We start from the raw sequence: 57,671 nt of genomic DNA on the forward strand, positions 1-57,671 counted from the left end.
GAGCCTAATGTTTTGCCGTCACCGTGCTGTGAGGTGATGATTGCATCAGTGTTGATTGCCTGGCTGAGCGCCTGTCGCACAAGCGGGTTATCAAACGGCGCACGTGCGCTATTGAAGGCTAGTGTGAAGACATCAGTGCTTTCGGCGCGCACCAGATCAAAACCCGGCTGATTTTCGAGGTCGGCCCGCAAGCTAGGCAGCAGAGCTGTTTGCACATCGAGCGAACCATCTTTTAGAGCGTTAACTGCGGCACGACCATCGGGAATAAACCGGAATACCACCTGCTGAATCTGCGCTGGGTTGTTTCCTGTGTAGTCATCATTGCGCTCTAGGGTCAGGCTGTCACCCTCACGCCAGTTTACAAATTTGAAAGGCCCGGTGCCGTTTGCTGTGTTGGCGAGGTCGTTAGTAGCCTCTGCATCAAGCACAATGCCAGCTCGCCCCGCAAGATGCCACAAAAGTTCACTGTTCGGCTGCGTCAGGGTGATCGTGACCGTACGAGCAGTCTCATCACCGCTCACGTTTGCAGTTATATCTTCAGACTCCAAACCAGCTTGAAGCGAAGTAACAACATCGTTTACATCGAGCGTCGCTCCGTTATGGAAACTCACTCCCTCACGCAGTTTAAAAGTGTAGGTGAGGCCGTCTGCGCTAATCTCTGGCAGCGCGGTCGCAAGCGCCGGTTGGAACTCGTCTACTGTGCCGGGGCGCAGCGTAATCAGCCCCTCATACACGTTGTCGAGCAAAATCTGATCGAGCGCAACCCCGGAGGTGTTGCGCACATCCAAGTTGGTTGGTTCAAGAATTAACCCGATGCTGAGACTCTCATCTTTATTTGATTTATTTAGCAGGACTGCGCCAACAGCGACAGCACCTATGACAGCGAGAGCAGCAATAGCTCCGATAATCACACCGGTGCGCCGTTTTTTTGGTTCGCGCCTCTGGAAGCCGTTCTGGGCATTAGTTTCTGCGGCTGAAGAATTCAATCTGTTTTGCCTTTCATCGACTCGCGATAGAAAATTTGCCAGCGTACGATTTTACGTTTACTGACTGCAACAACTAAAGCCTTTTTCTTATTCCGTTACCGAACCGCAACCCGGAAGCGGTAGATTTCGTCTGCGAGCTGCTCAGGGTTTGAATCGTGTAAATTATGGGTGCCCGCAATCGTTGCGAGAGTGACACGCGGTGTTATTTCGCGTGCTGTTTTTGCCGCTGCGTCTGAAACCATGCCGTTGGATGCGAGTAACATGCGGGTCGGTAGCTGCTCACTGGCCTTAGTTAAAGCCTGCCAGAGGTCATCGCGCAGCTCGGCAATTGCTGCTTCGCTTTTCTGCTCGTTTGACGGCGGTAGGTGTGCAAGGTGGTGGCGCCACTCATACTTTCCATCCGGGCGTTTGCGAGAGTTGCGCGTAACCCCGCCTTCGAGGCTTGCGGCTGTTGGCCCGAGCCCGAAAGCAATTGCCCGCTCAATCATTTCTGCGCGCGAATCAAACACTGTTTTACCGGTTATAAACTCTAGAACAGAGCTGGTTGCTGGGGTGCCATACACGCCTGGAGTGATATCGATAATCAGCACACCGGCAAACCAATCCGGCTGTTGCGCGGCGATTTTTGCTGCTGTGAGCCCGCCGAGTGAGTGCCCGATAAGCAGGGGTTTAGTGTCGCCATTAAAAATATCGCCGGGAAAGTTTTGCAGCACAGCGATAACATCTGCGGCTAGTGTAGCGGGGCTGTAGTCGCCGTCCTGTCGCCAATCACTCATGCCGTGCCCGGGCAGATCCAACACCAGCGCACTGCTTTGCTCTCCGGTGATTTTGTTCAGAGACTTCAGCGTGCCTTCCCATGCGAGGCCGTAGAGCCCAGCACCGTGCAGAAACACATACTCTATAGGGCCGGTGCCAAACCTTAGAGTGCTCACCTTAGTAGCAACGCTGTCAACGTAACTTCTTCTGTAGGAGAGATTAGACATATACAGCAGCGTAGGGTTAAACGCCGACGGTCACAAAATCTATGAGCGACTCGACCGGCCCCACAAGGCTCGGCTCAAGGTCGCGATAGTCGCGCACCCGCGCGCGGATCCGCTGCCATGCGTCAGCAATATCTGCCTGATCCGCTGCCGGCCAGCCAAGCTTTTTACACACCCCTGTTTTCCAGTCAGTGCCGTGCGGGATCTCAGGCCATGCGGGTATTCCGAGCCGCTCAGGTTTTACCGCCTGCCAAATATCAATGAACGGATGCCCGACGATCCGCACGAATTCACGCTGACTTGCGGGAATAGCTGTGGATGCGATCCGACTCTCTTTAGAGCCTTGCACCAGATGGTCAAGCAGTACACCCGCCCGCCGTGCAGCGGTGGGTTGAAACTCCTGCAGCACTCGCTGCAGGTGATCCGCCCCCTCAAGATACTCAACAACAACCCCGACCTCGCGCAGATCGTCGCCCCAGACGTCCGCAATTAGTTCTGCGTCATGCCGCCCCTCAACAAAAATACGGCTTGGTTGCGCGATACGGGCGCGAGCCTTGCCGGTTTTCACCTCACCGGCAAAGGAGCCTGAGGCGGTGCGCTGCCGCTGCGGTTTACGAGTGGGCAGGGTGAGGCGCACAGGTTTCCCCTCCAGCAGAAATGCGTCATTGATGGCGAAGGTGCGAACGCTGCCGCGAAAATCCTCCAACTTCACATACTTATTATCGGCGCCAACAACAGCCCCAGCCCATTCGGTCTGTGAATGCTCCAGCACCAGGCCTTTTTGCAGAACTATTGTTTTGCGTTCTACCGGGCCGCGGCGGGGACGCATATTTTCTAGCGGATCGCTGCCGTAAATGTCTTCCCACATACAGTGCAGAATAAACTATGAATTTATGGACGAGTCAAACCTTAGGGTGGAGTCGCGAGGAAGCGCTCTCATCATCACACTCAACCGCCCGCAAAAATTAAACGCGCTAACAAAAAATATGTGTTTAGCTCTCACCGCTGCTGTGCGCGGCGCAGACCCCAGCAGACATCGTGTAATTGTGTTGCGCGGGGCGGGGGAGCGCGCCTTTTGCGCCGGCGGAGATATTCGAGAGATGAGTGAAAATCTGCACGCCGCAGAAGAGTTTTTATTCGCTGAATACAACACCGATTATGCGATCGCGACAAGCAAAATACCGATTGTGTCGCTCATGCACGGTATCACAATGGGCGGCGGTATCGGGCTCGGCAGTCACGCACAGGTCAGGGTTGTGACACCGGATATCACAATGGCGATGCCTGAGACGCGCATCGGCATCATCCCCGACGTTGGGATTAACCGTATCCTCGCAAGCTCACAGCCGGGTTTTGGAGAGATTGCGGCGGCGGTTAGCGCAAGCTTTGGCGCGCGTGCGGCACTCGACAACGACTTTGCAGACTTTGCTGTTGCAGCAGCAGACCATGACGCTTTGACGCAGGCGCTTTCTAATATTTCGGAGGATCAAACACCGCAGGATATTGTGCGCGAGTTTGCGCTGCAGAAAGAGGAGCTTACGCGCGATCCGCTCGCAGAACTTGCTGCGGATCTTGCACCCGCCCTGCAGTCAGAAACACTGTTAAACCTGCCCGGCGGGCCGCTTGAGGCGCTACAGCACCTGTTTGAGCTACTCAAATCTGCAAAATCTGAGTACGGTAAGAATCTTGCTGTGCAGGCTGCAGAGGTTTGCCCCTTCACTGCGGCAGTTGCGCTGTGGCGGGTCGTGCAAAACCGCAGTAAGCAGCTAACTCCGCTAACCGCTCTCGGCTCAGACCTGATCGTGCTCTTCCGGCTGGTGGCGCGAGCGGATTTTCGAGAGGGCGTGCGCGCTCGCATTATTGATAAAGATAACAGCCCGCAGTGGAGCGCATTGAGTGATACGCAGACTGTGGAACAGCAGGTTGCGGCAGCTCTTACTTCTGACCTGAATGCACACGAGCAGGCCGTGTTTGCAAATTGGTTGGAGGATAAGTGACAATATCGTCTATAGAGCCTGTAAAATAAGGTTTCTAAACACCCCTAGGCCGGTGCGCTTCTCAGCGTGACACAACGCCACAAGCCGCGATTAACGTCAACGAAGACATCGGACAGCTTCTCATCAGAGTTTTATTGGAAGGTGTCATAGAAATGGCGCAAAAAACATCTAAGTACCAGCGCGGTGCCTGGACGAGCCAATCAGGATTCATCCTCGCAGCGCTTGGTTCTGCAGTCGGTCTGGGAAACATCTGGCGTTTCCCCGGCGTTGCATATCAAAATGGCGGCGGCGCTTTCCTCCTGCCATACCTCATCGCGCTGCTGACAGCTGGCGTTGTAATTCTGTTGCTTGATTACGCAATCGGTCACCGCTTCCGTGGTTCAGCACCGCTGGCTTTGCGGCGTGCGGCGGGGCGCCCGGGTGAGACACTCGGTTGGTTCCAGGTGATGATTAACGTCATCATCGCGATCTACTACACCGCGGTGATTGCCTGGACCAGTATGTTCTTCATTTTCAGCTTCAAGCAGAACTGGGAGAGTGGCGCTAGCACACAGGAGTTCTTCCTCTTCGATTATCTGCAGCTCGATACCGAGAATCAGCTCACCTTTGACCTCGTGCCCGCGGTTGTTATCCCGATGGTGGTTTTCTGGGTGCTTGTGCTTGCTGTTTTGGCGCTGGGTGTGGCTAAGGGTGTGCAGAAGGCCAACAGCATTACAATCCCGCTGCTGTTTGTGAGCTTCTTGGCGCTGGTGATTGGTGCGCTCTTGCAGCCTGGTGCGGTAGACGGTCTGAACGCCTTCTTCACCCCCGACTTCTCACAGCTGGGTAAACCACAGATTTGGGTTGCCGCATACGGTCAGATCTTCTTCTCCCTGTCTGTTGCTTTCGGCATTATGATCACCTACAGCTCATACCAAAAGCGTCGCGCAAACATGGCCTCATCCGGTCTTGTTGTGGCCTTCGGTAACAGCTCATTCGAGCTGCTCGCGGGTGTTGGTGTGTTTGCTGCGCTTGGCTACCTTGCTCACACACAGGGTGTTGCCGTTGGTGATCTGGAGGGGCTAACCGGGCCAATGCTTGCGTTTGCAACCTTCCCAGCGATTGTGTCAGCGCTGCCGCTGTCGTGGCTGTTCGGAACGCTGTTCTTCGGGTCGCTGCTGTTGGCCGGGTTTACCTCACTGCTGTCTATTTTGGAGGTTGTGCTGGCCGGCTTCATTGACAAGTTCGGGCTCTCACGCGGCGCCGCAACTTGGGGCGTTGGCCTGCCGATGGCGGTTGTTTCGGTGCTGTTGATCGGCACCACAACGGGTCTCATCACGCTCGACACCCTCGACTTCTTCTCAAACCAGATGGGCATTGTTGCATCAGCAATCGTCACCGTTGTGCTGGTCATCTGGGTCAACCGTCGTGGTGGCGAACTTGCGGGCCACCTGTCAGCGATCTCAACCTTCAAGGTTGGTAAGATCTGGCAGGTCTTTGTGGGGATCCTCGCCCCGCTGGTTATCGGTTACATGCTCGTGCAGGTGATTATTTCAACAGTTAGTGACGGCTATGAGGGTTATGAGGGCTGGTACTTAGGCGTGTTCGGTTGGGGCACGCTCGCACTCATGCTGATCGCGTCCATCGTGCTGACCCTGCTGCCGTGGAACACGCCTGTGCGCGGCTTTAAGGCATGGCCACCAATTCCTGGAGCAAAGCCAGCAGATGAGATCGCTAACGCAGCTGCCTTTGATCCTTCAGCAGGAAAGGAGAGCTAAGCCATGAACAGCTCAGCACTCATAATGTTTATTGTCTCTGCGGTTCTTCTGTGGGGCGGTCTCGGTGCAGCGGTAGCTTTTTACCTGCGCAAACCGGAGGTCGACCACTATCCAGAGGGCGGCGAAGAAATTGATCGCGAATCTTTTTGATTTCGGTCTAATTTAACTCCGACTTAAGCCCGCTGTAACTTTTGTTACAGCGGGCTTAATACTGCGTAATCTGGGGTGCAGAAAACTCGGTTTTAAGCAATACTAAATAGGTAGAGTATTTGGGCGTCGCGGGCAGGAGTTAGCAGTGGGTTTCTGGGAGAAGGTTAGGCGGTTAGTCGTTCAGACTTCACGCAGTAACCAAAGCTCAGCGCGCAACCTACCAAAACGTGAACTCGCCCCGGTCGCAGAGATCGTTGAGCAGGGCGTATTGGTCGCCGATGTTGCTGTGCGCATGACTGTTAAAAACGCGATCATTATGGATGCTTTAAAGCGCAAAGAAGACTATGACGGTAAAAAAGTGCGAGAACTGGTGCGCAAGGTCGCGCTAGATTTGGCGCTGGAGCGCGAAAATGATGCGAGTCGGATCCGCGATCTGCGCCGCGATATTCAGGTCTACGGTCGCGCAACCTTTACCGAAACAGAGTACGGCAGAGCCGACGACTACATTCTTGAACACCGTGAAAAAGTGTATTTGGGCATTGCTGAACAGTTGCAGGCTTGGGCTGACGACAAAAACTATCTAGATAAGTCAGCTGTCAGCGCCTGGGAGCAGGCTTGGGCTGAGATTGGTAGTTCACTCGCTGAAATGGCGACACACCCCTACTACAGTGGCGATCACAGCGCTGAATATCAGGAACGCCGCAAGGAGCGTATCGAGGCTTTCGCAACCGATCTGCAAAATCTTGTAACCCCTCCCTCTGCAGCGCAGCCGCGGCTGTTCAGCAAACTTTTTGGAGGGCGCAAACAGGATGCAAAGTAGACGAGTGCGAATTGCATCTGCGATCCTGGCCGCTGGTTTTGTGGCCTCTTTAAGCGGCTGCGCCTATGCGACTGAAACAGTCGAAAAGGTAAAGGCTGTGCTGCCGCTAGATGAGGTCGGGCGACACTATCTGCAGGCGGTGTGCCCAATAAATGATGCCTATGCTGCAGCACAATACAGCCTCTCCCAGTTGCGGCAGGGTGCAGAGAATGGGCTTGCGGCGCCGGAGATAGAGCTACTGCGAATCCAGGCTCAGGAAGCGCTCGATAAACTAGCGGCTGCGTATACGACGGCTAATCAACAGCTTGCATCTGATGCGGCAGAGCTTTCGCCGGAAGTTGCACCTAAATTTGAGAAGGTGAACGAGGCGTTGCAGCAGTACACAGCAGCGGCCGCGGGGGCTCGAGAGCTTAGCGCAACAGAACTGCTCAAATTTGACTGGGGTGCGGTTGCCGATGCAGCAGTGATTACTGACTTGCGAAAAACTCTCGGTTTGGCCGTGGACGAGCAGGGAATGCTCGCGGAGTGTCAGGCTGTAGCGCAGGAGGAGGCGACGACCGACTCTGGCGATGGTGATAAAACGCCAGCAGATTCTGAGAGCCAATCTGAAGGCTAAAGTGGCGGGTTTTGCTTTGCGCAATAGGGCACATTTCTTAGCAGCTCAACGTGCCGTAGTAGCGGCCGCGCGCGTCGGTAATCAAATGATCGCCGGCGCCACCTTTGCTGTTGTCGGTGAGAAGGACGATCCGGCGCTAACTGTGGTGCGGGAGATTGCTAGTGGGCTTGGCGGGCTTGGCGGGCTTGACACAGGCGCGACTGATAGCGGAGCGGGCGCGGCACAGTTTGTATTCTTTACCGATGCGCACGCGGCAGCAAAATTGCTAACAGCACCCGCTGCTGCGCGCACAGCTGCTGCCACTGACTCTCGAAACGGTGCTGAAGACAATTTGAGTGCCGCTTTGACACCTATTTTTGTGCCGATCGTTAGGGGCGCAGATGAGGTGACTGCGCTTTCTGAGGCGCTAACTAAACAGCTCACAGCTGCGGGTGGCACAGTTGTGCCGGATGCACCGCGGGCCGCTCTAACGCTGATCAGCCTTAGAAACGGCAGGCAAATCGGCGTCGCCACGAGTCACAATTTTGATTTCAGACAGGCTGATGCCGCAGGTCGCCTAGCGTGGGCGAAATCGCATATGACGACCACCGCGCGGTTGGTGCAAAAACTTGGCGATATGCGGGGCGAAAAAATTCTTATCAGCCTGATTTTGGAGCCTAAAACCGCCACGCTGGCACTGTTGTTGCGGGAGCGCACCGGAGCTGATGTAGCGGTATTTGCCCCGGCTAATGAGTGCGACCCAGCAGTTGCTGCAGCTCTTCAAGACCGGGAAATAATCGTTTTTACGCCACAACAAACTGAGATCGAAGACCGCGCCGCAGATATCCGAGCTGCTGAGGCAGCAGTGTCCTGGAAGCCACACTGGTTGATTGACGATGGGGCGCACTTGGTGCGACTTTTACATCTTGCGCACCCCGAAAGTTTGCAGCAGCTGCGTGGCGTCGCAGAAGAAACCACGAGCGGTGTCACACCCCTTAGAGGGATGGCGGCTGCGGGGGCCTTGCGGGTGCCGGTTGTAGCGGTGAACGACGCCCCAACTAAAACACTTTTTGATAATCGGGTTGGCACAGGAGAAAGCTGCATCCTGACTATCGCATACGATCTGGATAGGCCGCTTATCGATAGTGAGATTCTGGTGTTTGGTTTCGGCCCGGTCGGCTTCGGGGTGGCGCGAGCTGCTCGCGCGCTGGGCGCGAAAGTGACTGTGGTTGAGCGGGATCCACTGCGTGCCCTGCAGGCACAAACAGATGGTTTTCACACTGCCCATACCGCTCAAGCGGTTGCTACCGCTGACATTGTAGTGAGCGCCACCGGCTACCGCGACACAATCGGAGTCGCAGAAATTTTAGCTGCAAAATCGGATGCTGTTTTTGCGGTTGCCGGGGGCGTGACAGACGAAATTAACAGTGCTGCAGCCCTGGCAGACGGCGCTGTGCAACAGGTGGAGTCACCCTACGCTGGCGCACTCACGCTCAGACGCGTAGACACAAACACAGACGTGCATATTTTGGCTTTTGGGCACGGCGTTAATTACACAAGTGGTGAGGGTAACCCAATAGAGGTTATGGATCTCAGTTTTGCAACTCAGGCAGCGGCGTTGCTGCAACTTAGAACTGAGTTAGCTGAAGCCCGACCAGCGGTTTACGAACTATCCGCCCAGGCTGTGCGCGATATTGCGCGAGTCGCCCTCAATCTTGATGCTGAAACCTATTCCGGCAGTTATACGGCGCCCAGCCGCGAAGCTCTCACCCCCTGGCAAAACCACCGCTACAGAGAAGAGGAGGGTGCGTGTCCAAGGTAACGGTCTACAGCGCGCGAACAGTTTTCCCAATAACGGGGCCGGCGATTAAAGACGGAGCGGTTGCAGTGCTGCAAGATCGAATCCTGCACGTTGGCGATCGCGCCTGGGTGCTGCAGCAGTTACAGGATCGCGGCCTCCGCTTCACCGAAGAACGGTGGGAGGGCGCCCTCACCCCGGGGTTGGTAAACGCGCACACCCATCTGCAGTACACCTGCATGGCAGAGGTTGCAGAGAAGCAGTACAGCGGCTTTAAACAGTGGGGTGATGCCTTTGACCTTGTGTATCACCGCGAACAACACGACTGGCAGGCAGCAGCCCAGACCGGCACTCAGCTCTCCTTACGGGCGGGCGTCACAGCTGCGGCGGATGTTGTGACCGACCGCGAAGCACTAACCGCCCTGCACGACGCCGGAATGCACGGCGTCACCTTCTGGGAGATTTACGGTAAAACCAACAGCGACTGGGGTGCCGCACAGCTTGCTGATGTGCGTGCCCAGGTGCACGCGATCCCCACACCGCCAGCTGCTGGCGTCTCTCCGCACGCACCCTACTCGCTCGGGGTAGAGCCGCTGCTGGATCTGCCAGATATTGCGCGTGAAGCGGGGCTTAGACTGCACATTCACCTCGCTGAAGACGCAGACGAGGGCGGCCTGCTCGGCGGAGTTTCAGATTGGGCGAGCACCGGCAGTGACAGCTTCACCGATCTACGGCAGCGCGGTATTGGAGTATCGTCAACAAAATTCGTGGATCAACTCGGTGTGCTCGGGCCAGACTGTCACATCGCGCACGGCGTATACGTAGACGCTGACGATCGTGCCCTGCTGCGCGCTCGCGGCACAGCGGTGGCTCTCTGCCCCCGTTCAAACAGTGTGATCGGCTTAGACGAGCCGCCGGTTGCGGCCTATCTCAGTGAGGGCAATCACATAGCTGTTGGCACAGACTCGCTCTCCTCATCACCAAGCCTCGACCCGCTGGCAGACGTTGCCCTGCTCTATGACATTGCCCGCCGCCAAGGCTATGCCGCGCCTGACCTGCACGAGCGGCTTTTTACCGCCCTCACGCTGGGGGGAGCAACAGCTCTCGGTCAGCAGGTGGGGGAGAAGCGGATCGGCCAGCTTGTTGCTGGCGCTAGCGCAGATCTCGCATTTTTTGAGACGGCTAGCGCTGATCCTAAAGAGGTGCTCGCCGAACTGGTAGAAGCCGGTGCCGGACTAAATCGCCGCACGATTATCGACGGTCGTGAAAAATTTTGCGCTCCGCTGTAATGTTACAAATTGTGACCGGTGCTGTAGAGCAGCTAACGAAAGATAATTAAACTTCTAAGGGTTGCTGTCTGCAAAGTCAGTGAAGTAATTAACGACAAACGGAGGAACACCTTGTCTCGCTTTTCAAAGTTTGCAAAGTTTGGTGCGGCCGCAGCGGCTGCTGTGCTGCTGCTTAGCGGTTGCGCTGGTAGCGCAGAAGATGGCAGCAACAGCGATAGCGCTGCGTCAGCAAGCGGCTATGTGACCGAGGGTAAAATCACCTTTGCAACCAGCAAGCCAGCCTACGCCCCATGGGTTTTGAATGACGATCCAGCCAGCGGTGAAGGGCTTGAGGCTGCAGTCGCTGTTGCGCTAGCTAAAGAGCTTGGTTTTGAGGGCGATGATGTTGTGTGGGTGCGTGAGCAGTTTGACGCATCTATTGCGCCGGGCCCAAAGACTTGGGATCTAAACTTCCAGCAGTTCTCTGTTACGGAAGAACGCAAGCAGGCTGTTGATTTTTCAAACGCTTACTACACAACCACTCAGGCGGTTGTTGCCGCAGCGGGCACTTCTGCCGCCAAGGCAAGCAGCATCGCTGATTTGAAGGACGCTGTTATCGGTGTGCAGTCTGGCACCACATCACTAGCTGCGGTTGAATCTCAGATTGCGCCGAACACTGATGTGCAGGTGTTTAACAGCAATGAGGACGCTGTCGCTGCGCTGCAGGTTGGTCAAATTGATGCACTCGTTGTTGATCTGCCGAGCGCATACTACGTGCGTGATGTGCAGCTCGAGGGTGAGGGCGTGATTGTCGGTCAGCTTGTCGGTGAGGGTGTGAGCGGTGACGATTTCGCGTTCGTGCTCCCAAAGGGTTCTAAGATTCTTGCTGACGTAAATAAGGCGCTTGAAAACCTGCGCAACGAAGGCACACTTGATGAGCTTGCTGCGAAGTGGCTCGCAAACCTTGACGCACCAATCTTGAAGTAACTGAGGCAATACCTAGATGGTAAACACCACGACCGCAGGCAGAGATATGCAACCGAGCGAGATCGAGTTAGAGCGGCGTCGCTATCGTGCCGGGGCGCAGCGTAAATCTGTGCTCATCTCGATCACCAGCACCCTGGTGCTTCTGGCTGCGGTCGTGGTGGTGTTGCTGAACAGCCCGGGTTGGGAGGTTGTGCGCCAGAGTTTCTTGAATTTAGAGGTTGCGCGCACCAGCCTGCCGCACGTCTTAGAGGGTCTGTGGCTCAACCTGCGGGTGCTTTTCTTTGCGGTTATCGGGGTGGCAATTTTCGCCTCACTGTTGGCCTATATTCGCACCCTTCGCAACCCGGTGTTTACCCCGTTGCGTCTTTTCGCGCGAGGGTATGTAGATCTGATCCGCGGTGTGCCGGTCTTGGTGCTGCTGTATCTGATCGGTTACGGTATTCCCGGGCTTGGCATTGTGCCGCGCCTGCCGGCTGCGGTGTGGGGCACCATCGCGATAATTGTGTGCTACACCGCTTATGTTGCCGAGGTGCTGCGTTCTGGCATTGAAGCCGTGCACCCCTCACAGCGCATCGCCGCCAGATCACTCGGCCTCAGTCACGGAAAAACTCTGCGACTGGTTGTGATGCCGCAGGCGGTGCGCAAGGTGACTCCGGCGCTGATGAACGATTTTGTGTCGATGCAGAAAGACGTGGGCCTAATTTCGGTGTTGGGCGCCGTTGATGCCGTGCGGATGGCGCAGATTGATGTTGCGCAGGTCTACAACTTCACCCCTTATGTTGTGGCGGGGCTGTGTTTTGTTGTGCTAGCGCTCCCGTTTCTTTACATTACTGAGCATCTGAATAAGAAAGCCCAACAGCGTGAGCAGATTGGCGGTGTTGTATGAGCGCGCAGACGGTGGTGCTCAAAGCGCAGCAGGTTACTAAACGCTTCGGCGAGAACACGGTGCTCGACCGGCTCGACCTGAGTGTGCATGAACACGAGGTGGTTGTGCTGATCGGCGCTTCCGGCTCCGGCAAATCCACACTGTTAAAGACGGTTAATCTGTTGGAGCAGGTTGATGACGGTCAGATTTTTTTGGGTGAGACAGATATTACCGATCCGCGTGTTGATCAGGATGAGATCCGGGGGCGGATCGGGGTGGTGTTTCAGCACTACAACCTCTTCCCCCATATGACCGTGCTCGATAATGTGACACTAGCCTCCCGGCATGTTTTTAATGTGCCGAAGGCGGAGGCTGAAAAACGTGGGCTCGAGCTGCTCGAACGCATTGGTCTTGGCGATAAGGCGAGCGCATACCCTGATCGGCTCTCAGGTGGGCAGCAGCAGCGTGTTGCAATTGTGCGGGCAATCGCAACCAAACCGGAGCTTTTGCTGCTTGACGAGATCACCAGCGCACTCGATCCGCAGCTTGTTGGTGAGGTGCTTGATCTTGTGCGTGATCTGAAGGCGAACGGTGCAACGATCCTGATGGCCACACATGAGATGAGTTTTGCGCGGCAGGTGGCAGATAGGGTTGTTTATCTGAAAGACGGCCGCATTATCGAGTCGGGCACCCCGGAACAAATCTTCGACAACCCAAAACAGCCTGAAACTAAGGAATTTCTCTCACGACTGCGTGATCCGTTTTCTGTTTAGGCGTAAACTAGTTCGGTTGATTACAACCAGGAGGATCTAGTGCGTCGAGAAAACGAGCAGCAGGAGTCTGCCCAGTCGCAAGCAGAGTGGCAGAGCCCAACAACACTTGGGCGCGATGACAATTTTGCTATTTGGGTGTTGATTGTCACCGGCTTTGTGCTGATCCTCAACGAAACCCTGATGAATGTTGCGCTGCCTGTTTTGATGGCGGAGATGCACGTTGAGGCGTCGACTGGGCAGTGGTTGACCGCTGGTTTCCTTTTGACGATGAGTGTTGTGATTCCTATCACCGGCACGCTAATTCAGCGCATGCAAACCCGCACACTCTACTTCACAGCGGTGGGTTTCTTTACGTTAGGCACCCTGTTAGCTGCGATCGCTCCGGGTTTTGCAGTGCTCCTTGCTGGCCGTGTGATTCAGGCGGTGGGCACCGCCATCATTATGCCGCTTATGATGACGACCGTTATGACCCTGGTGCCAACGGATATGCGCGGCAAGGTGATGGGCCGCATTTCGATGGTTATTTCGCTTGCGCCAGCGTTAGGCCCCACAATTTCAGGGTTGGTTATCCAGTTCTTTAACTGGCGGGTGCTGTTTATTATGGTGCTGCCGATCGTGATCGGCGCGGGCATATTCGCACATCTGAAGCTGCGCAACGTTGGATACAAGATGTATCGAAAGATAGATCTTTTGTCGGTGCTTCTTACTGTTCCTGGATTCGGCCTAACGGTTTACGGGCTCAGCACCATTGGTGAGGGGGCAGCGCACGGTGGTGGGCTGAACACCCAGGCGTTTGTGATTATTGCAGTCGGCCTTGTGTGCCTTGCGCTGTTTGTGTGGCGGCAGAGCACACTCGCGGAGAGCAACCGCGCCCTGCTCGATCTGCGTGTGTTTAAATTTCGGCCGTTCTGGATTGGTTCAATTCTGATGGCGCTGTCGATGGCCGCTATGTTTGGCACCTTTATGCTGTTGCCCCTCTATGCCGCAAACGTGTTAGATTGGGACACCCTGCACGTTGGTCTCGTGCTTTTGCCGGGCAGCCTGCTAATGGCGGGGCTCGGCCAGCCGGTGGGGCGTCTCGTAGACCTTTTTGGGGCGCGGTTGGTGATGATTCCGGGTGTTGTTTTAAACTCTGTTGCGCTGTGGCTTGCCACCCTCTTTAATGAGTCGACACAGACATGGTTTGTTTTGCTCGCGCAGGTTACTCTAAGCCTCGGTTTGGCGTTTACCTTCACGCCGCTGTTCTCGACGCTGATGGGTTCTTTGCCGCCGCACCTGACCGCTCACGGCAGCGCGGTTGTCTCAACGCTGCAGCAGGTTGCTGGTGCAGCGGGCACAGCAATTTTCGTAATGATTTTTTCTGCTACTTCAGCAGCTTTAGCTGCCAGCGGCGCGGCGGAAATCACAGCCTATACCGCAGGTGTGCACCAGGCATATTTGGTTGCAGCGATTTTGATTACGGCTGCAGCGCCGATCGTTGCCCTTATCCCCGGTAAAAGTAGCGGAGACAGCACCGCGCAGATGCCGCACTAAACCGGCTCTGTGAGTTCGTTAGCGGCCGCAGATACCGCGCGCGACAGTGTCTCTAACTGTTCACTGTTTAGCGCGGTGCGTTCGGTCGGCAGCAGGAGGCTTATTTCGCGTTTAAAGCGTGCGTCTACCAACCCTACAAGGTGCACGCCGTTGGGCACATTGCGGCAGGCTAGCCGGGGCACTGTTGTAACAGCGAGCCCGGCAGCCACCATTCCGAGCGCCACGCTGTAGTCGTCGGTGCGGATGCGCACATTTAGCGCGGCTTGCTGGCCCGCAAAAATCTGCAGCAGCATTTCGTCCAAGGGGTCGGGCGCGGAGGATCCTAAAATCCAGGCGTCTTCGGCTGTTTCGAGCAGCTCAGCGGTGGAGATTTGTGATCTGCGTGCAAAACGATGAATCGTGGGAACCGCAAGCAGCACATCCTCAGCGATAACCAGTTTTTGGGTCACACCGTCTGCGCGCCAGTTATTTTTGCCGGGGGTGGAAAAAATAAGCGCGGCGTCCAGTTCGCGGGCCCGAAACCGGTGCTCCAGGGTAGAAACTTCGGCAAGGATCGCCTGCACGCTAAAATCGGCACCCCGCAGGCGGCGGGTAATGCGCGGCAGCAGGTGCGAGGCCGCGGTGGGAAACAGCCCTAAGCGCAGTTCGGGCAGACGGCCGGCTGCGGAGTTTAAGACGGTTTCCAGCGCCTGAGAGGCGGTGTTGAGCGCCGCTTTTGCCTGCGGAATTAACTGTTTGGCGATGGGGGTGGGGGTGGTACCGCGCTTACTGCGATTCAGCAGCGTTGCCCCGAGGGTGGATTCTAGATTGCGCAGATGGTAGTTGACGGTTGCGTCGCTCCAGCCGAGGTGGGAGCTTGCCGCAGAGATTGAGCCCTGCTCAGCGACCGCAACCAGTGCGGCAAACTGGCGGAGGTCTGGCGGAGAAGAGAAGGAAGAAGAGTGTTGCACGCCGATCCTCAAATAGTGTGTTCAATACTGTGTATAGAACATCTTAGAGAATATTAGCTAGTGTAGTGAAGTTTTGATTTTTTTGCGTGTTTTACTTGGAGCATGACTAAAAATGAGAACGCAGTCTGGTCAAGTCCAACACCGCTGTTTGACCTAACCGGGCAAGACGAAATGCCTTATGCCGACGCCGTAAAAAAGCACGCAGAGCAGAATAAAATCAACCTCATGGTGCCCGGGCACTCCGGTAGCAACGAGGCGGGCGCGCACGCTATCGCCGACTATTTCGGCGACCGCATTGCGGCGCTTGATATTCCGTTGATGATTGAGGGCATCGATCTCGGCTCAGAATCTCCGATGATGCAGGCACGCAGGCTTGCTGCTGCGGCTTGGGGAGCGCATAAAACCTGGTTCTTGAGCAACGGTGCTTCACAGGCAAACCGCACGGCTGCTATCGCAGTAGCCGGGCTTGGAAAGAACGTTATTATGCAGCGTTCAAGCCACTCTAGCTTTATTGACGGAGTGCTTGCTGCTGGATTGAAGCCGAGTTTCATTTCGCCAAGTGTTGACTACAAGAACGGTGCCTCGCACGGCGTTACCCCGCAGGCGCTTGAAGAGCAGCTCGCTGCAGCTGATGAACCCGTTGCTGCGGTTTATGTTGTATCACCTAGCTATTTTGGGGCAACGGCCGATGTTGCAGGTATTGCTGAGGTTGCACACCGATACGGTGCTGCGCTGATCGTTGATGGGGCCTGGGGGCCGCACTTCGGATTCCATGAGAAGCTGCCAGAGTCTCCTGTGCGTCTGGGCGCTGACATTGTTATTTCGAGCACCCACAAGCTGGCCGGGTCGCTCACCCAGAGCGCGATGCTGCACCTTGGCAAGAGCGAGTTTACAGAGCGTTTACTGCCGTACATGGAGCGCGCCTTCTCGATGACCTCGTCAACCTCACAGAGCGCGATTCTTTCTGTGTCGCTCGATATAGCACGACACACCCTGGTCAATGGGCGCGCCAATATTGGTAAAAGCATTGAAATTGCAAACGATTTGCGTGACCGCATTCGCTTGCACCCGCATCTAGCTGTTTTGGATGATACATTCAGAGAGTTTGACGACATTGTCGCAACCGATCCGCTGCGTGTCGCAATTGATGTGTCTGCGCTGGCACACGACGGGCACTGGGTGCGCGGCTATCTGCAGACAGAGCACAATATTTTCTTTGAAATGTCTACCTCAACCGTGATAGTCGCTGTTATCGGTGCGGGAGCACGCCCGTCAGTGGAGCGCATTATGGTTGCGCTAGATGATGTGGTGCACGCGGCCGGCTTGCGAGACGGTGCGCACATCAGCGAACAGTTCCCTGAACTACCGGCGCCAAGCGAGCTAGTTATGCTGCCACGCGATGCCTATTTTGCTGAAATTGAGCTTGTTTCTGCCGCTGAAGCGGTGGGACGAATCTCTGCTGACTCGCTAGCTGCATACCCGCCAGGAATTCCTAACGTGTTGCCTGGCGAAATTATTAGCAAAGACCTAGTAGAATTTCTATCAGCGGTTGCAACGTCACCAACCGGTTACGTACGAGGCGCGCACGACAGTGTGGTTTCTAAGTATCGGGTGGTAAAACGTTAAGCAACCGAATAAAGACCTTGGGCTGCTTGGGGGAGCGCCCTGGGAGTCGTTGAAGCCGTGAAGGCGTTGTTGGGGACTTTGCGTCTTCTGCTTAGGATCAACGACAATTTAAGGGGGCTGTGTGAATTCCGCAGCCCCCTTTGTTTTTCCAAATCGGTTTAGTGTTAGACGGTTCGCAGCGTTACTTTACTGCTGCTTCAGCCTTGTGCCCGCAATTTTCTAAGCAGGGTATTGTGGCTTGCGCTTCGCAACAAACGCGCTGGTGCCTTCGACCATATCGGGTGTGCCAAAACACGCAGCAAAGTTGCTCAACTCAGTCGTTAGACCCTCACTTATCGATTGCGATTCTGTTGCTGCCATAGTTGCTTTTGCCCGGGCGATGGCCGTAGGTGACTGCTTCGTGGCTAGTTTTAGAGTTTCGTGCACACCGTTAAAGAGGGCGTCACGATCCGCAAACAGCTTGGTTACAAGCCCCGCCTCTTGCGCTTCTGCGGCGGTGATCCGCATTCCGGTGAAGATCATCTCGCGCGCTTTTGCGGATCCAACAAAGCGGTGCAAGCGCACAGTGCCACCAAACCCTGGAATCAGCCCAAGCCCGACCTCCGGCTGGCCGAATACCGCGCTTTCGGTTGCATAGATAAAATCGCAGCACATCGCGATCTCACAGCCACCGCCGAGAGCCCAACCGTCAACAGCTGCCACCGTGGGGAACGGTAAAGCACCAAACAGTTTCGTAACTTCCTGGGCTTTGCCGGCGTATGCGAGAGCCTGCATTTCGTTCATATCGCGCATCTCTGCAATGTCTGCGCCGGCGACGAAAGACTTATCTCCCGCGCCCGCGAGGATCAGGCCGCGCACCGACCAGTCTTGTTCGCCGTTTAGACCCGCTCGAGATGAAAGCTCAGTGAGCAACTCATGCAGATCACTCACCACCAGCGCAGACAGTGCATTGAGAGCCTGCGGGCGATTTATTTCGATGGTTGCGATTCCCAACTCATCTACTGCCGTTTTTAGGGTTTCAAATTTTGCATTCTTTAAAAAATCTGCTGCCGACACTGCCGCTCCTTCGCGCTCAAATTATGTTTTATTCCTACCCTAGTAGCTGCGCGCCCCTTGCAACTGACTGTAGACATGACAAGGGGCGCCGCGGCAGATGCGCAGCGCCCCTTAGAAACAGTTAGTTGCTCTTTTTAAAGAGGTTGCTGACAGCGGTCGAAAGACCCAACACAATTGCCAGCAGCACAACCGCAACAATGATTATCGCGACATAGTTGTGACCCTCACCTGCGCGGTTAAACGGTGCCAAAGTGTCAAGGTCGCCGCCCCCAGACGCGTGTGCGGGAACAGCGATAAAGAACGATATAACTGCCGTGAAAATGGCGGTAACAGCGGTTTTAACAGAGGTTTTAATTGACATTGAGTCTCCTTTTAAGCGCCATGAAAAATCAGAGCAGGTAACTGGAATAAGTCCAGTTTACCGGTGCTTAGGTGGTTAGCGCAGTTATAAAACGATAGACCCGTATTCTATTCTGAGGCTATGCAGATTAACGGCACCCAGATTGTTATCACCCCGTCTGACCTGTCTCAATTTCTCAGTTGTGAATTTGCGACGCTCAGACGGTTTGACGCCCTGCTCGGCAGACTAACGGCGCCTGCAGCTGCCGCTAACCCGATTGCCCAGCTTGCTGCCAAGCTGGGTGAGAAGCATGAAGAGGCGGTCTTAAAGAATTATCAAGCGCACTACGGTGACGCTGTGGTTGATATGCGCGCGAGCATAGACGGCGCAAACGCAGGTGAGGCAGATTGGGAGGGCGCAGCAGCACAAACGCGGCAGGTGCTTGCGGGCGACGCTCAAGTTGTTTATCAGGCTGTGTTTTATGCCGCAGAGCCACCGCGTGCAGACGGTCTGCAGTTTGTTTTTCGCGGTCTTGCAGACTTCCTGATCAAAACCCCAGCAGGGTGGGAAGTGCAAGATACCAAACTCACGACAAAATCGAAGGTTGCGGCTGTCTTTCAGATGCTCGCATATGCTGAGCAGCTCGAAAAGAGCGGTGTTGCAACGGCACCGACAGTGCGCATCATGCACGGCAATCGAGACGAGTCTGTTTATCTTAGGGAAGATTTAGCTTTAACCTACGGCGCGACAGTGTCACGGTTTCATGATTTGTTAGCCCAGCGTTACTTTGCAGGCGGAGGAGACAGCGACTTACATTCTGCGCCACCGCTTGAGTTCGCCGACAACAGCTCCGATATCTCCTACTGTCTGACCTGTGAATACTGCCTGCACGAACTGCAGCAATGCAATGATGTTGGTCTGCTCGCACCGGTGTCTGTGAAGCTTCGTGAACGCCTGGCAGCAGTCGGTATTCACAGTATTGCTGAGCTCGCGGCGGCAGATTTTAGCTCTCGCCGCCCTGCAGCAGATAAAGCCTGGCAAGAGCTATTTGTTTTGAAAGGGCCGAAGCAGCTGCAAGTGATTCAGCGGTATGCGGTAGCGGCAGTTACCGGGCAGAATGAGGTGCAAAATCCCCTCTTGCAGACGCGTCTTGGTCGCATTGGTGCTGCAAGCCCTGTGCTTACCCTTGCTGCAGATAGCTTCTATTTTGACGATCCGAAAGAGCTCTACACTGCAACAACAGAATTTATCGGCTGGGCGCTGCTTGCAACAGAAGCCGGTGATCAGGAGTTCTTTGCAAGCACCCGCAAAAGTGAGCGAGTTTTGTGGTCGCAACTCTATTCAGCGATACAGCGCGCAACTGAAGGCCGCCAGATTTTGCTTGTCGAATCGCAAGCGGTAATAGACACGCTAGTGCGGCTTGCTGCGCGCCATTCAAGTCAGGAGCGGGGCCTTTTGTGGCTGCTGGAGCAGGGCAAAATTATTGCTGCAACAACCCTGTTGCAGCACGCAGTTATCGCACCGGTTAGGGAGTTTACCCTGCTGGAATATGCGCGTGCCTTCCGTGTTCTAGAGGCTCTTGATGCTGAGACTAACGCAAGCACAGTGCAGCAGCTAGAGTCACTGCCTATTATGCGCGCAGCCTGGGTGGCAAAGACCGGGTTGGCGGTTACTAATGTGCGCGAACACGTGCGGCAGGGGCTGTGGTTGCAGGCCACACTTGTGCGGCATACTTTGGCAGCTGCTGGCCGGTTGCGGCACTCTCTAGATAGTGCCGCGACCGAGAATCAGACTTCGAGCGTTACGCAAACGCAGCCGGGCGCGGGTTTTGATGCCGCAGCACTCACCGTTTTCATGCAAACAGAGAGCGAAGCTCCCGAACTTGATGAAGCAAAACTCGCGCGCCGAGAAAAACGAAATTTACTGCGTGGGCAGCTGCTAGAGGCGGCAGCAGCTGCGGGGCTAGAGCCTGAAATTGGCACAACCCTTACAATGATCGGAAACAGCTACGATTTTTACGATCGTGAAGACGCAGCTAGCTCTATAGAAAACCTGCAGCTCTATAACTCAACCACCGCTGACTGGAGTGGTGCGTTTATTCCGCTGGTATCGCGCACGGATGCAGATTTAGTTTGCGAGCCGGGGAGAAGCGGCTGGGTGCAGGTTTCGTATCCGATGCGGACGGATCAAACATGGACAGCCGGTGAGCTGTTGAATGCGAGAGTTAGGGCTGTTTTTCCCGCGGGCAGTGGCGTTGGAAAACTGTTCGGTAGTTTTGGCGCGGAACAGCGCGCAGCTACTGTAACCATTAAGTCAGACGGCAGCTGTTGGGTGCGTGTGAATGAGCGTGCAAACTCAGAGCAACTCCCTGCGCTCTCACACTGCTGGCCGGTGGCTATTGATACCACTACGAGCTTCTCGCGTAAATCTCACCGTGAGGCGATAGAAGACTGGTGGAATGCGCACGGTGAGCAGATCGCGGCGGGTGCTGTGCCCGATGATGCGGGTTACGCTTTGGTTAGTCGTGCACTGCCGAGCTTTAAAGAACCGGGCTTTCAACTGCCTGAAATCAAGCGCAATCCGGATAGCGCAGAAAACCCTTACATCGAGCCGCTGGTGCGATCCGTGGCGCAGCTCGATAACTCAGTTTTGGCTGTGCAGGGGCCGCCGGGCACAGGAAAATCGACCGTTACCGCGGCTGTGATAGCGCGCCTGGTTAATGAGCACGGCTTCAAAATTGCTGTGACCGCACAGTCGCACCGCGTTATCGAATCACTGCTCAACAAAATTGTCGATTCCGGTGTTCCGGCCGCACGCGTGCTTAAACCTCTCAGCAGCGAAAAGAGTCTGCCGGAAGAGCAGCGCCTGTTTACCGGGTTAAACCGCATGGCTGATTTCCTTCTTTATGCGCCGCGAGAAGGTGGGTTTGTTTTTGGTGGCACAAGTTGGAATATGGGCTCCAGCGTTTTAGAAAAGAAGAGCTTTGACCTGTTGGTTGTTGATGAGGCTGGGCAGTTCAGTATCGTAGACACGCTAGCGTCTTTGTACGCGGCCAAAAACTTGCTTGCGGTTGGCGACCCCCAACAGCTGCCGCAGGTTAGTGGCGGTGTGCATCCGGCGCCGGTCGATGCTTCCGTGCTGGGCTGGTTGGTCGGTGACGCACCTGTGATCCCGCAGTCGCGCGGATACCTGTTAGAGCACTCCTGGCGCATGAACCCGGCTCTGTGCAGCATCGTCTCAGATCTTTACTACGGCGGCAAACTGCAGTCAGCGCCGGCTGCTAAACGCCCTGAGGTTGTTGGCAGCTTTGCGCAGGGTCTATATTTTCACCCTGTTGAGTCACAGCTTTGCACAACACACAACCCGCATGAAGCAGAACGGGTGGTGGGGCTTGTGCGTGAAATGTTGCGGGCAAAAGTGGTGCGTGCTGCTGCCTCTGCTGCAAACATCGCAACCGCCGAGCCCCTAACGCAGGAAGATATTATTGTTGTCGCCCCCTACAATCGGCAAGTGGCGCTTATCTCCGGTGCTTTACAGCGTGCAGGGTTTAACGGCGTGGCCGTTGGCACAGTCGATAAGTTTCAAGGTCAGGAAGCGCTAATGGCTATTGTCAGTCTGGCTGCATCTTCCCCCAAGGATGTTGATCGGGGGATCGAGTTCCTACTGTCAAAGAATCGCCTAAACGTGGCGATCAGTCGCGCAAAGTGGTCTGCGCACATAGTTGCTTCCCCACAGCTGGAATACGCAGTGCCGACAGATGCCGAGCAGCTAATGCTGCAATCCTCATACCAGCGGTTGCTCAGCCGCGCCAGCCGGGTTAGCTGAGCTCGAGCCAGGTTAATTAAATTAACTTCACCGGTGTGCCCTTGGGCAGCCCAGTGCGCAGCTGGCCGGTGGCGCTGATGGTGCTGTCTGAGGTTACTAGTTCAGCTTCAAGCAGGGCGGCGCTGGCCTCCACAGGCACTTCAACAAGCTGCACGGCGGTGAGCAGTTTATCGCCCAACTCTGCCACTACGCGTGACAGAGCAGAGCGAATTGGTTTTGGATCAACCAGAGCGCCGTGCTGGTAATGCGCATCACGCAGGTCGACGCTCTGCCGCGCGTATTCAACACCGTCACCAGACACTGCGACACCCAACATCGCACTCTCATTGCGAGTGATGCGCACAATAAGCTCACTGCTCGCTCCGCCAGCGTTAACGTTGAAGGGGAGCTGTCTTTCAGAGCCGGGTAATCCGAGTCGAGTGTTTGCGGTGTGACCCGCGGTCTTTTTCAGCCCCTGATCTGCTGTGCCGGGTTTTTGGGTGAAAGTGAATTTCAAATCCATAACAGCACTAGCTTAATAACAGAAGCGCCGCCTCCGAAAGGGGAAACGGCGCTTCAAACTCTTGGACTATAAGCTTATGCTGCCAAGATCTCGTCTACAGTGCTGCTCTTAAGCTCTGGGAAAGCCTCTGCAACACCGTGGTTGGTGATTACACCCTCGTGTGCGTTTAGACCCTTAGCGAGCGCTGCATCGTCGCGCAGCGCCTGCTTCCAGCCCTTGTTAGCGAGAGCAACAACATATGGCAGGGTTGCGTTGGTTAGAGCGTTGGTTGACGTCTCTGGCACAGCACCCGGCATGTTTGCTACGCAGTAGTAGAGCGAGTTGTGAACCTTGAAGGTTGGGTCGTCGTGTGTGGTTGGGCGTGAGTTTTCAAAGCAGCCACCCTGGTCGATTGCGATATCAACGAGCACTGAACCAGGCTTCATCTGCGCAACCATATCGTCGGTGACAAGCTTTGGAGCCTTCTCACCCGGGATCAGCACAGAACCGATAACCAGATCCGCATCCTTGAGCGCCTCGGTGATGTTGAAGCGGTTTGATACGCGGGTCTGGATGCCACCGTTGTAGATGTCTTCGAGCTGCTTCAAACGTGGAATGTTGATGTCGATCATGGTGACGTCTGAGCCCATGCCGTAAGCAACGCGTGCTGCCTGCTCACCAGCTGCGCCACCGCCGATAACAACAGTCTTTGCTTTACGGGTAGCGGTTACACCACCGAGCAGCACGCCGCGGCCACCCTCTGCCTTCATCAGGAAGAAAGCGCCAATCTGCGCTGACAGACGGCCAGCAACTTCAGACATTGGCGCGAGCAGTGGCAGTGAGCGGTTGTCGAGCTGCACGGTTTCGTATGCGATCGCGGTGGTGCCGCTGTCAACCACAGCCTTGGTGCAGGCCTCAGAAGCTGCGAGGTGCAGGTAGGTGAAGAGCACCTGACCCTTGCGCATTTTGCTGTATTCAGACTCGATTGGTTCCTTCACCTTGAGCACCATGTCAGCCTGTTCCCAGACCTCATCGGCAGTGTCGATAATGGTTGCGCCAGCAGCCTTGAATGCTTCGTCGCTAATGAACGAGCCCTCACCGGCACCAGCCTGAATCAGCACCTCGTGGCCGTGACGCTTGAGCTCCATGACCCCAGCCTCGGTGATGGCGACGCGGTTCTCGTTGTTCTTAATCTCGGTTGGAATACCAACGCGCATTTTCATGCTCCAATTTTTAGTCAGTGAATTTTGCGGATCACCGGGAGAGAGATCCGATAGCAGTTGGAGCGAATCCAACATAGTTTAATTTTGCATTATCTTCGTGTAATTAAACAAATATCCGCAGAAAATTCGCTATATACTGGGGTTGAGGCTAGTTTAATTCGCTAACAGTGAGGTTTTTATGGCGGCTTCGAATATTATGCGAGGGGTTATGCAGTTAGATGCGGTAGACCTCAAAATCATTAAAGAGCTGCAGCGTAATAGCCGCATCACGAACGCTGAGCTTGCCGATCGTGCCGGGATCGCTGCTTCAACCTGTGTCAGCAGGGTGCGTGCGCTTGTGTCGCGCGGTGTCATTACCGAATTTACGACGCAGGTTGATCCAAAAGCTTTCGACCTGACGCTCCAGGTGCTAATCAGTGTTACCGTTCGTTCTGGGGCCAGAGAGCGGATCGCGGAGCTTGCAGACACGCTGCGTGCTGCTCCTGAGGTAACCCAACTGTTTTTTCTCGGCGGGGTAGAAGACTTTATTATTCATATGCTCGCGCGCGACAGTGAGCATGTGCGTGAATTTGTGCTTGAAAACTTGAGCACACATTCCGCTGTTGACTCAACACGAACTAGCATTGTTTTTAGCCACCACACAAACCCTGTGGCTGCTGTATTCAAAGGAGCATCAGAATGAGTGACAGACATAGTGCTAAACGGGCGCTGCTCGTAGTGGATATTCAAAATGACTTTGTTGAGGGTGGCGCGCTCGGGGTGACCGGCGGCACTGCGGTTGCGACGCGGGTTGCAGAGCTGCTGCAGGGCGAGCACGGCTACGACATGGTTGTCGCATCGCGTGACTGGCACAATGCGAGCGGTGATAATGGTGGGCACTTTGCGCTTGATGCAGAGCCAGATTTTGTCAACACCTGGCCGGTGCACTGCGTTGCGGGCAGCTTTGGTGCTGAATATCACAGTGCGCTGCAAGACGCAGAGTTTGATGTTGAAATATTTAAAGGGCAGGGGGAGCCGGCTTATTCAGCATTTGAAGGCAGCTCTGCTGACGGCCTGAAGCTTGAAGAGATCCTCAAAGAAGCGGGTGTGAAACACCTTGATGTCGTTGGGATCGCAACCGACTACTGTGTTCTGCAGTCGTCTGAAGACGCCTATTGGGCGGGGTTTCGGGTGCGTGTTCTGAAAGATTTTGTTGCCGGAGTGGCCGCTGAAACGAGCGCTAAAGCCTTGGACGAACTGCGCGCAATGGGCGCTGAGGTGGTTTAGCGCAGCAGAAAGTCACAGACCCTTGCGATACTTGTCAGTGGTATTGCAAAACGGGGAGGGCTTAATAAATGAACGTAACGCTTGCGGAGCATGCGGCGGCTTTGGGGCGCTCAACAGACCCGTTCGTGGTGTTTGACACCTTTGTTGATTGGGTGTTTCACGATAAAGGTTTTGAGCTTTACCCTGCGCAGAGTGATGCGATCACCGCGGTTGCTATGGGCTCAAACGTAGTTTTAGCAACCCCCACCGGCACCGGCAAGTCAACCGTTGCGCTCGGGGCGCACTTCATTGCATTCACACAGGGGAAGCGCACGGCCTATACAGCCCCGATAAAAGCCTTGGTGAGTGAAAAATTTTTTGAGCTTGTGCGTGTTTTCGGTGCTGAGAATGTGGGTTTGGTGACCGGCGACTTCAGCATCAATGCTGATGCTCCTATCTTGTGTGCAACCGCCGAAATCGTCGCGCAGTATGCCCTGAGCGACCCTGACTGTCGCGGCATCACACAGGTCGTCATGGATGAGTTCCACTATTACGCAGATCGCGAGCGCGGCTGGGCGTGGCAGGTGCCGCTGCTGCTAGCAAACGGTGTGCAGTTTATTTTGATGAGCGCCACACTCGGTGATGTGTCAGAGGTTGTAAAAACTCTTGACGAAAACACCGGCCGCACAACAGAGGTGATTACGGGAGTTGAGCGCCCTGTGCCTTTGAGCTATCGCTACAGTCTTAAACCGGTGCACGAAGAAATTAGCGAGCTAGTACCGGGTGGGCTTGCCCCGGTTTATGTGGTGCATTTTTCGCAGGCTGCGGCAACCGAGCAGGCGCAGGCACTCACCAGCGTCAGCCTGCTAACAAAAGATGAGAAGGCGGCCATTGCCGAGCGCCTTGCAGAGTTTAGATTTTCGGCCGGGTACGGCCAAACGCTTAACAAACTGTTGCGTGCCGGAATTGCTGTGCACCATGCGGGGCTGCTGCCGAAATACCGGCGCCTGGTAGAGCAGCTGGCGCAGGCAGGGCTTTTGAAGGTGATCTGCGGCACAGACACTCTCGGTGTCGGCATTAACGTGCCTATTCGCACGGTGCTGCTCACCTCACTCGTAAAATTTGACGGTGTTAAAGAGCGCCGTTTGAGCGCGCGTGAGTTTCATCAAATTGCCGGTCGTGCAGGCCGTGCCGGGTTTGACCGGGCGGGCGACGTTGTTGTGCTTGCACCGGAACACGCGATCCTCAACGCCGCAATAGAGGCGAAAGCCGCGGCCGCTAAAAATGCTGGAAAGAAGGTGAAACCCGGCAAAAAGGTGGCGGCTAAGGCGGGTGTGACCTGGAGTGAAGCGACCTTCGAGAAGCTGATCGCCGCAGAACCAGAGCCGCTTGTTAGTCGCATGCAGATCACAGGTGCGATGCTGGTTGCGATCCTGAGCCGTGGCGAGAAGCGTGAGGGTGAGCTTTTTGCGGTGGTGCGCGAGCTGATACAGGATTCACACGAAACTGCAGACTCTAAACGTGGGCTCACCCTGCAGGCTTTGAAACTGTATCGGGCGCTCAAAAACGCTGGGGTTGTGCGGGTCACCGAATCTGACACTGGTGAGCAGATGCTCAGCCTCACGGTGAGCGGTGAGGGTGCGCGCGCATTCAATCAGCCGCTGGCACTGTTTGCAATCGCTGCAACGGAACTCCTAGACCCTGAATCCCCCGGCTACACACTCGACCTGCTCTCGCTCTTTGAAGCGGTGCTTGAACCACCGCGGCCGATCCTTATCGCACAAGAGAAAAAAGAAAAAAGTCGTGTTGTTGCAGAATTAAAGGCTGATGGGATCGAGTATGAGGAGCGCATGGCGATCCTTGCAGAAGTGACGCACCCGCAGCCGTTAAGAGAGTTGATCGAGGCGGCTTTTGCCGAGTATCGGGCTAAAACGCCAAGCGCCCACGGGCAGCAGCCAACACCAAAAAGTATTGTGCGCGACATGGTCGAGAATGCGTTTGGCTTTAAGGAGTTTGTTGCGCACTACGGTCTGAAACGCAGCGAGGGCGTGCTGTTGCGCTATTTGAGCGACGCGTATCGGATGTTGCGAGCTGGGGTGCCGGAAGAAAAACGCACACCGTATCTAGACGACATCATCACTTGGTTGGGTGAGGTTGTTAGACAGACGGATTCAAGTCTTCTGGAAGAGTGGCAGCAGCTTGCAGAAATTGCCGCTGCTACTGGCAGTGGCGACTGGGATGCAACCCTGGCAGTGGTGAGCGATGCAGCTGGAGAGCCGGGAGAGATGGGAGCGCCGCCGCGCAGTGACAAACTCAGCGCAAACGAGAAAGCGCTTACGATAATGGTGCGCAACTATATGTTCCGCCTGGTGATGTGGGCAGAGTTTGACGACGTTGCGGCGCTGGTTGCGGCCAGCACGCCACCAGATATGGGTAGCAGCGGCAGCGGTGTTGCTTTAGGCTGCCGTCGCGGCATGACAAAACACGACTGGGATGCTGCGCTGGACGCCTATTTTGACGAGCATGATGAAATTCCGATCGACGCCGCAGCTCGCGCCAGTCGTTTCTTTAACGTGCAGAAGCAAAAAGAGACTTGGCGTGTTGAGCAGGTGATCGCTGACCCCGCAGGCAATTACGATTGGGTGATAACTGCAGAGCTCGACCTAAAGCAGACGGACGAAATTGGAGAGCCGGCTCTCACCGTGCTTTCGTTTGCCACCCGGTAAAATTTTTGGTTATGCGTTTAGGAGTTATCGACGTCGGGTCGAACACTGTGCACCTATTGGTTGTTGATGCGCACCCGGGTGCGAGCCCGGTGCCCTATGAATCAGAGCGTTCGCTGCTGCGCTTAATGCGCTACATTGACAGCAGCGGGGCAATCACCGCTGAGGGTGTGACGAAAATTGTGACCGCTATCGACGACGCGGTGAAAAAAGCGCATGAGATCGGCGTTGATGACCTGATTGTGACAGCCACGAGCGCGATTCGTGAAGCGACTAACGGCGCTGAGGTGCTCGCTATGGTGCATGCGCAAACAGGTGTTAACCCGCAGGTGCTGTCGGGCGAAGATGAAGCCCGGATCACAATGCTTGCAGTGCGCCGCTGGTTTGGTTGGTCGGCGGGTGAAATTCTGCTGTTCGATATTGGTGGCGGCTCGTTCGAGATAGCGCAGGGCTCTGATGAGTATCCTGATGTGCAGGTTTCGCTGCCGCTGGGGGCGGGGCGTGCCACTGTGCAGTTTATTCCGGACGATCCGCCGGGGCACCCTGCGGTATCAGCACTGCGCAAACACGCGCGAAGCGAGTTTACCCGCGTGCGTGATGAACTTTTCGCAGATCGACCGACACCGCAGCGCGTGGTTGGCACCTCGAAAACTATTCGCTCACTCGGTCGCCTTGTTGGTGGCACCGACAACCCTATTACCGGCGAAAAAGCGCCGATTAACTATCAAGATTTGAAAGAGTGGGAGCCGTTTCTGCGGGAGATGCCGTCAAACGTGCGCGAGTATCTGCCGGGAGTAACCCCAGAGCGTGGATATCAGCTGATGGCCGGCACAGTGCTGCTGCGCACAGCGATGAAAGTTTTTGGTGTGCAATCACTAACCGTGTCACCGTGGGCGCTGCGTGAGGGGATCGTGCTGCGCTATATCGATCAACTCGACGGCAGGGGAGCAGACCCTCTGACACTTGATGACCAGTCTTAGCCGAAACACGAGACAGCGGATAATTTGAAAAATTCACACATCTGCGCTAAGGTTATTATTCGTTGCCCGCTTGGGCGATGCGCAGCAGTAGCTGCAAACCATTGGGATATGGTGTAATTGGCAACACGGCTGATTCTGGTTCAGTTGTTCTTGGTTCGAGTCCAGGTATCCCAGCCAGATTAATTCGCTCTAGCGCGCCAGAAGCAATTATTGCCTTGTTTCTTGCCACTGCTACCGCTATTTAACGGGTAAAAGCGGCTGAGCGCAGCTTATTGTGCGGCAGAATAGACTTGCCTAGAAAATAGTTTTATTTGTGGGAGGTAAGTATGTGTGTGGCTGTTGAGTGTGCGCAGTGTCATAAAACTACCTGGGAGGGCTGCGGCCTGCATATCGAAGAGGCGCTTGCCGGAGTGCCGGATGCGGCGCGCTGCCAGTGTGCCAGGGCTTAACCTCACTGCTTGCGGATCAGCGGTGATACGAAACACGCCGAAGTTGCGCGCTCGGGTTTAGCGTGTAATAATTATCTAGTTGTGTTCGCAACACAGCGGCCCCATCGTATAGCGGCCTAGTACGCCGCCCTCTCACGGCGGTAACGCGGGTTCGAATCCCGCTGGGGTCACAAAAGCTCTCATCTTTATAGGTGAGAGCTTTTTTATATATCTCCACGTTTCTATCCATAAAACGGAGCAGCGCAGCATATATTGATATCAGCGTGCAGCGTTGTTGCTGCTTAGCATCCGTGTAAATTCATGAGATGCTAATTTAGCTAGTCGTAAAACTTCAGTAATTTGGAGAATAATTATGAGCCGCCCTCTTGTCAGTATCGTAATGCGCACAAAGGATCGTGCCGTACTGCTAACCAGAGCAATCGCTGACTGTGCAAAACAGCGATACGAAAATTTTGAATTAATTATTGTCAATGATGGCGGCGCACCGGAGCCCGTCGACGCACTGCTCGAAAAACACGCAGCGGCTCTTAAAGGGCGTGCGCGCGTCTTCCACAACCCGCAATCTTTAGGCATGGAAGCCGCCTCAAACCTTGCGATTTCCCAATCTAACGGCAAATACATTTGTATTCACGACGATGATGATACGTGGCATCCGTCCTTCCTCGAAACATGTGTGAACTATTTAGAGGAAAATCCAACCGCAGGTGGCGTTGCGGTGCGCACACAGATCATCTATGAAAAAATCGACGGCAACCGCGTGTTTGAACTCAGCAGAGAAATTGCGTGGCCGTGGATTACTCAGTTTTCGCTATCAAGACTGATGGAATCTAATATTGCTGTTCCTATTTCTTGTATGTACCCGCGCGCAGTTATTGACGACCTTGGTGGTTTCCGCGATGACCTGCCGGTTGTCGGCGACTGGGAATTCCATATCCGTCTAGCAGCAAAGTATCACGTCCAATTTATTGAGGGTGAGCCGCTTGCATACTGGCATCAGCGTCGCGCCCAAAAAGGCGCACTCGGCAACTCAATTTTCGCAGGCGCTGACAAACATGCCTACTTTGATCTGAAGGTCCGTGACGAGTACCTGCGCGAGTTTGTGGAGAGGCACGGCCCGGGCGCACTGCTGTGGCAGGCAGCAATGTTTCACCACTTTGCAAACCGCCGTGAAACCTTCTTTTCATGGGCAAAGAACCGGGTGCGCAACTTCCTGCGGCACAGGAAGTAATACGCCCCGACACTTGCGCAGTGCGCGCAGGCTGCCGCTACTTTTGAGCAGGGTATTCAATGCGAGGGCGTTGGAAGAATCCCTCAAAAGCGGCTTTTGTCAGTTTCAGTTTTAGTTTGCGGCTGACGGGTGCACCGCGCAGTTGCCGATACAGGCCGGCAAAAAGATCGACCAGGATCCGCGGCTTGCGTAGAGACATTCCGGCTGAGACCTGGTTGCGCGCCCCGCGTGAATACTTCCAAAAGTTTGCTTCGGTGACCTCTGACCAAAAGACGCCTTTATTTTCTGGGGTGAGGTGATCGACGTATGAGTCAGTAACTAGAATGCCCGGGCGCCACTTTGATAGGCGGTAGGTGTATTCAGCATCGTCGAACCAGATGAAGTATTCCTTGTAGGGGAAACCGCACTGCGCAACCGCTTCACGGGTCACCAGGCAGGAAACAAACGAGGAACAGTCAAGGTCAATCCAGTTTTTCTGGTACGGCACAGGTCTAACCCAATCCCACGTTGGAGTTGGGATATTCATTTCACATGCAGAGCCATCTGTCCACAGCACCATTGAGGCCGCGTATGAGGGCATCGGGCCGCCTCGAAATTCAGCGGCGTCCTGCAGAGTGGTAACCAGTTTTTCAAGCGCTTCGGGGCGCGGCACTGTGTCGTCGTCCATCACCCAGAAAGCGTCATAACCCTGTTCGTAAGCGATTTTCATGCCGGCATTAAAGCCGCCAGCGCCACCGGTGTTTTCCGGTAAGCGATGCACCTGCAGACTTGGTGAGTTATCGCGGGCAGCCAGCATCTGTGGGGTGTCATCGGTTGAGGCGTTATCGACCACAATGATTGCTGCTGGCGCAGAGGTTTGCGCTTCAAGCGCCGCTAGAGTTTTTTGTAAGAGTTCAGAGCGGTTGTAGGTTACTACTACGGCTGCAACCTGTAATTCCTTCAATGCCTATCCTCAACCTTCATTTCACTTGTCGAGCTATGAAAATGTGGCGCGTTTATACTACCTAAATACTTCCATCTGAGACGGTTGCCATGCTTATGTTTGCGGATAAAATTCACCTATTGTCGGTTGCAACACAGCTTTAACAGTCTTTGAGTCATTACAATTAGAGCTCGACTAAGGCCGTGCCAAGCGAGAGGAAACTATGAGTTTTCCGCAAGTATCAATAATTCTTCGCACCAAGAACCGCAACCTATTTTTACGGCGAGCACTTGCATCAATCGATTCCCAAGTATTCACCGACTACGAATTGCTCATCATTAATGACGGCGGCGAAGAAGAACCGATAGCGAAACTCTTGGCAGAAAAGGGTGCCCTATCTGAAAAAACTCGCCTCATAACAAACCCCGAATCCCTCGGCCGAGATGGCGCGTGGCGGCAGGGTGTTAACGAGGCAGCCGGCACTTTTTGCGCTATCCACGATGACGATGACACGTGGGATCCTAACTTCCTGCAGCAAACCGTAGCATTCCTGCACGCGCACCCTAACCATAATGCTGTTGCTGTGCGGCTTGAAGTGATTGCTGAAGAGCAGCACGGCGACGATTTCACCGAATTATTTCGGTGGATCTACCAGCCGCATGACAGTTCCCTGTCGCTCGGTAATTTCTTGCGCTCCAATAAAACCGTTCCAATTGCAACCCTCTATCGCACAGCTGCCGCCCGTGCAGCGATGCCGGAAGGAGAGTTTCCTGTAGTTGAAGATTGGTTGTTAAACCTCAATCTTGCGCTGCAGGGTCCGTTTGGCTTCATCGATGGGAAGCCGCTTGCTTTCTGGCATCAGCGCCCCAATGATTTAAGCGCCGACACGGGCAATTCAATCACCTCTCTAGCGCAGCTGCATAAAGAACTCGATGCGCAGATACGCGACACGCATCTGCGTGAGTATATTGACGAGCACGGTTTGGGTCTGGTGCTGCACCTGAGCGGTTTACATGAACGCCTCTCGGTTAAGCTCGACCAGCAGGAAAGAGAAATAGCCGATCTTAAGCAGCAAACCCAGTCGCTGTCTGAAGAAATCAGCAAGGTTAACGAGTATCGTGACACGATAGCGGATCTTTCACAGCATGTGCAGAGTCTTAGTGAGGATCTGCGCACTATCCCGCGCCCGGTGCAGACGATGATGCGGATAAGCGGTGCTGCTGCGAGAAAGGAAAGCAAGAAAAAGCGTCGCAGCTAGCAGCGTAAAGCGCCTGCCGGCTGTAAAGCCCTACGGCAACTTAGAGATAGGATCGTGACTATGAGCGACAACAAATCAATTTTTCATGATCTTAAGTCTTTCGTTGCCGAGCCCCGTTTTACGGGGCTTTTTCTTTCGCCCGATGGTGAGCGTTTGATTGCGGCCCGCACCGAGCTCAACAAAAAGAAAAACGGATACGTGACGGCGCTGTGGGAGCTGCCGAGTGGCGAGGGCGAGAGCCCGCGCCGTCTCACCCGCGGAGTAGAAGGCGAGTCGTTGCTGGGTTTCACCCAGGGTGGCGATGTGCTGTTTACGGCGAAGCGCGATGCCGGAGAAGAAGATACCGAGCAAAGGCTGTTTCTGCTGCCACGGCAGGGCGGTGAGGCACGCGTTGTGGCGCGCCGCCATGCAGGTTTTGCGGGGTTTACTGTTGCGCGTGAGAGTGGTCGCATCGCCTTTGTGAGCGGTGTGCACCCTAACGCAAAGGATGATGACGATGACGCCAGCATCGCAAAAAGACGTGGCGAAGAGGCGGTAACCGGCATCCTGCACACCGGGTATCCGGTGCGCGCATGGGATCATGATCTCGGCTCAACTGTAAACCAGGTTTTTGTGGCAGATCCGCTTGATCCTGCAGATAGTGAGGCGCAGCTAGAGTTGCGTAAGATTACTAACTTCAAACCGTATGAGCGGTTGCTGGATGCGTTTATTAGCCCCGACGGTGCCACTGTGTTTGCGACACTGCAGCGAGGCATTCGGGGCACCGTGTCACGCAGCGAGGTTGTGGCGATCGACGTGGCAGATGGCACTGTCACAACCGTTGCTGCACACGATGAGCACGACACCAGCCTGTTGGGTGTCAGCCCCACCGGGAAGTTTCTTGTTATCACACGTGCGCCGAAGGTGTCACGTAAAGTCTCGATTCAGCTCTCACACTTCGTTCTCGATCTTGCATCTGGTGCGGAAACAAAGACCTTTAATGGCTACACTGACTGGCCGAACGACTTTAAGATATCCCCTGATGGGAGGGAGGCCTACTTTACCGCGGATCATAAAGGACGCGGCGGCATCTTCCACCTAGATATTGCGACGGGAACGGTCACTAATCTAACAGAGGGGAAGTTCCACTATGCAGCGCTTTGTTTGCATGAGGGGAACGGTTCTGTTGTCGCACTGCAGGATGCGATTGATCAGCCGCCACTGCCGGTTAGACTCGACCCGAAGACCAAGCAGCTTGAAGCGATAGAGGGCGGTATTGCTACCCCTGATATTCCGGGCATCCTCACGGAGTTCACCACCGAGGCCGCGGACGGCACTACGATCCGCTCCTGGCTCTGCCTGCCCAAAGACGCAAACGCTGACAATCAGGTGCCGCTGCTGTTGTGGATTCACGGCGGCCCGTTCGGATCCTGGAATTCATGGACCTGGCGGTGGAATCCGTGGACGGCCGTGGCGCGCGGCTACGCGGTGCTGCTGCCGGATCCGGCTATCTCTACCGGGTACGGGCAGGAGATGCTCGATCGCGGCTGGAGCGAGTTTGGCGGCAGCCCGTTTGATGACATTATGCGCTGCACGCACGATGCTCTGGCGCGCCCTGAGATTGATGCGGATCGGAAGGCGGCGCTCGGCGGCTCATACGGCGGTTATATGGCCAACTGGATCGCCGGCCAGACAGGGGATTTCTTCGACTGTATTGTGACGCACGCCTCGCTGTGGAATCTGGATCAGTTTCGACACACTACAGACACAGCGTCTCTCTGGGGTGCCCACCTGGATGACTCCCACGTGGCTGAATATAACCCGGCAGCTGCGGTGCATGAGATTGTAGCGCCGATGCTGGTTATCCACGGTGACAAAGATTACCGTGTGCCAATCGGTGAGGGGCTGCGGCTGTGGTTTGAGCTGCTGAGCGCGGGGGATAAGTCTCCTGAAGAGAACCCGCACCGGTTCCTGTACTTTCCGAATGAGAATCACTGGATCCTAACGCCGAATAACTCGGTGACCTGGTATGCCACGGTGTTTGCGTTTGTGGATCGGCACGTGAAGGGTGTAAGCACAGACTATCCGGAGCTGCTGGGGTAGGGTGCTTCCTGCTTTGACAGCCGGGTTGCCCACCCTATTCGTAAAGTGGTCTGGGTGCATGTCGACTAGGTGGAGCTGCATCCAGTGAGCGCCCGGCTGCGCCGCCCTGCTTAGCGCCAACCCCCGTCACCTACTCCAACTCAGTTGCACCAATCTGGTCGAGCAGGAACGCGTATTCTTCGGCGCGCTGCTCCCAGCGGGCGTAACGGCCGCTGCGGCCACCGTGCCCGGCCACCATTTCACACTTGAATGCGATCGGTCGCTCAGGAAGCGCCGCACCGCTCTCATAGTTTGTTGTTTCCTCACGCAACCTCGCCACCCACTTTGCCGGCTCAACATAAAACACGCGAATATCGTTGAGCGAAGTTGTGGCGAGGATCGCCGGATACTTCTCGTGCTTGATGTTCTCGTAGGGGCTGTATTCCTTCATATACTGATAAATCTCAGCACTCTCGAGCGGGTTGCCCCACTCCTCCCACTCACCCACGGTGAGGGGAAGTGTCGGATCAAGGATCGTTGTGAGCGCATCAACGAACGGCACCCCAGCCAACACGGCACGGAATGTTGCGGGTGAGAGGTTTACCATCGCGCCCATGAGCAGGCCGCCCGCGCTGCGCCCCTCGGCCGCGATCCGATCCCCATCAAACCAACCCTCGTTAGTGAGAAAGTGCGCGCTATCCACAAAATCACTAAACGAGTTCTTTTTATTAGCTAGTTTGCCGTCCAAATACCATTCGCGCCCCATCTCACCGCCGCCGCGAACGTGCGCGATCGCAACCACCACACCGCGATCCACTAGGCTCAACCAGAGCACGTTAAAACTCGGGTCGATAGGCACTTCGTAGGATCCGTAACCGTAGAGAAAACCGGGGTTGGTGCCGTCGGGCTGCACATCGGCGCGCGCCATTAGTGAGATCGGCACCTGAGTGCCATCCTTAGCGGTTGCCCACAAGCGTTTTTCAACATAGTTGCTGCGCTCAAAGTTTGGCACTTCAGTCACCTTGAGAATATTTGGTTGCCCGCCGGTTGCCGCAACTTCAGCAACCGTTGTCGGGGTGAGCAGTGACTCCAGTGTGTAGCGGATGGTGTCACTATCCCAGTTGCGGTTGTGTGCGAGATACACCGCATCGAGCTCGCCCCCGTGCGAGATATCCCAAGCGTCCCCGGTGTGCCAGCCGCTTTCGCTGCCACTTTCGGGCAGGGCGCGTGGCAGCACACGAATAGCGGGGAGACCCGCCGCTCGCATCGTTACTGCAGCGTGGCCTTTGAAAGCGTCAACGGCTTCGATGCGTTCACCCTTTTGGGGTGCCATGATTTCTACCCAAGTATCCTGCGCAGCTGCGCCCGTCACATTAAGCTCCTGGCGGGCAAGCGAGAATCCGACGTGGTCGCGGTTGTGAATCACCAGATAGTGATCGCCGGCGTGCTCAACCGAGTATTCAACATCGGCAACGCGGCCAGCAACAGAGACCGGGGTGGTGTCAGGATCAGCCAGCGGCACTGTGAAAACCTCGCACCCCGCGTGCGATTCAGCGTGAATGAGCAGCGCTTCGCCGCCGCGTGACGCAGCAGCGTAGGTGGTGTATTTCTCATCGTTTTCACGGTAGATCAGGCGATCTGTTGCGGCATCTGCACCCACCGTGTGCACCCAAATCTCGCACTGCCGCCAAGCCGCGTCGTTCTTTGCGTAGACGATCTTCGAGCCGTCGACCGAGAAATCAAGCCCGTATGCAACATTCTTTACCGCGTCATCAATCACTCGACCGGTGCTTAGATCCACGATCCGTAAGTCAAAAACTTCGCCGCCAGTTGTGTCTACGCTGTATGCAAGCAGGTTTGCTGGCTCATTGATAGTGAAACCACCAATCTGGAAAAACTCGCACCCTGCGGCGAGCGCCTGGGCGTCGAGAAACACCTCTTCGCCGTCAAGCAGCTCATCGCTCGCAGCATCAAGCTGCGGCAGCTCTGGTGAGTGCGCAACAGAGATGCGGCTAAAGCGCGGGTAGTTATCGCCCTCGCGTGTGCGAGAGATATACCAGAAATCGCCGTCACGATAGGGCACGGAGCTATCGGTCTCCTGGGTGTGGCTCTTCACCTCTGCCACAATCCTGTCGCGCAAACCGTGCAGCGGGGTCAGAATCTCATCTGCGTAGGCGTTTTCGGCGTGCAGATGATCTAAAACCTCCTGACTCTCCTTCTCCCGCAGCCAATCAAAATTGTCTACTACGGTGTCACCGTGATGCGTGCGCTTGATAGGTTTCTTCGCTGGAACCGGGGGAAGCGATGCTGCTTGAAATGTCATACAGTCGAGCCTAACCAATCTTGCGCTGCCTCAAAAGTTTTAGACCCGGTGTAGGCGACACAGATTAAACACCTATTAACAACGGCGGCACGGAGGGATCGCGGCTAGACCTGTTCCCAGAAGAGACGCCCTCCGGGCTGCTGCTTAACCGCCTGATACAGGCGATCTGCCGCGTCCTCTAACGCGTCTGCGACATCCTCCCCACCAGCAACCAGATGGTAGAGACCGGGCTGAGCTTGCGGGAAAATTGCCCAGCCGCCGCTGCCGCGCACCCCGTTAATATCCGGTTCCAGTGACTCAAGAAAATCGTCTAAACTTGCGCCAACAACCGTCACCGCAAGTGTTTTAACCTCTGCGCCATCCCACACCCAGTCATAGTCAAGTTGATACGGCGCAGGAGCTGCATCACGCGGCGTTTCCTCCTGCTCGTAGCGCGGGGTGTGCGGTTGTTTTCCTCGCGTCATGCTCCCGATCCTTACCGATTTAACCCCAGCAGACGCTTATCTAGCACTGTTTGCGCGGTATTCTGGCTCGGCGCGTTTCACAGCACCAATCACGGCGATAGTCACAGGTGACAGCACTATCTCCACCGCAGATTTAAACAGGAAACCAACAATCACGTAGTTTGCAAAAGTGGAGATGTTTGAAATACCGATAACGGGTGCCGCAATTGAGCAGAAGACCACCGTATCTACGAACTCACCAGCGAGCGTAGACACTGCGATCCGCCCAAAGAGGAGACGCTCACCCGTGCGCTGCTTCATGCGCACAAGCACCCAGGCGTTAAAGAGCTGACCGACGAAGAACGCTGCAAGGGACGCAAGCACAATAAGCGGGATCGGCCCGAGTGTGCGCTCGAGAGCCTCCTGCCCGTCATACCACTCTGCGCCGGGGAGCCAAATAATCACCCAATAGCAAAAGGCCGCAAAAATTGAGAGCAGAAAACTAACCGTGATGGCCAGCCGTGCCTTCTTGAAACCGTAAACTTCCGAAACAAGATCACCAACTATATAAGCGAGCGGGAAGAGGAAAAAACCGCCATCGGTGACAAGCGGGCCGATAATTACACCCTTTGAAGCACCAATATTAGACAGAATCAGCACTACGGCCATAACCGCAAGCAGGGTTGCGTAGATGCCGGATCCGCCAGAAGCAAAGCGCGCGAGAGTTGGTAGATTTTTTTCGGGAGCAGCGTTCATAACAGCAACAAATCCTTACTCATTGTGTTGAGAATGATGCACGTCGGTGTCACGGCCTCTGCGGCCCCGCGCTCACCCGCTGCCCCGAGTGGTGCTTAAGCATTAGATATTCTGCCAGAAAAATTAGATTCTTTCACGGTTGCAGACGGATATAATGGTGCTCTGCAGAAGGGGAGTATTCCGCTTCGCCTGTGTCGTCAGTACGTCGCTAACGAGCGACCGGTGCAGGCGCGGCAGCTGGTTCTTAATTGACAAGCTGCCGGGAAGAGACCTTCAGACAGCGCACAAGCGCGTTTAGAAGGAGATAAATTTTGGAATCCGCTCTGCCAGTGTGGTTTGAAATAGGCTCAATGGTGGCCTTGCTCGCCATTTTGATTATTGACCTGTTGCTGATCATTAAACGTCCGCACGTTCCGAGCATGCGTGAGGCGGCCCTGTGGGTCGGTTTTTATGTCGGGCTCGCCCTCGTTTTTGCCGGTTGCATGTTCGTGCTCGGCGACGCGCAGCACGGCTCAGAATTTCTCGCCGGCTGGCTCACAGAGTATTCACTTTCGATAGACAACCTGTTTGTTTTCGTTATGATCCTTGGCGCCTTTAAAGTGCCGCACGAATATGTGCAGCGGGCGCTGATGATCGGTATCATCCTGGCGCTCATATTCCGCGGTATTTTTATCCTCGCAGGCGCAGCGCTGATTGAGCAGTTCAGCTGGATCTTCTATATTTTTGGTGCCTGGCTGATCTGGACCGCCTGGAAACAGGTGAAGCACGATGAAGACGACGATCACTCTGAAGGTTTGGCGGTGCGCACAATCAAACGCGTGCTGCCCTTCACTGACGATTTCCACGGCGCAAAACTGTCTGTTGTGGCAGACGGCAAACGCTATTTCACACCGTTCCTGCTTGTGCTCTTCGCCCTCGGATCAACAGATATCCTGTTTGCGCTCGACTCGATCCCCGCAATTTTCGGTATCACACAGAGCCCATTCATCGTGTTTACCGCCAACGTTTTTGCGCTCATGGGTCTGCGTCAGCTCTACTTCCTGCTTGGCGGTTTGCTCGAACGCCTTGAATACCTGCACTACGGCATAGCCGCAATTCTGGCCTATATCGGTGTGAAACTCGTGCTGCACGCTGCAAGCCACAACGAGCTGCCGTTTATTAATAACGGTGAACACATTTCTTGGATCCCAACCCCGAGCACCTGGTTCTCGCTGGGGGTTATTGTGGTTTGCATGGCGGTCGCAACCGTTGCAAGCTTGATTAAAATGAAGAAAACAGAGAATAAGGAAGGCCACAAGCCAACCTTCGGTGCCGGCGACCTATAGGAGGCGAGCTACTTGACTGCGAAAACCAAACCCCGCACACTTGCTGAGAAGGTCTGGGACAGTCATGTTGTGGTCAAAGGCGAAAACGGTGAGCCAGATCTGATCTATATCGATCTGCACCTGATTCACGAAGTCACCAGCGCACAAGCTTTTGACGGGCTGCGCATGGCAAACAGGCCGTTGCGGCGCGTTGATCTGACGGTTGCAACAGAAGACCATAACACCCCGACCATCAACATCACTCGGCAGATCGCCGACCCGACAAGCAGGCTGCAGATCGAAACTCTCAGACAGAATGTGAAAGAGTTTGGTGTGCGGGCGCACCCGCTGGGCGACAAAGAGCAGGGGATCGTGCACCTGATGGGCCCACAGCTCGGTCTCACCATGCCGGGCATTACCGTTGTGTGTGGTGACTCACACACCTCAACCCATGGCGCCTTTGGGGCAATGGCTTTCGGAATCGGCACCAGCGAGGTAGAGCACGTGTTTGCCACCCAGACTCTCCCGCTCAAACCCTTTAAGACGATGGCGATCAATGTTGAGGGTGTGCTGCGCCCAGGGGTGACCGCAAAAGACATAATTCTTGCGGTTATTGCAAAAATTGGCACCGGTGGCGGGCAGGGTTATGTGCTTGAGTATCGCGGCTCAACGATCCGCTCTCTCTCCATGGAAGGGCGCATGACAATCTGCAATATGAGCATTGAAGCAGGTGCCCGCGCGGGCATGGTTGCGCCAGATGAGACAACATTCGAGTATGTGAAGGGCCGTGAGCGCGCCCCCAAAGGGAAAGACTGGGACGAAGCCGTAGCGTATTGGAAGACGCTGCCAACAGATGAGGGAGCCAAATTCGATAAAGAGGTTTTTATCGATGCTTCTAAACTTGAGCCGTTCGTCACGTGGGGCACCAATCCGGGGCAGGGGGTGCCGCTGTCAGAGGCTATCCCCGATCCCTCCCAATTTGCCGACCAAAACGATAGGGCAGCGGCAGAACGGGCGCTCGAATATATGGATCTAAGGCCCGGAACGCCGCTAAAAGACATTCGCGTTGACACCGTTTTTATGGGTTCGTGCACCAACTCACGGGTTGAAGATCTGCGTGAGTTCGCCAAAATTATTAAGGGTAAAAAGAAGGCTGACGGCCTGCGTCTGATGGTTGTGCCCGGCTCTGCGCGCGTGCGGTTAGAGGCCGAAGCAGAGGGCATCGACAGGGTCATTAAAGAATTCGGCGGTGAGTGGCGTTTTGCCGGCTGCTCAATGTGCCTCGGCATGAACCCCGACCAGCTGACGCCGGGGGAGAGATGCGCCTCAACCTCAAACCGCAACTTTGAGGGCAGGCAGGGCAAGGGCGGCCGCACACACCTGGTGTCACCGCTTGTAGCCGCAGCAACAGCCATTCGCGGGACGCTGTCAAGCCCGTGGGATCTTGCCGAAGACGCGCGCAAGGGAATAACTTACGATGCTAAACCGGTTGCAACTATTGAGGAGGGGCGCTAATGGAGCCAATAAGAATAGTGACCGGGAAGGCTGCTGCCATCCAGCTGGCAAACATTGACACTGATCAAATTCTGCCGGCGCAGTTTTTAAAGCGGATCACGAAAACAGGTTTTGAAGATGCGCTGTTTTTTAACTGGCGCCAGGATCCAGATTTTCTTCTCAACCACGAACCGGCAAAGAGCGCGAAAGTGCTTGTGGCTGGCCCAGATTTTGGCATTGGCTCATCGCGTGAGCACGCTGTGTGGGCGCTGCGTGACTTTGGTTTTCGTGTTGTGATCTCTGCCAGATTCGGTGATATCTTCCGCGGTAATGCTGGCAAGCAGGGGCTTTTAACCGCCCAAATTACTGAAGATGAGACCTCTCAACTGTGGCAGCTGCTTGAGGCAGACCCGGAAGCTGATGTCACGGTTGATCTCGAAGAGTTAACAATCACCTGTAAAGACCTGAAGCTACGGTTTCAAATAGACGAGTACACTCGTTGGAGACTGTTAGAGGGCTTAGACGATATCTCTCTAACACTGCAAAATGAAGATGCGATAGCCGCCTACGAAGCGCAGCGTCCGACCTGGATGCCAACAACTATCTAGTTAATAGGAACAAAACAGATGAGCGACAAGAAAACCGACGGTCTCGCGCTAGATGCAAAAAAGGCTGGCGAACGCGTAGGTCTGACCTCAGACGAGATCATCATCAACGGTGGTAAACCGCTGCGCGGTCGCATCGAGGTGCGCGGCGCGAAAAACCTTGCGACAAAAGCGATGGTTGCGGCTCTGCTCGGGCATAAACAGAGTGTGCTGCGTGACGTTCCGAACATCTCAGATGTGCGCGTAGTTGCTGGGCTGCTGGCTCTGCACGGAGTGCTGATTACGCGCGGTGAAAACGATGAGTGGATCCTCGATCCCTCCAATGTCGAAAAAGCGCATAAAGCTGATATCGACGCGCACGCAGGCTCATCGCGCATTCCGATTCTGTTTTGCGGGCCGCTGCTGCACCGCCTTGGTGAGGCTTTCATCCCGGATCTTGGGGGGTGTCGGATCGGCGACCGCCCAATCGATTTTCATCTTGACGCGCTGCGCAAATTTGGTGCGGTTGTTGACAAACAGTCGGGTGGCATCAGCCTGACCGCACCAAACGGCTTGCGGGGCGCAAATATTGAGCTGCCGTATCCGTCAGTCGGTGCAACCGAGCAGGTGCTGCTCACCGGCGTGCTTGCTGAGGGGCATACCGAACTGCGCAATGCTGCAATTGAGCCAGAAATTATTGACCTCATCTGCATTCTGCAGAAGATGGGCGCCATCATCAATGTTGAGCCAAACCGGGTGATCTTCATTGAGGGTGTGAAAGAGCTCGGCGGCTACGACCACCGCGCGATAGCAGACCGCAACGAGGCCGCCTCATGGGCGTCGGCTGCGCTCGCCACCAACGGCGATATCTTCGTCGGGGGTGCCAGACAGGAAGAACTGATGACATTCTTGAACGTGTACCGTAAGGTCGGCGGTGAGTTTGAAGTGCACGATGACGGAATTCGTTTCTGGCGCAAAGAGGGAGACCTCAACCCCGTCACGATTGAAACCGATGTGCACCCGGGGTTCATGACAGACTGGCAGCAGCCGCTTGTCGTGGCGCTCACGCAGGCACCGGGCGTGTCAACAATTCATGAAACCGTGTATGAAAACCGCTTTGGCTTCACAGATGCGCTAAATCAGATGGGCGCCGATATTGTGGTGCACAAATCTGGGCTGGAAGATGAGCGACGCCGTGTTAAACGCCGTGAGTTTGAGCAGGCAGCCGTGATTACCGGCCCGACCCCGCTGCACGGCGCAGATATCGAGGTGCCCGACCTGCGCGGCGGGTTCTCGCATCTGATTGCTGCGCTGACAGCATCAGGACAGAGTAAAGTTTCAAATATCGGCATTATTGCCCGTGGCTACGAAAATTTTATAGATAAACTGCGCAAACTCGGCGCAGACTTCATTTACGAGGGGTAAACCGTGAACGAGCGGGCACAGCACGAAGTGGAGCTGGTGCGTTTTAAGCGCCGCCGCACACCTGAAACTACAAAGTTTGGTCCGTTTCGCATAATTGCCGCGATTGTGCTGCCGCTGTGGCAGTTTGCGGCGAAGTATCGCTTTGCCCCCAACAGCAAGCTTCCCGCACAGGGGCCGTTCGTGCTCGCTCCGAATCATCTGAGCGAAATCGATCCGATCGCTATGGCGGTGGCGGTGTTTAAGCTCGGGCGACTGCCGCGTTTTATGGCGAAAGCGAGCCTTTTCAAAGTGCCATTTTTAAAGTGGATTTTGAAGATCACCGGGCAGATTCCGGTTTATCGTGAAGCCAACAGCGGCGACGCAGGCGCGGCCGGTGCCAGGCACTCAGCGATGCAGGCAGCCAGTCACCTCATCGCGACTAGCGGAGGTGTTATCGTCTACCCTGAGGGCACACTAACGCGCGACCCCGACATGTGGCCGATGCGCGGTAAAAGCGGCGCAGCACGGCTTGCGCTGGAGGGTAATATTCCGCTCATTCCGGCCGCGCATTGGGGCGTGCAGGAGATTATGCCGCGGTATGGCAAGAAGCTAAATTTGTTTGGGCGCAAAACTGTGCGCGTTGCCATCGGTGAGCCACTCGATCTGAGCGAATATCAGGGGCGGCCGATCAATAACGCTGTAATTGGCGAGGTTACAGATAAGCTGATGGCAGAGATCACCGCGCTCTTAGAAACACTGCGCGGGGAAGAGGCACCCACAAAAAGGTGGGATCCAAGAGAGCATGAGCAGAGCGAAACAGGGCGGTTTTAGTGGCTAAAGAAGCAGCGCAAGACGCTCCGGTTGTTGCGGTTATCGGAGCCGGAAGTTTTGGCACAACATATGCGAAGGTGCTGGTTGACGCCGGCTGTGATGTGCTGCTTTGGGCACGTCGCACAGAAGTTGCAACCGAAATTAACACAAGTCACCGGAATGGCAAATACCTGCCCGGTGTAAACCTGCCGCGAGGCTTGAAAGCAACCGATCATCTGCAAACTGCGGTTGAGGACGCAGAAATAGTGTTTTTGGCGGTGCCAAGCCAGTCTCTGCGTGAAAACCTGCAGGCAATGCGGCACTATCTGCGGCGGGATGCGATCCTCGTGAGTCTGGTTAAGGGCGTAGAGCAATCCACCCAGATGCGCATGTCACAGGTGATTACCGACACACTCGACTGGGATATTGAGCAGGTTGCGGTGGTTTCTGGCCCCAACATCGCGCTCGAGATAGCCCGTGAACAACCAACCGGCGCGGTGACATCGTCTGTCAACCTGGAAACAGCGCAACGCGTTGCAAAAATTTCAAGCACGCCGTATCTACGCACCTACATCAACACAGATGTGACAGGCACAGAGCTCGGCGGTGTGCTGAAGAATCTAATCGCGCTCGCAATCGGCATCGTTGATGGAGTCGGCTACGGCGACAACACTAAAGCGGCTATCATTACTCGCGGGATCGCAGAAATGACCGAGTTTGCGGTCGCTTCAGGGGCAAATCCAACGACAATGACAGGGCTTGCGGGCTTGGGTGATCTGATCACCACCTGCCAGTCACCGCTGTCGCGCAACTCAACTGCTGGCCGCCTGATCGGCCAGGGCTACAGCAAAGAAGAAACGACGCAGGAAATGTCACAGACCGCTGAGGGCATCACATCAGTTGCGCCGGTGCTTGCGCTAGCCAGGCAGCGCGGCGTTGTTATGCCAATCGTGGAGCAGGTGCAGATGGTGCTTGAGGGGCGCATGAAACCCGCAGACCTTGGCCCGCACCTCGCTACTGAAGACGAGGTGCCGCAGCCTGAAATGCAGTTGCAGGACGATGCAGCCCCGAATTTTTGGGCGCGTGTAAAAGCCGTTTTCAAGGGCGCGAAAACCAGCAACTAAGCAAAAACACCGAGTCAGCATCTGGAGATACCGTATGAGCGACAAAAAACTAACCGTGGCGCTGCTGTTCGGCGGGCGCTCCAGTGAACATGTTGTGAGCTGTGTCACCGCCGCAGGCGTGTATCGTGCGCTCGATAAAGAGCGTTTTAACGCGATTCCTGTCGGGATCACCAAAACCGGTCAGTTCGTGCCCGTCAGTGAGTCTGTGCTGCTCAGTTATGCGCTTGACAGTGATCCACTGCCAGAGGTTGCGGCAGGTGATGAGCGCATCATCTGGCCGCTGGCAACCGACGATCACACACTCCGTGTGCTTGACGCTCAGAACCAAATTACTGAACTTGGCACAATCGACGTGGTTGTGCCAATGCTGCACGGCCCATTCGGCGAAGACGGCACAGTGCAGGGGCTGTGTGAGCTTGCGGGCCTCCCGTATGTTGGCAGCGGTGTGCTCGCTTCCGCGCTGTGCATGGATAAGCATGCGCTGAAGGTTGTGTTAGAGACAGCGGGCGTTAAAGTAGCGCCATGGAACAGGATTAGCCGCCAGCAGCTCGCGCAAGATCCGCAAGCGGTGACGCGATTAGATCAGGGCCTTAACTACCCACTGTTTGTGAAACCAGCGCGCGCCGGATCCAGCGTTGGGGTGACCCGTGTGACTGAACCTGGCGGTCTTGCCGCGGCGGTTGATACCGCGCTCGCTGAAGATCACACCGCGCTGATTGAATCAGCCATCACCGGCCGTGAGGTTGAGATCGGTGTGCTTGGCGGGCGTGGGGATGCGAGCCTGCGTGCCAGTGATGTGATTGGTGAGATTAAATTCACCGGCCGCGACTTTTACGACTTTGAATCTAAGTATCTTGGTGGTGCTGGCGTTGAAATTGTGCTTCCCGCGGAAGTGATAGACGCCGAGTATCAGGCGCTACGTGATGCGGCCTTTAAAGCATTTGATGCTGCCGGCTGTGCCGTCTACGCACGCATAGACTTCTTTTTAACAGCCGACGGGCCGGTGCTCAACGAGATTAATACGCTGCCCGGGTTTACACCATTTTCGATGTATCCGCAGCTGTGGGAGGCTTCGGGCGTGAGCTACTCTGAACTCATTACCGAACTTATTGAGTTGGCTTTAGAAGCCCAGCGCTAGCTGTCACCCTGCTCGATTGTGCGTGCATCGGCAACGTTGCTGCACTGCCGCACCTGCGGGAGACGCTCCACCGCAGACTGCAACTCAAGCAGCACATCGGTGCCGCTTGTCTGATCTGAATCAACAAACACTTCAAACCCGGGCTCCCGGCCGTAGGCTTCGAAGCGAAACAGCGGAGCCTCAGATTCATCTATCACCCAGTCAACGCCGTTTAGGTTAATGCAGGGGTTCACGGTCGGCTCTGAAACCGGCAGGCCGCAGCGTGTTAACACCGCAGCAGGGTCGCCCCAAGCTCCGGTTGCCTGCGCATTGGTGGCGCGTTTTGCAAACCCTGCAAGCTCGTTTGGAAGCCGCACTGTGACGGCTGCGCAGTGCGGATCGTTTGCGGATTCTGCCGGGGTCAGTGGCACAGGTGACGCGCACCCAGCTAGTGATGCTGCTGCTACCAGGGGCAGTGTGAGGGCGAAAGCGCATCGGAATTTTGTCACGGTGTAAGCCTAGCGTGAGCTCTTACGATATCGGAAACCGTGCGTGAGGGCGCAACTGTTGGGGAGTAGAATGGGACGAGTATATGATCTCGACGTAGTCGTGAAAGGAATATTGATGGCACTTACTCAGGCCGAAAAAGATCTGCTGGATCGCGTTGAATCTCGCCTCGCTATTGGTGGCGAATGGGTGGAAGCGCAAGAGGGAAAGACTCTCGACGTTTTTGACCCGGCGACCGGCGAACTTTTGAAGAGTATCGCTGATGCGAGCGTTGCTGACGCGCAGCGGGCGCTGGATGCCGCTGTCGCAGCTCAAGCAGAGTGGGCAAAGACGAGCCCGCGTGAGCGCTCAAATATTCTGCGCAAGGCATGGGAGCTGCTGCAGGAACGCCGTGCAGATTTCGCGCTGCTGATGACGATCGAGATGGGCAAGCCACTGGCCGAAGCTGAGGGTGAGGTGACCTACGGCGGCGAGTTTTTGCGGTGGTTCTCTGAAGAAGCAGTGCGCGTTGGGGGCCGTTTTGGCTCAAACCCTGAGGGCACCGCAGACATGATTGTGTCGAAAATACCTGTCGGCCCCTGCTACTTCATCACCCCGTGGAACTTCCCACTTGCGATGGCAACCAGAAAGATCGCGCCTGCGCTCGCCGCTGGGTGCACCGTGGTTGTGAAACCGGCTGCGCTCACTCCGCTCACAACTATTTACTTCCAGCAGCTGCTTGAAGATGCGGGCCTGCCAAAGGGCGTGGTTAACGTTGTTGCAACTTCTCAGTCGAGCAAGCAGTCGGAAGCTCTGTTGCAAGATAAGCGTCTGCGCAAGCTCAGCTTTACCGGCTCAACCCCGGTTGGTGTGAAACTGCTTGAGGCAGCGGCTCAAAATGTATTGCGCACCTCGATGGAGCTTGGCGGTAATGCGCCACTCATTGTGTTTGAAGACGCAGATATCGATGTCGCAGTTGAGGGTATTCTGGCTGCAAAATTCCGCAACATCGGCCAGGCTTGCACGGCTGCCAACCGTGTTTATGTGCAGGAGAGCATCGCTGACGAAGTTGCGGAGCGACTCGCAGAGCGCGTCAGCGCTATGAAGGTTGGCCGTGGCACTGAAGAAGGTGTGCAGATTGGTGCACTCGTCGAAGAAAAGGCGGTTGCAAACATTGAGCGTCTGGTAGACGGTGCCGTAGAAAAGGGCGGCCGAGTGCTTGCCGGCGGTAAGCGAATTGCTGGGCCTGGCTGCTTCTACCAGCCAACAGTTGTTGACTACACCCCACTCGAATCAGATCTGGCGCGTGAGGAAATTTTTGGCCCCGTGCTTGCGATTGTGCGCTTTAAGACCGAAGACGAAGCTGTGGAGCTTGCAAACGACACTGAGTACGGGCTCGCAAGCTACGTTTTCACAGAAAATCTGCACCGTGCGCAGCGCATGATCGACCGTATCGAAGCTGGCATGATGGCTGTTAACGCCGGTGTGCTCTCTAACGCTGCGGCACCGTTTGGTGGCATGAAGCAGTCCGGGCTCGGCCGTGAGGGCAGCCACGAGGGTATCGAAGAGTTCCTGGAGACTAAGTACACTATGATCCCACGCCGCTAAGCGGAATTTTGGATCATCTCTGAAACCTAAATAGCCAGAGTGTCCAGCTAGCCTGCGCTAACTGAGCACTCTGGCTGTTTTTAGTGGGTGTGTACGGTTAATAATTTTCTGTATACAAATTATGTGCAGCGACATACACAGCAGAGTAGGGTTGGGCTTGTGACAAGAATTATTGCCGGTGCGGCAAGCTCCCTCAGATTGAAGGTGCCCGAGCGCGGCACAAGACCCACCTCAGATCGTGTGCGTGAGGCAATTTTTTCAACCCTCGAAGCGTGGGATTTTGTTGCGGATACGCGGGTGCTGGATCTTTACGCCGGTTCGGGAGCTCTCGGTCTTGAAGCGGTTAGTCGCGGTGCGCGTGAGTGTGTGCTCGTGGAAAAACATGCGGGAGCGGCAAAAATTGCGCAATTAAACGCGCACACAGTGCTTGGTGCGGTGCATAAATCAGAGCGTGAGGCGCAGGCGAAAGTGTGCGTGAGCGCCGTCCGCACATTTCTGCTTGCGCCGCCCGCTGAACTCTTCGATGTGGCGCTTATCGATCCCCCCTATGATCTGCAAGAAACTGAATTGACAGAGTGCTTGGAACTGCTGCGCCCGCATCTGGTCGAAAATGCTGCTGTGCTGGTTGAGCGTGATAAACGCAGCCCGGAACCAATGTGGCCTGCTGGATACTCCCTCATAAAAGTGAAGGATTACGGTGAAACCAGCTGTTGGTGGGCAGAGGCAGCTAAGCTCGAAGAGTGACAGCAGCAGGACTCGATTCTTCCTTACAGAGTGTGCTTGGCGTAAAGCACGCGAAGGCGATTGAGCGCGCCTTTGGATACCGCACAGTTGAAGAGCTGCTGCTGCACATGCCGCGGCGGTATTCAAAACGCGGTGAGCTAACCCCGCTTACGTCGCTCCCGCTGGGAGAGCACGTCACAATCGTTGCACGTATTCTAGACGTGCAAAAACGCACTATGGCAGCGCGTCGCGGCTCTATTTTGAGTGTGCGCGTGACCGACGGAAACGGTTTTCTAAGCCTCACTTTTTTCAACCAACCCTGGCGTGAGAAAGATCTTATCGCCGGTCGCAGCGGCCAGTTTGCGGGTAAAGTCACCGAGTATCGCGGCCAGTTTCAACTGCAAAACCCCGACTACGAGCTTTTTGACAGTGGCGCGGAAGTTGCGGCAGCAGGCGGAGACATCCAGGCGCTTAGAGACGCTGCCGCGCTTGCATACTCGAAGCGACCTGTGCCGGTGTATCCAGCAACCGGTGCGCTGCCCTCCTGGGCTATTGCGAAACATATTGCGCATGTGCTGCAAGAAATACAGGAAATTCGCGACCCGCTCGCTGACTCTCTGTTGCAGCGGATCGGTATCGTAAACCTGGATACTGCGTTGCGGGGTGTGCATCAGCCTGAGACAGAGAGCGACTACAGAGCGGCGCAGCACAGCCTAAAGTTTCGTGAGGCGTTTGCGCTGCAGCTGGCATTCGGGGTGCTGGCACAGCGCGCGAAAGCACACGCGGCAACCCCGAGGCCCTTAAACGAACACGGGCTGCTGCAGCGTTTTGACCGCGCGCTACCGTATGCGCTGACCGGCGACCAATTAGCTGCGGGTGAGACTTTTGCGGCGGAGTTAAACCGCGCATACCCGATGGCGCGCCTGTTACAGGGTGAGGTTGGATCGGGTAAAACCGTGGTGGCCCTCAGAGCGATGCTGCAGGTTGCTGACAGTGACGGGCAGACAGCGCTGTTAGCACCCACAGAAGTGCTCGCGGGGCAGCACTTTCGCAGCGTGTGTGAGCTGCTTGGCCCTGAGCCGACAGCAGAATTAAAGCCGGTGCTGTTGACGGGCTCTTTAAGCACCAAAGAGCGTAAACAGACACTGCTGAAAATCGTTTCAGGCGAGAGCAAAATCGTGATCGGAACCCATGCCCTCATAAGCGATGCAACCCAGTTTTTTGACCTCGGCTTGGTTGTGGTTGACGAACAGCATCGCTTCGGGGTTGAGCAACGCGATGCGCTGCGCAGAAAGGGGCGCACCTGGCCGCACCTGCTTGCCATGACGGCCACCCCGATTCCTCGGACAGTTGCGCTGACCGCGTTCGGCGAGCTTGAAATTACGACGTTGCGAGAGCTGCCTGCCGGCAGAATCGGCATCGACTCGCACGCGGTGCAGGTGCGTCAGCAGCCGCAATTGGTGGCGCGCGTCTGGCAGCGTGCGCTTGAAGAGATCGCCAACGGTCGCCAGGTGTATGTTGTGTGCCCGGCTATCGATGTTGAAACAGGGGGCGGATCGGCGGCAAACCCCGACGCTGCAGCACCAAAGGCACGCGCCGGTGTCGCCCAGATTGCCGCATCGCTAAGATTGCGTGATGATTTTCAGCGAGTAACAGTCGGAGAGCTGACAGGACAGCTGTCTGCCGACGCAAAAGAAGCGGTTATGCAAGATTTTGCGGCCGGTGCAATCGATGTCTTGGTCGCCACAACCGTTATTGAGGTTGGTGTTAATGTGCCCAACGCCACGATGATGATTGTGCTTGAGGCAGACCGCTTCGGGGTGTCGCAACTGCATCAGCTGCGCGGCCGCGTGGGGCGCGGGGCGCATGCGGGATTGTGTCTGTTTTTAACTGAGGCAGAGCCTGGCACTCCCGGCTGGGAAAGGGTTGCAGCGGTCGCTAACACCGGCGACGGTTTCGAGCTGGCAGAGTTTGATCTCGAACAGCGCCGTGAGGGCGATATTTTAGGCAACGCACAGTCGGGCGGTAAATCTCGGCTGCGGCTGCTCAGAGTGTTAAACGACGCAGAAATAATTTATGCCGCCAGGGAGCTTGTAGACGCTCTGCTGCAGCAAGACCCCACGCTCGAAAAGCATCCACAGCTGCGCGATATGGTTGCGGCAGATCTTAACAACGCGGCACAGCTCGATAAAACATAAGGCAGTATGGTTTAACTATGACTTCAATCGCAGTTGTGCCAGGATCCTTCGATCCGGTCACCTTTGGGCACCTCGACGTGATAGAGCGTGCAGCCACTATTTTTGATGAAGTGCACGTTGTGGTTGTGCACAACCCTGATAAAAAACCGCTGCTCTCACTTACGAGTCGGATCGATTTGATCCGCACTGCTGTCGAAAAATTTGATACTGCGGCGAAGATTGTTGTTACCGGTTGGCAGGACGGTCTGCTCGTCGAATACTGCAAGCAGGTTGGGGCGACAGTGCTTGTGAAGGGTGTGCGCAACCAGCAGGATATCGGATACGAAACCCAGATGGTGCTGATGAACCGTTCGCTAGCGGGCATCGAAACTATGTTTGTGCTACCGGATCCAGCATTTTCAGCGGTTTCTAGCAGCCTTGTTAGGCAGGTGTTTCACCTGGGCGGAGATGTCAGCGAGTATGTGCCGCAGCACGTTATCGACATTATGGCCGCTGCAGCTCTTAGCGACGAAAACTCAGCGGCTGAATAGCGCACCCAGCTCAGCCGCATAAAATCGATGCGTGAGCACTAGAAAACTGTTTGAATTCAATATTCGCGACATCTACAACCGTCCCGGTGAGATGCGTGAGTTTGCGCGCACTGAAACCCTGCAAGAACAGTGGGGTGAGGGCCTAGCGAAAATACCCGCCGGTGCTGCTATCAACGCAGATGTGCGACTTGAATCCGTGCACGAAGGCATTCTCGCAACAGTTAGCGCTGATGCAGAAGCAGTGGCTGAGTGCGGCAGATGCCTAACAGAGTTCACAGAAACACAGGAAGTCGCGTTTACCGAACTTTTCGCGTATAATCCTTCTGAGGCCGACGAATACGGAGTTCACGGTGATCACGTGAACCTTGAACCCCTGCTGCTGAACGAGTTTGTGCTTGCACTGCCGTTCCAACCTGTTTGCCGCGAGAACTGCGCTGGACTAGATCCAGAGACAGGCGAGCGTCTAACAGAGCCCGCAGCGGCTGATGCTGAGAAAGCGGTTGATCCCCGCTGGGCAGCGTTAGCTGAATTTTCGGTTGCAAATGACCAGGACAAATAAGACCACAGGTTTTGTTTGTCATCAATTATGTTTAGAAAGTAGAGCATCATGGCAGTTCCAAAGCGCAAAATGTCACGCTCAAATACCCGTCATCGTCGTTCACAGTGGAAGGCAAGCGTGCCAACCCTGGTAAAGACTGTCGAGAACGGCCGCACCGTGTACAGCCTTCCACACCGCGCACGCGTTGTTGAAGACTCACAGGGCACCCCACTCTTCATGGAGTACAAAGGCCGTCGCGTAGCTGACGCATAAGGTGACAGAAAAACACTTTGAGAAGCCGTCCGCATCTTTCGGGTCTGCACCCAAAGAGGCGGGCGGCTTTCTTGCACCATTTGGTGTAAAGGTTGATCCGGCTCTGCTCGAACGCGCTTTGACACACCGCTCTTGGGCGGCAGAAAATAAGGGTCGTGACCACAATGAGCGACTTGAGTTTTTGGGTGACTCTGTGCTCGGCTTTGCGGTTACCACCTACCTGTATAAACGCTACTCTAAGCTTTCAGAAAGCGAGCTCACAAGACGTCGTGCGGCGGTAGTTTCAACGGTGGCGCTCGCACAAGCCGCAAGGCGTATAAACCTCGGGGCCTATTTGTATTTGAGTCGCGGCGAGAACGACTCCGGTGGCCGCGACAAAGACTCAATTCTCGCAGATGCGTTAGAAGCTGTGATCGGAGCAGTGTTTCTATCAACCGGAATTGACACAGCAAAAACCTTCGTGCTTGAACTGCTAGAGCCGCAGCTTGCAGATATTGATTTTCTGGCAGCGACAATTGATCCGAAAAGCGCACTGCAGGAGATTGCTGCTGCGCGGGCGCTCCCGCTGCCGCAGTATTTAGTCACCGGCACAGGGCCGGATCATGATCGCCGCTACACCGCAACCGTGGAGCTGCTTGGAGTTGTCGGAATCGGGCGGGGCACGAGCAAAAAAGCCGCTGAAGCTGCTGCCGCGCGTCAGGCGGTGTTAAAACTGCATGAAGCTGAGCTGCACCGAGTAAACGCAGATGCCTGAACTGCCGGAAGTTGAGGTGGTTCGTGCAGGCCTAGTGCCTGCCGTCACCGGCGCAACAGTCTTAGGCGCTGAAGTTTTTGATGCGCGCTCGCTGAAACGACACATCAGCCGGGCAGGGCGCGACTCTGGCGCAGTTTCTGCCGGGCACGGCCGCACACTAGATGAGAGCACCAGGCGCCTGCGAGCGGCTGATTTTGAGCGGCGGATCACCGGTGCCAGGCTGCTTTCCCCAGCCAGACGCGGGAAATTTTTGTGGATTCCAATTGCCCCCAGTGGCGTCCCAACTGCTGTGCCAGATGAGGCACTGTTTGCTCACCTCGCGATGAGCGGGCAGGTGCTGCTTAGGGCAAATGATGCGCCGGAAGATAAGCATGTGCGCATTCGTCTGTGGGTGCAAACAGCTGCCGGTAGCGAGGTGCGTGTTGACTTTGCCGATCAGCGGCGCTTCGGGTCTCTTGCGATTGATCCATTAGCTCCAACGCATGATGGGAAAGCTGCGGGGTGGGGCACAGAGCTGCCGTTACTGCCGGCACAGGCCCAGCATATTGCGCGCGACCTGCTAGATCCGGCTTTTGATTTTAATGCTGTAGCTGAGCAGCTGAAAACAAAGTCTGTGCAGGTGAAAAAACTGCTGCTCGAACAGAGCCTGATGAGTGGGATCGGCAATATCTATGCCGATGAGGCCCTATGGCTTGCCAGAGTGCATCCGGAAACACCGGCAAACCGTATCTCTAAACGGCGTTTAATCGAACTGCTCGAGGCCGCCCGCACAGTTATGGAAAAGGCCCTCGCCGAAGGCGGCACCTCGTTCGATGCTCTCTACGTTAATGTCAACGGTGAATCAGGATACTTTTCGCGCAGTCTAAATGCCTATGGACGGCAGGGGCAGCCGTGTCAGCGCTGCCGCAGTTTGTTGCAGCGTGTTGTGGTTGGTGGGCGATCCGCAGTATTTTGCCCAAGCTGCCAGCGCCGCCGCTAGCAGGTAGTCTAGAAACATGGCATGGTCTTTTTCTAAAGCGTTTTCAGGGCTGTTCAACCGCAGTGAACCCATTACTGAAGATACTTGGGACGATCTTGAAATGGCTTTGATCGGCGCAGATTTTGGGCCCGACTTAAGCGATGAGATGCTCACCGAACTGCGTGACCAGGTTGAGCGTCACAGCATCACCGATGTGAAAGATCTGAAGCAGCTGCTGCGAGACACTATCGCTGATCGTCTTGCAAAGTTTGATCCAACCCTAAAACTGAGTGACCGCCCAGCAGTGGTGTTAGTTGCGGGTGTGAACGGTGTTGGCAAAACAACCACTATCGGAAAATTTGCCAACTACCTAGGCAACTTCAACCGCAGAGTGCTTGTGGGGGCGGCTGATACATTTCGTGCAGCAGCGGTTGAGCAGCTTAACACCTGGGCGACGCGCGGCGGGGCAGCGATTGTGAAACCCAAACAGCAGGGGCAGGATCCCGCCTCTGTTGCCTATGAAACTGTGCAGCGCGGCATCAACGAAGGTTTCGATGTGGTTGTGATTGACACCGCCGGGCGCTTGCAAACCAAGGGCGGTCTTATGGATGAACTGTCAAAAATCAAGCGTGTAATCGAGAAGCTAACCCCAATTTCAGAGGTGCTACTTGTGCTTGACGCCACCACCGGGCAGAACGGTCTCGCTCAGGCCGAGGCGTTTATCGAGCACGCCGGTGTGACCGGGCTCGTGCTCACAAAACTAGACGGCAGCGCCAAAGGCGGTTTTGTGCTGAACGTGCAAGAAAAGACAGGGCTGCCGGTAAAGCTTGTTGGGCAGGGTGAGGGGATCAGTGACCTGACCGGCTTCACGCCGCACGTATTCGCACAAAATTTGGTTGATTAGCATGGAAATCTGGCTTCAGGGGTTCCTTACCGGTCTCGCGCTCATCGTTGCAATCGGTGCGCAAAATGCTTGGGTGTTGCGGCAGGGCATTAGACGTGAGCATGTGCTCGTAGTGGTGCTCACCTGTATGCTCGCAGATATTCTGCTGATAGCGCTCGGCACCGCCTTCATCGGGGTGCTCTCAAACGCTGTGCCGTGGCTCCTTGACGTTCTACGGTGGGGCGGGGTTGTTTACCTCATCTATTTCGCGAGTCGCTGTTTTATGTCTGCGGCGCGAGGTGCTGGGGCGCTAACTGAGGCAAAACAAGCAGGTGCCGGCTCAGTGCTCACAACAACTTTGGCACTCACTTTCTTAAACCCGCACGTCTACCTCGATACGGTCGTTATGCTCGGCACCGTCACCAACTCTTTTGGCGACGCAAAATGGCTGGCAGCGGTGGGCGCGATGACAGCTTCGGTCCTCTGGTTCGGGGGTCTCGGATTCGGGGCACGCGCACTCTCAGGAGTGCTCGCGAAACCGCGTGCGTGGCAGATTATTGATGTGCTAATCGGTATCGTGATGCTGCTAATCGCCTACAAACTGGCGTTCAACGGCTAGCCTCTGCCATAAACTCAACTGCCTGAAGAGTTAATGCGCTTGCCGCGGGTCTCTTGGGGCGCTTATTTTACGAATATTTACGCAGTTAAGCCCTGTAGAATGGCATAGTTATGGCTACATTTGGCACACTCTCAGAGCGACTTACACAGACCTTCGCGCAGCTCCGCACCAAAGGCAAGCTGAGCGCTAGTGACGTTGATGGCACCGTGCGCGAGATTCGACGCGCGCTTTTAGAAGCAGACGTTGCGCTTGACGTGGTTAAGAGCTTCACCGCAAAGGTGCGTGAGCGGGCGCTTGGTGACGAGGTTAATGAGGCCTTGAACCCTGCGCAGCAGGTTGTGCAGATTGTGAACCAAGAGTTAATTGAAATTCTTGGTGGTCAGCAGCGTCGGCTCCAGTTTGCAAAACAGCCCCCGACGGTGATTATGCTCGCCGGTCTGCAGGGTGCCGGGAAAACCACTCTGGCTGGCAAACTCGCTAAATGGCTGAAAAAAGAGGGACACACCCCGCTGCTGGTCGCCTGTGACCTACAGCGCCCGAACGCGGTAACCCAGCTCGGTGTTGTTGCTGAGCAGGCGGGGGTAGCTATTTATGCGCCAGAACCCGGCAACGGTGTTGGTGATCCCGTGCGCGTTGCAACCGACGGTGTTCGTGAAGCAAAGTCTAAACAGTATGATTTCGTGATTATTGACACCGCCGGTCGTCTCGGTGTTGATACAGAGTTGATGCAGCAGGCGGCTGATATTCGAAAAGCCACCAACCCTGACGAAGTGCTGTTCGTGATCGATGCGATGATCGGTCAAGATGCTGTCACAACAGCGAAAGCATTCCAAGAGGGTGTTGACTTTACCGGTGTTGTGCTCACCAAACTTGACGGTGACGCACGCGGTGGTGCGGCGCTCTCAATTAGGTCTGTGACGGGTCGCCCGATTCTGTTCGCCTCAACCGGTGAGACGCTTGACGACTTTGAACAGTTCCACCCGGATCGGATGGCGAGCCGGATTCTGGATCTCGGTGACATCCTCACCCTGATCGAGCAGGCGCAGGCCGCGTTCGATGAAGAAGAAGCGCGTAAAACTGCTGAGAAGATCGCGAACGATCAGTTCACGCTCGATGATTTCTTGAAGCAGATGCAGCAGCTGCGCGGGCAGGGCTCACTCAAGAAGATGATGGGCATGCTGCCCGGCATGGGCAAGATGAAAGCCCAGCTCGATGCGTTTGATGAGCGCCAAATCTTGCACACCGAGGCGATTATTCAGTCAATGACCCCTTATGAACGCAAAAACCCGAAAATTTTGAACGGGTCACGCAGGTTGCGCATCGCAAAGGGATCCGGGCAGACAGTTACCGATGTGAACCGTCTCGTGAAGCAGTTCGAGCAGGCTGCAAAGATGATGAAAACAGTTGCCCGTGGCGGTATGCCGCAGATTCCGGGGATGGGGCAGATCCCTGGCGTGCCAGGCGCACACGGCGGTAAGAAAAAGCAGACTCAGGGCAAGAAAAAAGGCGGCCGCAAATCAGGCAACCCCGCCAAGCGTGCGCAGGAAGCAGCCGGCAAGTCAACATCTGCTGCGACGAATGGTGCCGGCTTAGGCGCATTCGGTGGGCAGAGCTCTGCTGGTCAAGCTGCGCCGCGAGCTGCCGACATCAAGCAGATGCAGGAGCTCTTAAAGAAGAGCGGGCTGCGCTAAACGAAGTTTGCGTCGAATTCATCGACGAGAATTTCGGTTGCCTTAAACAGCGCCTGATCCCTATCTCCGCTGCTGTCTAACTCTGCGGTGTAGGCCGCTTGCTGTCTTTTTGCACAGCTATCTTCTGTCGCCAAACGAAGAATATCGTCTGCCGCTTCCGCGCAACCCAGCGTTT

At 55.5% G+C, this 57,671-nt stretch carries 52 protein-coding genes and 2 tRNA genes (2 of these 54 running past the window's edge); 40 read left to right on the forward strand and 14 right to left on the reverse strand.

Annotation, left to right across the window (positions count from 1 at the left end):
- From HCQ99_RS05970 to HCQ99_RS05980, 3 genes are all read right to left on the reverse strand, one after another.
- On the reverse strand, positions 1–986 hold the 5' portion of the coding sequence (locus HCQ99_RS05970; protein WP_166987358.1) for an ABC transporter substrate-binding protein. The gene continues 556 nt to the left of window position 1, outside the view; the window shows 986 of its 1,542 coding nt (coding positions 1–986); its start codon is at positions 984–986; its stop codon lies beyond the left edge, outside the window.
- A 95-nt stretch (positions 987–1,081) separates the two neighbouring features.
- The gene (locus tag HCQ99_RS05975; protein WP_166987361.1) at positions 1,082–1,969 is read right to left on the reverse strand and encodes an alpha/beta fold hydrolase; all 888 of its coding nucleotides are present in this window, start codon (positions 1,967–1,969) and stop codon (positions 1,082–1,084) included.
- Positions 1,970–1,985: 16 nt separating this feature from the next.
- The gene (locus HCQ99_RS05980) at positions 1,986–2,834 is read right to left on the reverse strand and encodes a DUF3097 family protein (RefSeq protein ID WP_166987364.1); all 849 of its coding nucleotides are present in this window, start codon (positions 2,832–2,834) and stop codon (positions 1,986–1,988) included.
- Between the two features lie 25 nt (positions 2,835–2,859).
- On the opposite strand from HCQ99_RS05980, the gene HCQ99_RS05985 reads away from it, so the two are divergent.
- The 11 genes from HCQ99_RS05985 to HCQ99_RS06035 all read left to right on the forward strand — a co-directional run bounded on the left by HCQ99_RS05985 (position 2,860) and on the right by HCQ99_RS06035 (position 14,509).
- Positions 2,860–3,963: an enoyl-CoA hydratase/isomerase family protein gene (locus tag HCQ99_RS05985; protein WP_166987367.1), complete on the forward strand. Its 1,104-nt coding sequence runs from the start codon at positions 2,860–2,862 to the stop codon at positions 3,961–3,963.
- Positions 3,964–4,115: 152 nt separating this feature from the next.
- A complete protein-coding gene (locus tag HCQ99_RS05990) occupies positions 4,116–5,720 on the forward strand; it encodes a sodium-dependent transporter (RefSeq protein WP_166987370.1) in 1,605 nt (534 codons plus the stop codon).
- Between the two features lie 3 nt (positions 5,721–5,723).
- Positions 5,724–5,870 carry a MetS family NSS transporter small subunit gene (locus tag HCQ99_RS05995; RefSeq protein ID WP_166987373.1) on the forward strand — a complete coding sequence of 49 codons (147 nt, stop codon included), beginning with the start codon at positions 5,724–5,726 and terminating at the stop codon, positions 5,868–5,870.
- A 145-nt stretch (positions 5,871–6,015) separates the two neighbouring features.
- Positions 6,016–6,690: an asparagine synthase gene (locus HCQ99_RS06000; RefSeq protein WP_166987376.1), complete on the forward strand. Its 675-nt coding sequence runs from the start codon at positions 6,016–6,018 to the stop codon at positions 6,688–6,690.
- Positions 6,691–6,694: 4 nt separating this feature from the next.
- Complete coding sequence (locus HCQ99_RS06005) at positions 6,695–7,306, forward strand: hypothetical protein (RefSeq protein ID WP_166987379.1); 612 nt, start codon at positions 6,695–6,697, stop codon at positions 7,304–7,306.
- 85 nt (positions 7,307–7,391) lie between these two features.
- The gene (locus tag HCQ99_RS06010; RefSeq protein WP_166987381.1) at positions 7,392–9,107 is read left to right on the forward strand and encodes an adenosylhomocysteinase; all 1,716 of its coding nucleotides are present in this window, start codon (positions 7,392–7,394) and stop codon (positions 9,105–9,107) included.
- The gene (locus HCQ99_RS06015; RefSeq protein ID WP_166987384.1) at positions 9,095–10,372 is read left to right on the forward strand and encodes an amidohydrolase family protein; all 1,278 of its coding nucleotides are present in this window, start codon (positions 9,095–9,097) and stop codon (positions 10,370–10,372) included. The genes HCQ99_RS06010 and HCQ99_RS06015 overlap by 13 nt, the downstream gene beginning before the upstream one ends.
- A gap of 111 nt (positions 10,373–10,483) precedes the next feature.
- Complete coding sequence (locus HCQ99_RS06020) at positions 10,484–11,338, forward strand: ABC transporter substrate-binding protein (RefSeq protein WP_166987387.1); 855 nt, start codon at positions 10,484–10,486, stop codon at positions 11,336–11,338.
- Positions 11,339–11,354: 16 nt separating this feature from the next.
- Positions 11,355–12,224, forward strand: coding sequence for an amino acid ABC transporter permease (locus tag HCQ99_RS06025; protein WP_166987390.1), 870 nt, complete (start codon positions 11,355–11,357; stop codon positions 12,222–12,224).
- On the forward strand, positions 12,221–12,976 hold the full coding sequence (locus HCQ99_RS06030) for an amino acid ABC transporter ATP-binding protein (protein WP_166987393.1): 756 nt from the start codon (positions 12,221–12,223) through the stop codon (positions 12,974–12,976). The genes HCQ99_RS06025 and HCQ99_RS06030 overlap by 4 nt, the downstream gene beginning before the upstream one ends.
- A gap of 39 nt (positions 12,977–13,015) precedes the next feature.
- The gene (locus tag HCQ99_RS06035; protein WP_166987396.1) at positions 13,016–14,509 is read left to right on the forward strand and encodes an MDR family MFS transporter; all 1,494 of its coding nucleotides are present in this window, start codon (positions 13,016–13,018) and stop codon (positions 14,507–14,509) included.
- On the opposite strand, the gene HCQ99_RS06040 is transcribed toward HCQ99_RS06035, so the two are convergent.
- Positions 14,506–15,459: a LysR family transcriptional regulator gene (locus tag HCQ99_RS06040; RefSeq protein WP_166987399.1), complete on the reverse strand. Its 954-nt coding sequence runs from the start codon at positions 15,457–15,459 to the stop codon at positions 14,506–14,508. The two genes, HCQ99_RS06035 and HCQ99_RS06040, sit on opposite strands and share 4 nt — an antisense overlap.
- Positions 15,460–15,561: 102 nt before the next feature.
- Here HCQ99_RS06040 and HCQ99_RS06045 point away from each other — a divergent pair, with 102 nt between their 5' ends.
- Positions 15,562–17,085, forward strand: a complete 1,524-nt coding sequence (locus HCQ99_RS06045) for an aminotransferase class I/II-fold pyridoxal phosphate-dependent enzyme (protein WP_243854806.1) — start codon at positions 15,562–15,564, stop codon at positions 17,083–17,085.
- Positions 17,086–17,304: 219 nt separating this feature from the next.
- On the opposite strand, the gene HCQ99_RS06050 is transcribed toward HCQ99_RS06045, so the two are convergent.
- Together HCQ99_RS06050 and HCQ99_RS06055 are read right to left on the reverse strand one after the other, a co-directional pair.
- Positions 17,305–18,141, reverse strand: a complete 837-nt coding sequence (locus HCQ99_RS06050; RefSeq protein WP_166987402.1) for an enoyl-CoA hydratase/isomerase family protein — start codon at positions 18,139–18,141, stop codon at positions 17,305–17,307.
- A 121-nt stretch (positions 18,142–18,262) separates the two neighbouring features.
- Positions 18,263–18,502 (reverse strand): hypothetical protein, encoded by a 240-nt coding sequence (locus HCQ99_RS06055; RefSeq protein WP_166987405.1) that lies wholly within the window; start codon positions 18,500–18,502, stop codon positions 18,263–18,265.
- Between the two features lie 120 nt (positions 18,503–18,622).
- On the opposite strand from HCQ99_RS06055, the gene HCQ99_RS06060 reads away from it, so the two are divergent.
- The gene (locus HCQ99_RS06060) at positions 18,623–22,306 is read left to right on the forward strand and encodes a bifunctional RecB family nuclease/DEAD/DEAH box helicase (RefSeq protein WP_166987408.1); all 3,684 of its coding nucleotides are present in this window, start codon (positions 18,623–18,625) and stop codon (positions 22,304–22,306) included.
- Between the two features lie 16 nt (positions 22,307–22,322).
- Here the strand turns inward: HCQ99_RS06060 and HCQ99_RS06065 are convergent, their stop codons facing one another.
- Positions 22,323–22,808, reverse strand: coding sequence for a hypothetical protein (locus tag HCQ99_RS06065; protein WP_166987411.1), 486 nt, complete (start codon positions 22,806–22,808; stop codon positions 22,323–22,325).
- A 74-nt stretch (positions 22,809–22,882) separates the two neighbouring features.
- Entirely contained in the window at positions 22,883–24,004 is a 1,122-nt protein-coding gene (ald, locus tag HCQ99_RS06070; protein ID WP_166987679.1) for an alanine dehydrogenase, read from the reverse strand.
- Between the two features lie 184 nt (positions 24,005–24,188).
- On the opposite strand from ald, the gene HCQ99_RS06075 reads away from it, so the two are divergent.
- The 7 genes from HCQ99_RS06075 to HCQ99_RS06105 all read left to right on the forward strand — a co-directional run bounded on the left by HCQ99_RS06075 (position 24,189) and on the right by HCQ99_RS06105 (position 30,635).
- Positions 24,189–24,692, forward strand: a complete 504-nt coding sequence (locus HCQ99_RS06075; RefSeq protein WP_166987414.1) for an Lrp/AsnC family transcriptional regulator — start codon at positions 24,189–24,191, stop codon at positions 24,690–24,692.
- A complete protein-coding gene (locus tag HCQ99_RS06080; protein ID WP_166987417.1) occupies positions 24,689–25,276 on the forward strand; it encodes an isochorismatase family protein in 588 nt (195 codons plus the stop codon). The genes HCQ99_RS06075 and HCQ99_RS06080 overlap by 4 nt, the downstream gene beginning before the upstream one ends.
- 68 nt (positions 25,277–25,344) lie before the next feature.
- The gene (locus tag HCQ99_RS06085) at positions 25,345–27,981 is read left to right on the forward strand and encodes a DEAD/DEAH box helicase (protein ID WP_166987421.1); all 2,637 of its coding nucleotides are present in this window, start codon (positions 25,345–25,347) and stop codon (positions 27,979–27,981) included.
- Between the two features lie 11 nt (positions 27,982–27,992).
- On the forward strand, positions 27,993–28,958 hold the full coding sequence (locus HCQ99_RS06090) for a Ppx/GppA family phosphatase (RefSeq protein WP_166987424.1): 966 nt from the start codon (positions 27,993–27,995) through the stop codon (positions 28,956–28,958).
- A 102-nt stretch (positions 28,959–29,060) separates the two neighbouring features.
- Positions 29,061–29,135 (forward strand) — tRNA-Gln (locus tag HCQ99_RS06095).
- A 369-nt stretch (positions 29,136–29,504) separates the two neighbouring features.
- Positions 29,505–29,577, forward strand: a tRNA-Glu gene (locus HCQ99_RS06100).
- 182 nt (positions 29,578–29,759) lie between these two features.
- The gene (locus HCQ99_RS06105; protein WP_166987427.1) at positions 29,760–30,635 is read left to right on the forward strand and encodes a glycosyltransferase family 2 protein; all 876 of its coding nucleotides are present in this window, start codon (positions 29,760–29,762) and stop codon (positions 30,633–30,635) included.
- 37 nt (positions 30,636–30,672) lie between these two features.
- Here HCQ99_RS06105 and HCQ99_RS06110 read toward each other — a convergent pair whose 3' ends face one another.
- Positions 30,673–31,578, reverse strand: a complete 906-nt coding sequence (locus HCQ99_RS06110; protein ID WP_166987430.1) for a glycosyltransferase family 2 protein — start codon at positions 31,576–31,578, stop codon at positions 30,673–30,675.
- A 202-nt stretch (positions 31,579–31,780) separates the two neighbouring features.
- Between HCQ99_RS06110 and HCQ99_RS06115 the strand changes: the two genes are divergently transcribed.
- Positions 31,781–32,815 carry a glycosyltransferase family A protein gene (locus HCQ99_RS06115; RefSeq protein WP_166987433.1) on the forward strand — a complete coding sequence of 345 codons (1,035 nt, stop codon included), beginning with the start codon at positions 31,781–31,783 and terminating at the stop codon, positions 32,813–32,815.
- A gap of 60 nt (positions 32,816–32,875) precedes the next feature.
- Complete coding sequence (locus HCQ99_RS06120) at positions 32,876–34,897, forward strand: S9 family peptidase (protein WP_166987436.1); 2,022 nt, start codon at positions 32,876–32,878, stop codon at positions 34,895–34,897.
- A gap of 130 nt (positions 34,898–35,027) precedes the next feature.
- Here HCQ99_RS06120 and HCQ99_RS06125 read toward each other — a convergent pair whose 3' ends face one another.
- From HCQ99_RS06125 to HCQ99_RS06135, 3 genes are all read right to left on the reverse strand, one after another.
- Positions 35,028–37,199, reverse strand: a complete 2,172-nt coding sequence (locus HCQ99_RS06125; RefSeq protein WP_166987439.1) for a S9 family peptidase — start codon at positions 37,197–37,199, stop codon at positions 35,028–35,030.
- Between the two features lie 104 nt (positions 37,200–37,303).
- Positions 37,304–37,663, reverse strand: coding sequence for a hypothetical protein (locus tag HCQ99_RS06130; protein ID WP_166987442.1), 360 nt, complete (start codon positions 37,661–37,663; stop codon positions 37,304–37,306).
- Positions 37,664–37,699: 36 nt separating this feature from the next.
- Positions 37,700–38,398: a queuosine precursor transporter gene (locus tag HCQ99_RS06135; RefSeq protein WP_166987445.1), complete on the reverse strand. Its 699-nt coding sequence runs from the start codon at positions 38,396–38,398 to the stop codon at positions 37,700–37,702.
- A gap of 311 nt (positions 38,399–38,709) precedes the next feature.
- On the opposite strand from HCQ99_RS06135, the gene HCQ99_RS06140 reads away from it, so the two are divergent.
- The 7 genes from HCQ99_RS06140 to HCQ99_RS06170 are packed head-to-tail and all read left to right on the forward strand — an operon-like array spanning position 38,710 to position 46,256.
- Entirely contained in the window at positions 38,710–39,723 is a 1,014-nt protein-coding gene (locus tag HCQ99_RS06140) for a TerC family protein (RefSeq protein ID WP_166987448.1), read from the forward strand.
- A gap of 12 nt (positions 39,724–39,735) precedes the next feature.
- On the forward strand, positions 39,736–41,217 hold the full coding sequence (gene leuC, locus HCQ99_RS06145) for a 3-isopropylmalate dehydratase large subunit (protein WP_166987451.1): 1,482 nt from the start codon (positions 39,736–39,738) through the stop codon (positions 41,215–41,217).
- On the forward strand, positions 41,217–41,804 hold the full coding sequence (gene leuD / locus HCQ99_RS06150; protein WP_166987454.1) for a 3-isopropylmalate dehydratase small subunit: 588 nt from the start codon (positions 41,217–41,219) through the stop codon (positions 41,802–41,804). The genes leuC and leuD overlap by 1 nt, the downstream gene beginning before the upstream one ends.
- 18 nt (positions 41,805–41,822) lie before the next feature.
- The gene (murA, locus tag HCQ99_RS06155; RefSeq protein ID WP_166987458.1) at positions 41,823–43,205 is read left to right on the forward strand and encodes a UDP-N-acetylglucosamine 1-carboxyvinyltransferase; all 1,383 of its coding nucleotides are present in this window, start codon (positions 41,823–41,825) and stop codon (positions 43,203–43,205) included.
- Between the two features lie 3 nt (positions 43,206–43,208).
- Positions 43,209–44,015: a lysophospholipid acyltransferase family protein gene (locus HCQ99_RS06160; protein ID WP_243854807.1), complete on the forward strand. Its 807-nt coding sequence runs from the start codon at positions 43,209–43,211 to the stop codon at positions 44,013–44,015.
- Entirely contained in the window at positions 44,015–45,118 is a 1,104-nt protein-coding gene (locus tag HCQ99_RS06165) for an NAD(P)H-dependent glycerol-3-phosphate dehydrogenase (protein WP_166987461.1), read from the forward strand. The genes HCQ99_RS06160 and HCQ99_RS06165 overlap by 1 nt, the downstream gene beginning before the upstream one ends.
- 34 nt (positions 45,119–45,152) lie before the next feature.
- A complete protein-coding gene (locus HCQ99_RS06170; protein ID WP_166987464.1) occupies positions 45,153–46,256 on the forward strand; it encodes a D-alanine--D-alanine ligase family protein in 1,104 nt (367 codons plus the stop codon).
- On the opposite strand, the gene HCQ99_RS06175 is transcribed toward HCQ99_RS06170, so the two are convergent.
- Positions 46,253–46,744 carry a DUF3515 family protein gene (locus tag HCQ99_RS06175; RefSeq protein WP_243854808.1) on the reverse strand — a complete coding sequence of 164 codons (492 nt, stop codon included), beginning with the start codon at positions 46,742–46,744 and terminating at the stop codon, positions 46,253–46,255. The genes HCQ99_RS06170 and HCQ99_RS06175 overlap by 4 nt on opposite strands.
- A 115-nt stretch (positions 46,745–46,859) precedes the next feature.
- Here HCQ99_RS06175 and HCQ99_RS06180 point away from each other — a divergent pair, with 115 nt between their 5' ends.
- The 11 genes from HCQ99_RS06180 to ffh all read left to right on the forward strand — a co-directional run bounded on the left by HCQ99_RS06180 (position 46,860) and on the right by ffh (position 57,496).
- Entirely contained in the window at positions 46,860–48,329 is a 1,470-nt protein-coding gene (locus tag HCQ99_RS06180) for an NAD-dependent succinate-semialdehyde dehydrogenase (protein ID WP_166987467.1), read from the forward strand.
- Positions 48,330–48,488: 159 nt separating this feature from the next.
- Positions 48,489–49,073 (forward strand): 16S rRNA (guanine(966)-N(2))-methyltransferase RsmD, encoded by a 585-nt coding sequence (gene rsmD / locus HCQ99_RS06185; protein ID WP_166987470.1) that lies wholly within the window; start codon positions 48,489–48,491, stop codon positions 49,071–49,073.
- The gene (locus tag HCQ99_RS06190) at positions 49,070–51,250 is read left to right on the forward strand and encodes an ATP-dependent DNA helicase RecG (RefSeq protein WP_166987475.1); all 2,181 of its coding nucleotides are present in this window, start codon (positions 49,070–49,072) and stop codon (positions 51,248–51,250) included. Before rsmD ends, HCQ99_RS06190 begins: the two co-directional genes overlap by 4 nt.
- A 17-nt stretch (positions 51,251–51,267) precedes the next feature.
- Positions 51,268–51,780 carry a pantetheine-phosphate adenylyltransferase gene (gene coaD / locus HCQ99_RS06195; RefSeq protein WP_166987478.1) on the forward strand — a complete coding sequence of 171 codons (513 nt, stop codon included), beginning with the start codon at positions 51,268–51,270 and terminating at the stop codon, positions 51,778–51,780.
- 31 nt (positions 51,781–51,811) lie between these two features.
- Entirely contained in the window at positions 51,812–52,339 is a 528-nt protein-coding gene (locus HCQ99_RS06200) for a YceD family protein (protein WP_243854809.1), read from the forward strand.
- 48 nt (positions 52,340–52,387) lie between these two features.
- The gene (gene rpmF, locus HCQ99_RS06205; protein WP_166987481.1) at positions 52,388–52,591 is read left to right on the forward strand and encodes a 50S ribosomal protein L32; all 204 of its coding nucleotides are present in this window, start codon (positions 52,388–52,390) and stop codon (positions 52,589–52,591) included.
- Positions 52,592–52,694: 103 nt separating this feature from the next.
- Positions 52,695–53,345 carry a ribonuclease III gene (gene rnc / locus HCQ99_RS06210; RefSeq protein ID WP_243854811.1) on the forward strand — a complete coding sequence of 217 codons (651 nt, stop codon included), beginning with the start codon at positions 52,695–52,697 and terminating at the stop codon, positions 53,343–53,345.
- Positions 53,338–54,324 (forward strand): bifunctional DNA-formamidopyrimidine glycosylase/DNA-(apurinic or apyrimidinic site) lyase, encoded by a 987-nt coding sequence (mutM, locus tag HCQ99_RS06215; protein ID WP_166987487.1) that lies wholly within the window; start codon positions 53,338–53,340, stop codon positions 54,322–54,324. The genes rnc and mutM overlap by 8 nt, the downstream gene beginning before the upstream one ends.
- A 16-nt stretch (positions 54,325–54,340) precedes the next feature.
- Positions 54,341–55,207, forward strand: coding sequence for a signal recognition particle-docking protein FtsY (gene ftsY, locus HCQ99_RS06220; protein ID WP_166987490.1), 867 nt, complete (start codon positions 54,341–54,343; stop codon positions 55,205–55,207).
- Position 55,208: 1 nt separating this feature from the next.
- Positions 55,209–55,805, forward strand: coding sequence for a LysE/ArgO family amino acid transporter (locus HCQ99_RS06225; RefSeq protein WP_166987493.1), 597 nt, complete (start codon positions 55,209–55,211; stop codon positions 55,803–55,805).
- Between the two features lie 110 nt (positions 55,806–55,915).
- Positions 55,916–57,496, forward strand: a complete 1,581-nt coding sequence (gene ffh / locus HCQ99_RS06230; RefSeq protein WP_166987496.1) for a signal recognition particle protein — start codon at positions 55,916–55,918, stop codon at positions 57,494–57,496.
- Here the strand turns inward: ffh and HCQ99_RS06235 are convergent.
- Positions 57,493–57,671: the 3' portion of a carboxylate-amine ligase gene (locus HCQ99_RS06235; protein WP_166987499.1), read on the reverse strand. The gene runs 973 nt beyond the window's last position; 179 of the gene's 1,152 nt are visible here — the last part of the coding sequence; its start codon lies beyond the right edge, outside the window — the gene reads right to left on this strand; its stop codon occupies positions 57,493–57,495. The two genes, ffh and HCQ99_RS06235, sit on opposite strands and share 4 nt — an antisense overlap.

The sequence above is a fragment of the Canibacter zhoujuaniae genome (genome assembly GCF_011752015.1).
Taxonomy (GTDB): Bacteria; Actinomycetota; Actinomycetes; order Actinomycetales; family Microbacteriaceae; genus Canibacter; species Canibacter zhoujuaniae.

Excerpts from the sequence above, each read along its gene's own strand:
- HCQ99_RS06060 (WP_166987408.1), top strand. The coding sequence starts at position 18,623 with ATGCAGATTAACGGCACCCAGATTGTTATCACCCCGTCTGACCTGTCT.
- HCQ99_RS06085 (WP_166987421.1), top strand. The coding sequence starts at position 25,345 with ATGAACGTAACGCTTGCGGAGCATGCGGCGGCTTTGGGGCGCTCAACA.
- HCQ99_RS06030 (WP_166987393.1), top strand. The coding sequence starts at position 12,221 with ATGAGCGCGCAGACGGTGGTGCTCAAAGCGCAGCAGGTTACTAAACGC.
- HCQ99_RS06115 (WP_166987433.1), top strand. The coding sequence starts at position 31,781 with ATGAGTTTTCCGCAAGTATCAATAATTCTTCGCACCAAGAACCGCAAC.
- ftsY (WP_166987490.1), top strand. The coding sequence starts at position 54,341 with ATGGCATGGTCTTTTTCTAAAGCGTTTTCAGGGCTGTTCAACCGCAGT.
- rpmF (WP_166987481.1), top strand. The coding sequence starts at position 52,388 with ATGGCAGTTCCAAAGCGCAAAATGTCACGCTCAAATACCCGTCATCGT.
- HCQ99_RS06180 (WP_166987467.1), top strand. The coding sequence starts at position 46,860 with ATGGCACTTACTCAGGCCGAAAAAGATCTGCTGGATCGCGTTGAATCT.
- HCQ99_RS06010 (WP_166987381.1), top strand. The coding sequence starts at position 7,392 with ATGATCGCCGGCGCCACCTTTGCTGTTGTCGGTGAGAAGGACGATCCG.
- leuD (WP_166987454.1), top strand. The coding sequence starts at position 41,217 with ATGGAGCCAATAAGAATAGTGACCGGGAAGGCTGCTGCCATCCAGCTG.
- HCQ99_RS06105 (WP_166987427.1), top strand. The coding sequence starts at position 29,760 with ATGAGCCGCCCTCTTGTCAGTATCGTAATGCGCACAAAGGATCGTGCC.
- HCQ99_RS06025 (WP_166987390.1), top strand. The coding sequence starts at position 11,355 with ATGGTAAACACCACGACCGCAGGCAGAGATATGCAACCGAGCGAGATC.
- HCQ99_RS06090 (WP_166987424.1), top strand. The coding sequence starts at position 27,993 with ATGCGTTTAGGAGTTATCGACGTCGGGTCGAACACTGTGCACCTATTG.
- murA (WP_166987458.1), top strand. The coding sequence starts at position 41,823 with ATGAGCGACAAGAAAACCGACGGTCTCGCGCTAGATGCAAAAAAGGCT.
- HCQ99_RS06120 (WP_166987436.1), top strand. The coding sequence starts at position 32,876 with ATGAGCGACAACAAATCAATTTTTCATGATCTTAAGTCTTTCGTTGCC.
- HCQ99_RS05985 (WP_166987367.1), top strand. The coding sequence starts at position 2,860 with ATGGACGAGTCAAACCTTAGGGTGGAGTCGCGAGGAAGCGCTCTCATC.
- HCQ99_RS06125 (WP_166987439.1), bottom strand. The coding sequence starts at position 37,199 with ATGACATTTCAAGCAGCATCGCTTCCCCCGGTTCCAGCGAAGAAACCT.
- HCQ99_RS06045 (WP_243854806.1), top strand. The coding sequence starts at position 15,562 with ATGACTAAAAATGAGAACGCAGTCTGGTCAAGTCCAACACCGCTGTTT.
- coaD (WP_166987478.1), top strand. The coding sequence starts at position 51,268 with ATGACTTCAATCGCAGTTGTGCCAGGATCCTTCGATCCGGTCACCTTT.
- HCQ99_RS06170 (WP_166987464.1), top strand. The coding sequence starts at position 45,153 with ATGAGCGACAAAAAACTAACCGTGGCGCTGCTGTTCGGCGGGCGCTCC.
- mutM (WP_166987487.1), top strand. The coding sequence starts at position 53,338 with ATGCCTGAACTGCCGGAAGTTGAGGTGGTTCGTGCAGGCCTAGTGCCT.
- HCQ99_RS06075 (WP_166987414.1), top strand. The coding sequence starts at position 24,189 with ATGGCGGCTTCGAATATTATGCGAGGGGTTATGCAGTTAGATGCGGTA.
- HCQ99_RS06080 (WP_166987417.1), top strand. The coding sequence starts at position 24,689 with ATGAGTGACAGACATAGTGCTAAACGGGCGCTGCTCGTAGTGGATATT.
- HCQ99_RS05995 (WP_166987373.1), top strand. The coding sequence starts at position 5,724 with ATGAACAGCTCAGCACTCATAATGTTTATTGTCTCTGCGGTTCTTCTG.
- HCQ99_RS05980 (WP_166987364.1), bottom strand. The coding sequence starts at position 2,834 with ATGTGGGAAGACATTTACGGCAGCGATCCGCTAGAAAATATGCGTCCC.
- HCQ99_RS06135 (WP_166987445.1), bottom strand. The coding sequence starts at position 38,398 with ATGAACGCTGCTCCCGAAAAAAATCTACCAACTCTCGCGCGCTTTGCT.
- HCQ99_RS06055 (WP_166987405.1), bottom strand. The coding sequence starts at position 18,502 with ATGTCAATTAAAACCTCTGTTAAAACCGCTGTTACCGCCATTTTCACG.
- ffh (WP_166987496.1), top strand. The coding sequence starts at position 55,916 with ATGGCTACATTTGGCACACTCTCAGAGCGACTTACACAGACCTTCGCG.
- HCQ99_RS05990 (WP_166987370.1), top strand. The coding sequence starts at position 4,116 with ATGGCGCAAAAAACATCTAAGTACCAGCGCGGTGCCTGGACGAGCCAA.
- HCQ99_RS06065 (WP_166987411.1), bottom strand. The coding sequence starts at position 22,808 with ATGGATTTGAAATTCACTTTCACCCAAAAACCCGGCACAGCAGATCAG.
- HCQ99_RS05975 (WP_166987361.1), bottom strand. The coding sequence starts at position 1,969 with ATGTCTAATCTCTCCTACAGAAGAAGTTACGTTGACAGCGTTGCTACT.
- HCQ99_RS06225 (WP_166987493.1), top strand. The coding sequence starts at position 55,209 with ATGGAAATCTGGCTTCAGGGGTTCCTTACCGGTCTCGCGCTCATCGTT.
- ald (WP_166987679.1), bottom strand. The coding sequence starts at position 24,004 with ATGCGCGTTGGTATTCCAACCGAGATTAAGAACAACGAGAACCGCGTC.
- HCQ99_RS06130 (WP_166987442.1), bottom strand. The coding sequence starts at position 37,663 with ATGACGCGAGGAAAACAACCGCACACCCCGCGCTACGAGCAGGAGGAA.